At 68.6% G+C, this 42732-nt stretch carries 33 protein-coding genes and 5 pseudogenes; 15 read left to right on the top strand and 23 right to left on the bottom strand.

Going from position 1 to position 42732, the window contains the following annotated elements; translation table 11 throughout:
* From SSOG_RS57815 to SSOG_RS02190, 3 genes and pseudogenes are all read left to right on the top strand, one after another.
* Nucleotides 1–201: pseudogene (locus tag SSOG_RS57815) on the top strand (IS630 family transposase); the annotation flags it as partial.
* Between the two features lie 13 nt (nucleotides 202–214).
* Nucleotides 215–643 (top strand): hypothetical protein, encoded by a 429-nt coding sequence (locus tag SSOG_RS52075; RefSeq protein WP_009712556.1) that lies wholly within the window; start codon nucleotides 215–217, stop codon nucleotides 641–643.
* A 6-nt stretch (nucleotides 644–649) separates the two neighbouring features.
* Nucleotides 650–943 (top strand): hypothetical protein, encoded by a 294-nt coding sequence (locus tag SSOG_RS02190; protein ID WP_039936363.1) that lies wholly within the window; start codon nucleotides 650–652, stop codon nucleotides 941–943.
* Between the two features lie 18 nt (nucleotides 944–961).
* Here SSOG_RS02190 and SSOG_RS58205 read toward each other — a convergent pair.
* The 12 genes and pseudogenes from SSOG_RS58205 to SSOG_RS55465 form a co-directional block, all read right to left on the bottom strand.
* A pseudogene (locus SSOG_RS58205) lies at nucleotides 962–2053 on the bottom strand (integrase core domain-containing protein).
* Between the two features lie 404 nt (nucleotides 2054–2457).
* Nucleotides 2458–3081 (bottom strand): helix-turn-helix domain-containing protein, encoded by a 624-nt coding sequence (locus SSOG_RS02200; RefSeq protein WP_009712559.1) that lies wholly within the window; start codon nucleotides 3079–3081, stop codon nucleotides 2458–2460.
* Nucleotides 3082–3090: 9 nt separating this feature from the next.
* Nucleotides 3091–4170, bottom strand: a complete 1080-nt coding sequence (locus SSOG_RS02205; RefSeq protein WP_009712560.1) for an FAD-dependent oxidoreductase — start codon at nucleotides 4168–4170, stop codon at nucleotides 3091–3093.
* Nucleotides 4167–5486 carry an FMN-binding glutamate synthase family protein gene (locus SSOG_RS02210; protein WP_009712561.1) on the bottom strand — a complete coding sequence of 440 codons (1320 nt, stop codon included), beginning with the start codon at nucleotides 5484–5486 and terminating at the stop codon, nucleotides 4167–4169. Before SSOG_RS02210 ends, SSOG_RS02205 begins: the two co-directional genes overlap by 4 nt.
* 15 nt (nucleotides 5487–5501) lie before the next feature.
* On the bottom strand, nucleotides 5502–6176 hold the full coding sequence (locus SSOG_RS02215) for a GltB/FmdC/FwdC-like GXGXG domain-containing protein (RefSeq protein ID WP_009712562.1): 675 nt from the start codon (nucleotides 6174–6176) through the stop codon (nucleotides 5502–5504).
* On the bottom strand, nucleotides 6164–7030 hold the full coding sequence (locus SSOG_RS02220; protein WP_009712563.1) for a class II glutamine amidotransferase: 867 nt from the start codon (nucleotides 7028–7030) through the stop codon (nucleotides 6164–6166). Before SSOG_RS02220 ends, SSOG_RS02215 begins: the two co-directional genes overlap by 13 nt.
* A 39-nt stretch (nucleotides 7031–7069) precedes the next feature.
* A complete protein-coding gene (locus tag SSOG_RS02225) occupies nucleotides 7070–8014 on the bottom strand; it encodes a type III glutamate--ammonia ligase (protein WP_245606197.1) in 945 nt (314 codons plus the stop codon).
* Entirely contained in the window at nucleotides 7903–8391 is a 489-nt protein-coding gene (locus SSOG_RS55455) for a hypothetical protein (RefSeq protein ID WP_245606198.1), read from the bottom strand. Before SSOG_RS55455 ends, SSOG_RS02225 begins: the two co-directional genes overlap by 112 nt.
* 153 nt (nucleotides 8392–8544) lie before the next feature.
* Nucleotides 8545–9972: a purine-cytosine permease family protein gene (locus SSOG_RS02230; protein ID WP_009712565.1), complete on the bottom strand. Its 1428-nt coding sequence runs from the start codon at nucleotides 9970–9972 to the stop codon at nucleotides 8545–8547.
* A 40-nt stretch (nucleotides 9973–10012) separates the two neighbouring features.
* A complete protein-coding gene (locus tag SSOG_RS58210; RefSeq protein WP_425385455.1) occupies nucleotides 10013–10351 on the bottom strand; it encodes a flavin reductase family protein in 339 nt (112 codons plus the stop codon).
* A complete protein-coding gene (locus SSOG_RS58215) occupies nucleotides 10239–10565 on the bottom strand; it encodes a flavin reductase family protein (protein WP_425385456.1) in 327 nt (108 codons plus the stop codon). The genes SSOG_RS58210 and SSOG_RS58215 overlap by 113 nt, the downstream gene beginning before the upstream one ends.
* A 23-nt stretch (nucleotides 10566–10588) precedes the next feature.
* Nucleotides 10589–10948: pseudogene (locus SSOG_RS55465) on the bottom strand (ester cyclase); the annotation flags it as partial.
* A 330-nt stretch (nucleotides 10949–11278) separates the two neighbouring features.
* On the opposite strand from SSOG_RS55465, the gene SSOG_RS46495 reads away from it, so the two are divergent.
* Nucleotides 11279–11479 carry an amino acid synthesis family protein gene (locus tag SSOG_RS46495; protein ID WP_009712567.1) on the top strand — a complete coding sequence of 67 codons (201 nt, stop codon included), beginning with the start codon at nucleotides 11279–11281 and terminating at the stop codon, nucleotides 11477–11479.
* 295 nt (nucleotides 11480–11774) lie between these two features.
* Nucleotides 11775–12865: pseudogene (locus tag SSOG_RS02245) on the top strand (integrase core domain-containing protein).
* 25 nt (nucleotides 12866–12890) lie between these two features.
* Here the strand turns inward: SSOG_RS02245 and SSOG_RS02250 are convergent.
* The 4 genes from SSOG_RS02250 to SSOG_RS02265 form a co-directional block, all read right to left on the bottom strand.
* The gene (locus SSOG_RS02250; RefSeq protein WP_039940505.1) at nucleotides 12891–13574 is read right to left on the bottom strand and encodes a LysR family transcriptional regulator; all 684 of its coding nucleotides are present in this window, start codon (nucleotides 13572–13574) and stop codon (nucleotides 12891–12893) included.
* 62 nt (nucleotides 13575–13636) lie between these two features.
* On the bottom strand, nucleotides 13637–14041 hold the full coding sequence (locus SSOG_RS02255; protein WP_009712571.1) for a tautomerase family protein: 405 nt from the start codon (nucleotides 14039–14041) through the stop codon (nucleotides 13637–13639).
* A gap of 52 nt (nucleotides 14042–14093) precedes the next feature.
* On the bottom strand, nucleotides 14094–14900 hold the full coding sequence (locus tag SSOG_RS02260; RefSeq protein ID WP_009712572.1) for an MBL fold metallo-hydrolase: 807 nt from the start codon (nucleotides 14898–14900) through the stop codon (nucleotides 14094–14096).
* 194 nt (nucleotides 14901–15094) lie between these two features.
* Entirely contained in the window at nucleotides 15095–15940 is an 846-nt protein-coding gene (locus tag SSOG_RS02265) for a LysR family transcriptional regulator (protein ID WP_039940506.1), read from the bottom strand.
* Nucleotides 15941–16190: 250 nt separating this feature from the next.
* On the opposite strand from SSOG_RS02265, the gene SSOG_RS02270 reads away from it, so the two are divergent.
* Nucleotides 16191–17300: a YbfB/YjiJ family MFS transporter gene (locus tag SSOG_RS02270; protein ID WP_009712574.1), complete on the top strand. Its 1110-nt coding sequence runs from the start codon at nucleotides 16191–16193 to the stop codon at nucleotides 17298–17300.
* A gap of 26 nt (nucleotides 17301–17326) precedes the next feature.
* Nucleotides 17327–18355, top strand: a complete 1029-nt coding sequence (locus tag SSOG_RS02275) for a nitronate monooxygenase (protein ID WP_009712575.1) — start codon at nucleotides 17327–17329, stop codon at nucleotides 18353–18355.
* 155 nt (nucleotides 18356–18510) lie between these two features.
* On the opposite strand, the gene SSOG_RS02280 is transcribed toward SSOG_RS02275, so the two are convergent.
* Both SSOG_RS02280 and SSOG_RS02285 read right to left on the bottom strand, forming a co-directional pair.
* Complete coding sequence (locus tag SSOG_RS02280; protein ID WP_208867314.1) at nucleotides 18511–19362, bottom strand: mycofactocin-coupled SDR family oxidoreductase; 852 nt, start codon at nucleotides 19360–19362, stop codon at nucleotides 18511–18513.
* Nucleotides 19359–20219: a sugar phosphate isomerase/epimerase family protein gene (locus tag SSOG_RS02285; RefSeq protein ID WP_039936367.1), complete on the bottom strand. Its 861-nt coding sequence runs from the start codon at nucleotides 20217–20219 to the stop codon at nucleotides 19359–19361. The genes SSOG_RS02280 and SSOG_RS02285 overlap by 4 nt, the downstream gene beginning before the upstream one ends.
* 780 nt (nucleotides 20220–20999) lie before the next feature.
* On the opposite strand from SSOG_RS02285, the gene SSOG_RS02290 reads away from it, so the two are divergent.
* Both SSOG_RS02290 and SSOG_RS02295 read left to right on the top strand, forming a co-directional pair.
* Complete coding sequence (locus tag SSOG_RS02290; protein WP_009712577.1) at nucleotides 21000–21305, top strand: DUF6247 family protein; 306 nt, start codon at nucleotides 21000–21002, stop codon at nucleotides 21303–21305.
* Nucleotides 21302–21562, top strand: a complete 261-nt coding sequence (locus SSOG_RS02295; protein WP_009712578.1) for a hypothetical protein — start codon at nucleotides 21302–21304, stop codon at nucleotides 21560–21562. The genes SSOG_RS02290 and SSOG_RS02295 overlap by 4 nt, the downstream gene beginning before the upstream one ends.
* Before the next feature lie 338 nt (nucleotides 21563–21900).
* On the opposite strand, the gene SSOG_RS02300 is transcribed toward SSOG_RS02295, so the two are convergent.
* A complete protein-coding gene (locus SSOG_RS02300) occupies nucleotides 21901–22299 on the bottom strand; it encodes an integrase core domain-containing protein (RefSeq protein ID WP_050799730.1) in 399 nt (132 codons plus the stop codon).
* 62 nt (nucleotides 22300–22361) lie between these two features.
* Nucleotides 22362–23280, bottom strand: a pseudogene (locus SSOG_RS54665) (transposase family protein).
* Between the two features lie 500 nt (nucleotides 23281–23780).
* Here SSOG_RS54665 and SSOG_RS53110 point away from each other — a divergent pair.
* Nucleotides 23781–23933, top strand: coding sequence for a hypothetical protein (locus SSOG_RS53110; protein WP_167542450.1), 153 nt, complete (start codon nucleotides 23781–23783; stop codon nucleotides 23931–23933).
* A gap of 1643 nt (nucleotides 23934–25576) precedes the next feature.
* Here SSOG_RS53110 and SSOG_RS02310 read toward each other — a convergent pair.
* Nucleotides 25577–27118 carry an NCS1 family nucleobase:cation symporter-1 gene (locus tag SSOG_RS02310; protein WP_208867315.1) on the bottom strand — a complete coding sequence of 514 codons (1542 nt, stop codon included), beginning with the start codon at nucleotides 27116–27118 and terminating at the stop codon, nucleotides 25577–25579.
* 813 nt (nucleotides 27119–27931) lie between these two features.
* Here SSOG_RS02310 and ccrA point away from each other — a divergent pair.
* From ccrA to SSOG_RS02335, 5 genes are all read left to right on the top strand, one after another.
* Nucleotides 27932–29275, top strand: coding sequence for a crotonyl-CoA carboxylase/reductase (ccrA, locus tag SSOG_RS02315; RefSeq protein WP_009712584.1), 1344 nt, complete (start codon nucleotides 27932–27934; stop codon nucleotides 29273–29275).
* Between the two features lie 123 nt (nucleotides 29276–29398).
* The gene (locus SSOG_RS02320) at nucleotides 29399–30187 is read left to right on the top strand and encodes a thioesterase II family protein (RefSeq protein WP_009712585.1); all 789 of its coding nucleotides are present in this window, start codon (nucleotides 29399–29401) and stop codon (nucleotides 30185–30187) included.
* A 10-nt stretch (nucleotides 30188–30197) separates the two neighbouring features.
* A complete protein-coding gene (locus tag SSOG_RS02325; protein WP_009712586.1) occupies nucleotides 30198–31379 on the top strand; it encodes a cytochrome P450 in 1182 nt (393 codons plus the stop codon).
* Between the two features lie 48 nt (nucleotides 31380–31427).
* On the top strand, nucleotides 31428–32600 hold the full coding sequence (locus SSOG_RS02330; RefSeq protein WP_039936370.1) for a cytochrome P450: 1173 nt from the start codon (nucleotides 31428–31430) through the stop codon (nucleotides 32598–32600).
* Nucleotides 32601–32669: 69 nt separating this feature from the next.
* Nucleotides 32670–33509, top strand: coding sequence for a phytanoyl-CoA dioxygenase family protein (locus SSOG_RS02335; protein WP_009712588.1), 840 nt, complete (start codon nucleotides 32670–32672; stop codon nucleotides 33507–33509).
* Between the two features lie 146 nt (nucleotides 33510–33655).
* On the opposite strand, the gene SSOG_RS02340 is transcribed toward SSOG_RS02335, so the two are convergent.
* Both SSOG_RS02340 and SSOG_RS53115 read right to left on the bottom strand, forming a co-directional pair.
* Nucleotides 33656–42334, bottom strand: a complete 8679-nt coding sequence (locus tag SSOG_RS02340; RefSeq protein ID WP_425385457.1) for a type I polyketide synthase — start codon at nucleotides 42332–42334, stop codon at nucleotides 33656–33658.
* A 60-nt stretch (nucleotides 42335–42394) separates the two neighbouring features.
* Nucleotides 42395–42732: acyl carrier protein (locus tag SSOG_RS53115; protein ID WP_039936371.1), on the bottom strand; the 338-nt coding region annotated here is incomplete at its 5' end.

Raw genomic sequence — 42732 nt, forward strand, 5'->3', positions numbered from 1 at the left:
CAGCCCCACCCCGGGCGGCAGTGGGCCGAGCGCGGCGGACGGCACAAGGACCCCGCCCGGGACCCGAGGCCCCGCCGGCGGGCGACCTACACCCGCCCACATGGAGTCAGGCACCTCTTCGCCGCTTACGACCTGGGCAAGGACAAGCTCTACGGCCACATCAAGCCGAAGAAGAAGCGGACCAGGTTCCTGGAGTTCTGCTGCGCGGGGCGGCGTGACCGCACGCACGGACCGGGAGCACCAGGAGCTGCTGCGCCTGACCGATGCAACGGCAGCGCTTGACCAGGCCCGCTCAATCGTCCGCGACGGAACACCGAAATCCGGCGACCAGCGGCTCCTCGCCCTGGCCTATTGCATGCTCACCTTCGGCGAAATGCTCAAACAGGCATCTCACGGCACTGTGACACAGGCATACAGCGGCCCCATCGCACTGCGCGACAAACTCGCTCACGTCCCGCACCGCAAGCTCAACGTCGAAGTACTCGCCGCCTCCGTCGAACAAGCCACAGCCGAGATCCTCAGCGCTTGCCGAAAATGTCATCCGCCCTGGTGGGAGGTGGTGCGCGCGGTGTACCGGAGGTCGGCCGGCGAAGTCGCCAAAACAGGCGCTCTCACGAGGCTGGCGGTCTCCGCGGCAAGATGATCAACCGTGCTGCTGCGACTGGCTTACCTCGGCGTGACGAACGCCTTCGCGATGCTTCGCCTGCTGCCGATGTCCGACCGGGACAAGTGCGCGGAGATCCTCGCGCTGCGCCACCAGGTCACCCTTTTGGAACGTCAACTCGGCAAGGGCAAGGCCCGGTCCACGCCCAGCGATCAGGCATTCCTGGCGGCGCTGCTGCACCGGCTACCACTTCACGTCCTGCGAAGATTACGGCTGCTTATACGCCCAGACACGGTGCTGCGTTGGCACCGCACCCTCATCGTGCGCCGCCATGCCTGAAGGGTGTCAATATTCCGATCAGGCTGCTGAGCTGGGTGTTTCCTGTGGATGGTGAGGCAGCCGGGGTGGCATGGTGTGGTATTCGTTGAGCAGTCCGCCTAGTATCTGGCGGCATCTGACCGTGGCGGCGGGTAGAGGGATGCCGTTCGGGTGGTCGTCTGGGGCTCGTAGGTCGAGGCTGCGGTGGGCCCGTCCGGTGTTGTAGTGCTCGGCGTACGTGGTGAGGACGGCACGAAGGTGTCGTTCGCCGGTGATGAGGAGTCGGTCGGTGCATTCGGCACGGGCTGTGCGTATCCATCGTTCCGCGAACGCGTTTGACCGGGGGCTTTGCGGCGGGGTCGGGATGACGGCTGTGCCATTGCCGGCGAAGACAGCGTCGAACGCGGCGGTGAACTTGCTGTCCCGGTCACGGATGAGGAACCGGAAGCACCCAGCTCTGTCGCCGAGGTCCATGAGCAGATTGCGAGCAAGTTGGGTGACCCATACGCCGGTCGGGTGGGCGGTGACACCCAGGACGTGAACGCGCCGCGTGGCGATCTCCATGACGAAGAAGACATAGAGACGCTTGAGGAAGACGGTCTCTACGTGCATGAAATCGCAAGCGAGCAGCGTGTGAGCCTGTGAACGGAGGAAGAAACGCCAGGTCTGCTGGCTTGCTCACTGCAGTGCGGGCGGTAGACCGGAGCTGCGCAGAACGCGTCGGATAGTCGCAGCGGCGACCCGATGACCAAGCCGACGCAACTCACCTTGGATCCTGACATACCCCCAGGTCGGGTTCTCTCTCGCCAGGCGCTGGATGAGCGCAACTGTCTCTTCCTGCAACGGTGGCCGACCGGGCCTGACCGGTGTTTGGCGCCACTTCCACCGCACCAGATGGCGGTGCCAGGTCAGCAGAGTGCCCGGGGTGACCAGTCGATGGCGACGTAAGGCGGGTGGCAGGTGCCGTGCGAGAGCGGAGAGCACGGCACGATCGGCCCATGCGAGCCGCGGCCGCTGGACCTGCCGACGAAGCACAGCGACCTCATGACGAAGGGCAAGGATCTCGGCGTTGTTCGTGGCGGTCGATCGACCCAGCAAAAGGAAGCAGCCCAGTAGTCGGCAGAAGATCAGGTAGAGCAGTCGCACACCCGCGATCACTGATCATGCCCACACCTGAGCGATCGCAAAGCTCCAGGTCAGCCACCATACGGCAATAAAGGCACCCTTCACGTCAGGGCCCTCGACGGGATGGTTGTTCCACGTGTGCGGCGCACACCCGCCGGTCACCTCCAGGACGCCCGAGCCGGTGGTCGGCGGTCAGGGAAACCGCCCCTGCGCCGCCGCAGAGCAGTCCATCGACGCCGTCGGGGCGTCGGAGATGCGGCGGTCAAGTCGCGAAGAGAGCCTGAAGGGTGGCGAAGATCGAGGGCGGTATGACCAACTTCGGGTCGTCCTTCATGACACCGCTCATGCCGAGGTAATCGGTCATGTCACCGAGGATTCCGGCGCCGCCGATCCCAGTCGGCGCCACGGGCTCAGTGATGCGGGCTGTCCCCGAAGGCCGTCACGGTGAGGAAGCGGATGGGCAGTTCGAGCAGGATCTCCGGGCCGTGCGGGGCCTCGCCGTCGAACTGGAGGGCGTCGCCGGGGCGCAGGGTGTAGCTGGACTTTCCGTGGCCGTAAACCATCTCGCCCTCCAGCATGTAAATGATCTCCGTGCCGGCGTGCTGGAAGAGCGGGAAGACCTCGCTCTCCTCGGTGAGGGTGACCAGCAGGGCGTCCATGCGTTTGTGGGCGCCCCGGAGCGAGCCGAGCTGGTCGTACTCGTGGCCGACCTTGGTGCCCCGTCGGACGATGCGGGCGCCGTGTCCGGCGGGGACAAAGACCGCCTCGCGTTCGTCGTCCATACCGCGGAACAGGGCGGTGACCGGGACGTCGAGACCGCGTGCGAGCCGGGAGAGGGTGGTGAGGCTGCACGCGGTCTGGGCGTTCTCGATCTTCGACAGCATGGCCTTGGAGATGCCGACCCGCTGCGCCATCTCGCCGACGGAGAGCCCGGCCGCCTGGCGGTACTCACGGGCCCGGACCGCGATGACGCGCTCCAGGGCCTTGTCGTCGGGGTTGTCGGATTCCTCGGCGGGGGTGGCGTGCTCGGTCACCGGCGCATCCTATGCCGTGCGCCCCAGACGGAAGCGGGGGTGGGGCTCGGCGCGGCCGGTGGCGAGGTCGGCGGCCATCGCGCCGATGAGGGGGGTGAACTTGGCGCCCTGGCCGGAGCAGGCGGAGACGATGACGAGGGGGCCGTGCCGGTCGAGGACGAAGTCCTCGTCCGGGGTGGTGGTGTAGAGACAGGTCGCCTCGGCGACCGGGTCGGGCGCGAGGCCCGGGAGCCGGTCGCGGACGAACTCGCTCACCCTGGTGCGCGAGGAAGCGTCGACGACGCCGGTGCGGGTGGTGGCCGTGGTGGGGGTGCCGCGGTCGTGTTCGGCGACCTTCATCGCGGGCAGCGGACCGCCGTCGCTGCCGGAGGGCAGGCCGTACGTCTGCGTCGTCTCGTCCTTGAAGACCAGGGTCGGCCACACGACGGACGGGTCCCGCTGCCGGAAGTGGAAGACCTGCTGCTGGGTCACCGTCAATGGCGGTAGGGGGACGGGCAGTTCGAGTTCGGGCAGCCCGGCCGCGATCACCACCGTGTCGGCGGTGAGTTCACGGCCGTCGTCCGTGCGCAGCACGGCCTTCTCCCCCACGTCGAAGCCCGTGACCCGGACGCCGGTCCACGCGTCCGCCCCGTGCTCGACGGCCCGGCGCACACACGCCGCGACCGTCTGGTCGGCATCGATCACGCCTGCGTCCGGGTGATACAGCACCGGCCCGTCGAAGCGGACGTACGGCCAGCGCTCCGACGCGGCCTCGGCGCCCAGGAGTTCGTACGGCACTCCTGCCGCGCCCAGCACCCCGGCAAGTGCCTCCGGATCGCGCCCCTCCCCCAGGTCGAGGCCACCGGTGGTGCGCAGCAGGGGAGTTGAGTCGTCCTCCTCCAGCTCGCGCCACTGCTCGTACGCCCGGCCGGTCAGCCCCACATACAGCGGGTCGGCGTACGCCCGCCGGAAGATCCGCGAGCTGCCGTGCGAACTGCCGTGAGTGTGTCCGATGTCGTACGCCTCGACGAGTGCGACCTCGTGGCCCCGCCGGGCGAGTTGCCATGCGGTGGCCGCCCCCATCAGCCCCGCGCCGACGACGGCGATCACAGGCCCTCCCCGGGGATCCAGTTCGTACCCGCGAGCGGGACGCGGGCCATGGCGGCGGATTCGATGGTAAGGGCAACCAGGTCCTCGGGCTCGAGATGCAGGAGGTGGGCCTTGCCGCAGGCACGGGCGAGGGTCTGGGCCTCCATGGTCATCACACGGAGGAAGTTCGCAAGCCGGCGACCGGCCTCGACGGGGTCCAGGCGGGCGGCGAGCTCCTCGTCCTGGGTGGAGATGCCAGCCGGGTCGCGGCCGTCCTGGTAGTCGTCGAAGTAGCCTGCCGCGGAGCCGAGTTCGCGGTACTGGGCGTCGTACTTGGGGTGGTTGTCGCCGAGCGCGATCAGCGCGGCCGTGCCGATGGCGACCGCGTCCGCGCCGAGGGCGAGGGCCTTGGCCATGTCGGCGCCGCCCCGGATGCCGCCGGAGACGACCAGCTGGACCTCACGGTGCACGCCCAGCTCCTGCAGCGCCCGCACGGCCTGGGGCAGGGCGGCCAGGGTGGGGATGCCGACGTGCTCGACGAAGACGTCCTGGGTGGCGGCCGTGCCGCCCTGCATGCCGTCGACGACCACGACATCGGCGCCCGCGTGCACGGCCAGCTTGACGTCATAGTAGGTCCGGGTCGCGCCGACCTTCACATAGATCGGCTTCTCCCAGTCCGTGATCTCGCGCAGTTCAAGGATCTTGATGGCGAGGTCGTCCGGGCCGGTCCAGTCCGGATGGCGGCAGGCGCTGCGCTGGTCGATGCCGATGGGCAGCGTACGCATCCCAGCGACCCGTTCGGTGATCTTCTGCCCGAGCAGCATGCCTCCGCCGCCGGGCTTGGCGCCCTGGCCGAGGACCACCTCGATGGCGTCGGCGGCCCGCAGGTCGTCGGGGTTCATTCCGTAACGTGACGGCAGGTACTGGTAGACGATGTGCTTGGAGTGCCCGCGCTCCTCGGGGGTCATACCGCCGTCACCGGTGGTCGTGGACGTACCGACCTCACTGGCACCACGGCCGAGCGCCTCCTTGGCCTGGGCGGAGAGGGCGCCGAAGCTCATGCCGGCGATGGTGACGGGGGTGGCGAGGCACAGGGGATGCTTGGCGTGCCGGGCACCGAGGACCACGTCGGTGTCGCAGCGCTCGCGGTAACCCTCCAGCGGGTAGCGGGACATGGAGGCGCCCAGCAGCAACAGGTCGTCGAAGTGCGGGAGTTTGCGCTTGGCGCCCCACCCGCGGATGTCGTAGGTGCCGGTCTCGGCGGCACGCTGGATGGCGTGGATGGTGGCGCGGTCGAAGGTCGCCGACTCGCGCAGGCCGTGGGATGCGGGTTCCATGTGCGTCGAACTCCCTCAGTACACCGTCGTGTTGTCGACCTTGAAGTGGTACAGCTCCCGCGCCGAGCCGTAGCGGCGGAAGTCCGCCGGGTCCTCGTCCCGCTCGGCCGCCTTCAGCAGCTCGGCGAGCTCGGCGAGGTGTTCGGGCCACATCTCCTTCTCCACGCAGTCCGCGCCAAGGGACTTCACCGTGCCGCGCACGTAGATGCGCGCCTCGTACAACGAGTCCCCGAGCGCGTCACCCGCGTCGCCGCATACCACCAGGCGCCCGGCCTGCCCCATGAACGCACTCATGTGGCCGACGTTTCCGCCGACGACGATGTCCACGCCTTTCATCGAGATACCGCACCGCGCGGAGGCGTCCCCGTCGATCACGAGCAGTCCCCCGCGGGCGGTGGCCCCGGCCGACTGGGAGGCGTTGCCGTGCACGCGCACCGTGCCGGACATCATGTTCTCGCCGACTCCGGTGCCGGCGTTGCCGTGGACGGTGACCGTGGCGCGCTGGTTCATGCCGGCGCAGTAGTAGCCGACGTGGCCCTCGATGTCGACGGCGAGATCCTCCCGGATGCCGCAGGCCACGGCGTGTGCGCCGCGGGGGTTGAGGATCCGCCAGGACGTGGCCTCGGGCGCGTGGAGGGCCTGATTGAGCTCCCGTACCGGCGTTTGGACCAGGTCGATCAGCGTCGCCATACGTACACCTCTTCCGGTTCGGGTTCGAAGATGCGGGAGTTCTCGATGCCCGGGAGGACGTCCAGCGCCCGGTACTCGGAGGCCATCGCCACCCATGCGTCGGTCTCGGCGACCAGGGCCGGCTTACAGGCGATGGCGTCGCGGACGACTGCGAAGGAGTCGCTGGTGGACACCAGCAGCGTGTAGAAGCCGTCGAACCGCTCGCACAGCAGCCGCAGCGCCTTCTCCAGGTCGGCGCCCTGTTCCAGCTGGTGGGCGATGAAGCGGGCGCCGACCTCGGAGTCGTTCTCGCTGTCGAACCTGACGCCCTGGGCGCGCAGTTCGCGGCGGATGGTGGCGTGGTTGGCGAAGGAGCCGTTGTGCACGAGGCACTGACCGGGGCCGACAGAGAAGGGGTGGGCGCCTTCGGGGGTGACGGCGGACTCGGTGGCCATGCGGGTGTGTCCGACGCCCTGCCAGCCGGTGACGGACGCGAGTCCGAAGGACTGCGCCAACTCCACCGGATTTCCAGTGCCTTTGAGCACAGCCATATCCATACCGGACCCGATGACTGTGGCGTGCGGCAGCGCATCGGCCACCGCGGCGAGCAAGTCCGTGTCCGCGTGCACGACCGTCGTCGCGTCGGCCTGGACGGCGACGGCGCCCGGCAGCGCGGCCTCCGCCTCGGCGGGCGTGCCCCCGAGCAGCGAGACGACCTCGCGTCCCGGCGGGGACAGCCGGGGGTCGCCGTAGACCGCGACACCCGCCGAGTCGGGGCCGCGCTCGACGACCTGGCCGAGCATCGCGGCCAGCAGCTCGCCGAGCCGGGGTTCAAGTGAGGGCTCACGCAGATGGAGCCCCACGATTCCGCACATCTCAAGTCCCTTCGGAATGCGGTCGGAAGACGGGGGCGGTCAGAAGGCGGTCAGATAACGGTCGAGCTCCCAGGGGCCGACCGTGGCGTGCCAGTCGAAGAATTCCTCGCGCTTGAGGTCGGCAAAGTACCGGCTCACCCCCGGACCGGCCGCGTCCAGGGCGCCGCTGATCACCTCGTCCGCCTGGAGTGCCTCGACGGCGTGCAGCAGCGTCGGCGGGAGTTCCGGGCCCTTGCCCCCAGCGCTGGGCTCACCCGGGTCCAGGCCGCGCTCGATGCCGTCGAGACCGGCGGCGAGGGCGACGGCAACGGCGAGGTAGGGATTGGCGGCGCCGTCTCCGCCGCGCAGCTCGACGCGGTTGCCGTCGGGGACGCGGACGAAGTGGGTGCGGTCGTTGCCCCCGTAGCCCGCGATCCGTGGCGACCAGGTGGCACCCGAGCGGGTGGAGACCGCGCCGGTGCGCTTGTAGGAGTTGACGGTCGGCGCGATGACGGCCTGCAGTCCCCGCGCGTGCTCGACGATCCCGGCGACGAAGGAGTAGGCGAGCGGCGAGAGGCCGAGGCCACGCTCGTCCGTGCCGTCGAGAAAGGTGGGCTCCTCGCCCCGCCACAGCGACATGTGCAGGTGCATGCCGGTACCGGTGCGGTCGGTGAACGGCTTCGGCATGAACGTGGCGGTCATGTCCCGCTGTTCGGCCAGCACGGAGACCAGGTAGCGCAGAGTGATGACCCGGTCGGCGGTGGTGAGGGCGTCGGCGTGCTTGAAGTTCTGCTCGAACTGGCCGTTGCCGTCCTCGTGGTCGTTGGCGTAGTTGCCCCAGCCGAGGGAGTTCATCGCACCGGAGACCGCGGTGAGGTGGTCGTACATACGGGTCAACCCGTGGGCACCGTAACAGGGTTGGGCCGCTGTGTCCTTGGTGTCGGCGACGCTGAGCACGCCGTGCTCGTCCCGGTTGACGAGGAAGTACTCGACCTCGGCGCCCACGGAGAGGGACAGCCCTTGGCCCGCGGCCCGTTCCAGCAGCCGGCGAGGTCGACGGGCACGACATCGCCGCGATCGACCGCGCCTACGGCGAGGCGACGTCGACCATCGGCCGCCCCACCGCCATCATCGACGAAGGGGACGGGGGTGTACGAGCGGGCGTCGGGGCGGGCGATGACGTCGGGGTCGCTGGGCCGCTGGCCGAGCGCGCCGGCCGCGTATCCGGCGAACCCGGCGCCCTCGTCGCGGAGTTCCTCGACGGCCTGGGCCGGGACGAGCTTGGCGCAGGGTTTTCCGGTCAGGTCGACGAAGACGGCCAGGACGAACTCGATGCCGTCGGCGCGGACCAGTTCGGCGAGATCGGGGGCGGCGGTCGCCATGGGCCCCTCCTTGGGTGTCCACTGTCATGAATCAATGTTGCATATGAGTAGACACGCCTGGCATTACGGGGGGATTTCCGCCATGGAAGGTCCTGGTAAGCCGAAGGGCCGGGCCACCGCCCCGAAGAGGCGGAACTCGACCCTGATAGGCCGTCAGGAAGCGAGAGTGGACGGCTCGCTGGACGTCAGCTCTACCGAACCCCCGGAGGGACCCCGCACCCACAGCGGCTTCAGCCGGTACGTCAGCAGATACAGGACCACTCCCGCGCCGGCCGCGACGAACATGCTCAGGTCGCCCGCCCCCGGGAAGGCCTTGGAGAACGGCCCGGTATAGAAGCTGGACTGCCAGAACGGCACCGAGGCCGCCACGCCTCCGGCCCAGGCGACGAAGCCCCAGTCCAGCACCCGGTTTCGGTCGTAGAGCTCGGAGATACGCGACGGGTCGGAGCGGCCGCCGAGATAGAAGTCGAGGAGCAGGATGGCCGCGAAGGGCGCGATGAAGTACGCGGTGAGGTTGAGGAAGACCTTGAACTTGTCCTCCGTGCCCGACTCGCCCCAAAGGCTGATCGCGTAGGCCAGCAGACAGATCACGGTGACCGCCTGGGAGCGGCTGACCGGCACCTTCAGCGTCTGGACGGAAATCGCGCCGCCGTAGACGTTGAGGAAGTTCTGCGCGAGGGCGGACAGGCCAACGGCGAGGAGCGCCGGGATCGCGAAGGGGCCCGCCAGTTCGTGCAGGGCGGTGATCGAGTCGGAGCTGGTCGCGCTGCCGCCGACGACCACGCCCAGGATGCCGAGCCAGCAGATGGTGACGAAGTTGCCGAGGCCGGTATACCAGGCGGTGCGGGTGACGACCTCGGGGGTATCCGGCAGATAGCGGGAGTAGTCCGAGGCGAACGGCGCCCAGGCCACCAGGAAGGACAGGAACCAGCCGCCGAAGGTGATCCAGCCGCCCGTGGAGCCGATGTAGCCGGGCGCCTTCGGGTCCGCATGGAAGAAGCTTCCGCCACGCACGACCGCGACCACGGTGATCAACAGGAACAGCGGGGTGAGGACGTAGGTCAGAACCTTCTGGAGGTAGTTGATCATGTTGTAGCCGTAGATCGACACCACCAGCTCGGCCGCCGTGAGCACCCCGGCGCACAGCCAGAACGGCAGATGGGTCAGCTCGGCGAACGCCTTGCCGCCCAGGATGACCGTGACCGCCGCCCAGCCGACGCCGGCGAAGACGTTGATGTATGCCACGGGCAGGAAGTTGCCGAAGAAGCCGAGCGGGCCGCGGGCCTGGATCTGCTGCGGCACGCCGAGTCGTACACCCATCCGGGACATCACGGCCATCAGCAGCGAGCCGAGCGCCGCCCCGATGACGATCGCGGTGACCGCGGCCGAGAAGCTCAGCCCGAACCAGGCTGCGCTGAAGCCGAGCAGGATGATGGGGAAGTTGAGACCGGCCGCGAACCAGACGAAGAACTGCGAACTCGGCCTGCCGTGACGCTCGTTGTCGGGAATGTGCTCGACACCGAAGGGCTCGACCTTGGTGACCGCGCTGCCATAGACCGGCGCCGGTGTTCCTTCTGTCATGCGGTGCTCCTGCTTTCCGAAACTCTTTCCGAAGAGGGGGTCACCACGGCAACGGCGCCGTGTGCGAGATGTCGAAGAAGCCGCCGCCGCTGTAGACCAGCGGGGCGAGGTCGTCGCAGCGGGCGGAGACCACCCGGCCGGTGAACACGGTGTGACTGCCGGCTTCGAGCCGCTCGCCGATCTCGACCTCCAGCTGCGCGCAGGAGCCGTCGATCAGCGGAGCCCCGAAGTCGCCCGGCGTCCAGCTGACCTGCGCGAACTTGTCCTCACCCTTGGAGGCGAAGACCTTCGACGTCCAGCTGGTCGGCGGCCAGGATGCTGATGCCCAAGTGGCTCCCCCGGTGCAGCGCGGGATGGGTCGCGGAGCTGCGCTGGACACAAACCAGCACCATCGGCGGGTCGAGCGAGATGCTGGAGAAGGCGTTGACCGCGAGCCCCTTCGGGGTGCCCTCGTCGTCCGTGGTGACCACGGTGACGCCGTGATGAACTTGCGATGCACTCCACGCACCAGGTCGGCGTCGACCGCCGTCTGATGACCAGTGGTGATGATCCCGAGCGCCTCCAGCAGCTGCCGGGAATCGAAGGTCACCCACTCCTCGGCGACCGACGGCCCGTCGAAACGGGCGAAGGTCGCACCCGACACCTCGACCGGCTTGCCAGTGGGCGGCACCCCCAGGAAGGCGCCGGTGTGCCGGCCGGTGCTGCGCCAGCGGATCGCCAGCCGGTCGCCGTCCTCGACGATGTCCTCGATCTGGGTGCGCAGGTCGGGGAAGGCCTCGCGCATGGCCAGGATCGAGTCCTTGAGCTGGTCACGGTCCTGTGTCACGGACGCGGGGCCACGGCGGCGGACATAGGTGGGGCTGAGCAGGTCGTCCAGGGCCTCGACGTACCCCTGGTCCCAGGCGGCCCGCCAGGCGGAGCGGATCCGGGAGGTGCGGTCGGCGGGGCCGGCGGAGCGGTCAAGAGTGTGGGTCATTGCGGTCCCATCAGTGAAGCTCTTGTATGGCAGAGGACGGTAGGGAGGGGGTAGTCCGGTGTCAACACCCCGTTCAGCAAAGCTCGCCGATTCCTGCAAGGACGATCAAAGGCACAGGTCAGACTTGTTTCCGGATGGTTAACCCTTGACGCTCCCGATCCGGACTCCTAGCCTCGCTGCCATGGCACAGTGAGAGAGGGAAGGTCACGGAATGCGGCTCTCGATATCCCACAACCTCGGAGCGGCCGACCGGCCCTGCAAGTGGCCCCAAGTCACGGACGACGCAAGGTGCTTCGCGGTCGTGGACCAGGCCATGCAGAGGCTTTCCGCATGAGCGGCCTCGTGCGGAAAGTGGTGACCGTCGTCGACGAGGTCCTGCTGGAGCTCGGGCGTCCGGTGGCCACTCCGGTGCAGCGGGTCGCAGCCGCCGCGGTGATCCGCAACCCGTGGGCCGGCCGCGGCTTCGTCGCCGACCTTGTGCCGTTCAGAAACGCGTCGCTGCTGGTCATGCCGCATACCTGTACTCATTGATCAGGCCACCAAGGACACGGGTCTGGAGCAGCCGTCCTGGGGTTTTCAGGTCGGTCAGCGGCGCAGTGTGGTGGTCGGCGAGGGGAGGTAGTTGCTCTCGGGCCTGATGCGGTCGATGTCCGTTGTAGTGTCCGGCGTAGGTGCTGAGAACACGGAGAACGTTGAAGGTGCCAGAAACCTCGTCCGTGCTGGTCACGACGCCGGAATGCTGCAGCGGCCCGCCGCTCAACCATGGCAGAAGTGGAACCACCGCGCCCGTTACCGACTCACCCTCCCCCACACCAGCATTGGTGGAGTGCTGCTGCGACTGCTCTACCTGGCCTTGACGAGCATGTTCACCCTGTTACGACTCATGCCGATAAGTGACCGCGACAAGGACGCCGAGATCCTGACGTTACGCCACCAACTTGCCGTACTACAGCGGCAGACCGACAAACAGAAGCTCACCTGGCCAGACCGTGCACTGCTGGCCGCCCTCCTACATCGCCTCCCCCGGGTACGCCTTCGTCAACTACCGCTGATCGTCTCGCCTGACACGGTGCTGCGGTGGCACCGGGAGCTGCTGCCCGCCGCCACGCAAAGGCTTCCCGCCCCAAACGGCCGGGACGGCCCCGCACCGTACGATCAGTCCGTGCTCTTGTGCTACGGCTCGCGCGGGAGAATCCCAGCTGGGGCTATCGGCGAATCCATGGCGAACTCGCCTCCCTCGGGATCAAGGTGGCCGCCGCCACCGTGTGGAACATCCTCAAGGAACACGGCATAGCCCCAGCACCCGAGCGCGACCACACCACCTGGGCCGCCTTCCTGCGCTCCCAGGCCCAGGCAATCCTCGCCGCAGACTTCTTCGAGACCAAGACCCTGAGCGGAGCGACGCTGTACGTCCTCGCGGTGATCGAGCACGCCACCCGCCGCGTGCGGATCCTCGGCGCGACGGCACACCCCACCGCCGCCTGGGTCACCCAGCACGCCCGCAACATGGTCATGGACCTCCAAGACGCAAACATCAATGCGAAGTTCCTGATCCGGGACCGAGACGGACGGTACCCGGCATCCTTCGACACCGTCCTGCAAGCCGAAGGCGTCAAAGTCGTCCAGACCGGCGTCCGCATACCGCGCATGAACGCGATCATGGAACGCTGGGTGCGCTCATGCCGAACCGAACTCCTCGACCGCACCCTCATCTGTAACCAGACCCACCTCCTCCACGCGCTACGCGAATACGAGACGTTCTACAACGAGCACAGACCCCACCGCACTCTCGCAAGCGCCGCACCACTCCACCCGCTACCCGAACCGATCACGGAACCCGACCAGCTCACCCATCTCCACGTCCATCGACGCGATCACCTCGGCGGCCTCCTGCACGAGTACCGCCACGCCGCGTGACCAGCACGGACGCAGTTCTTGGCACCTACACGGCTCCGACGCAGCCGAGGATCCCGTCCAGCGTGCCGAACTCCATGCAGCGCACGCCCATGGCGCCCCGGGCGTGCAGGATGCTCTCCAGGCGTCTGCGGTAGGAGCAGCCGGTGCGAAAGACGAGGATCCGAGGGTCGCGCAGCACGACGTCCAGGCCGGTGACCCGGCGTGCGGTGATGAGGACGAGGCGCTCCTCGCACACCGGGGTCTGCATCAGGTCGGCGCGCCGCACCGGGTCGCTGACCAGTGCGCCGTCGAGGCGGTATTCCAGGACGTCGCGGACGAGTTGCTCGGTCGGGCCGGTGATCAGCGAGAGGTCGACGCGGGGGCATTCCTGGGTGAAGGCCGCGAGCGCCGCCGGAAGCCGCAGGCCAGCGGTGCTCTCCATGGATCCGATCCGCAGGGGCCCGCACGGATCACTCTCGTCGCCGATCACATGGTGTGCCTCATCGACGAGTCTGCTGATGCGCTCGGCGTACGGCAGCAGCTGCTCTCCCGCATGGGTGAGGGCGACGCCCCGTGCGTGCCGACGGAACAGCGGGGCGCCCAGCTCCTTTTCCAGCGCGTGGACCCGGGCGCTGACGTTGGACTGCACCGTGTGCAGTTCCTGGGCGGCTCTGGTGATCCCGCGCGTGCGCGCGACCGCCAGGAAGATCCGCAGGTCGGAGAGCTCCATGTCGACCTCCACATGAACCGGGGCAGGAGCATACCCGCGGGCCGTGACCGGGCCCGGTGCTGTCAGCGGCCGGGGACGGGCAGGAGGCCCTCGGTGTACTGGGCGCGTCCGAAGCCGAAGGACCAGTCCTGGGACCCGTTCTCGAAGATGGAGACGAAGACGTCCTCGCCACCGATGCCGAGGGGTTCCAACTGCTCGGCGATGGCCCGGAAGACGTGTTGCTTGACCTCGGTCGTGCGCCCTTCCTGGGTGAAGATCTGGATCATCACGAGCCGGTCGCTGCGGTCGAAGCCGAGGCCGGCGTCGAGGGCGATGACATGGTCGGCGTCGTGCTCGGTGACGATCTGGAATCTGTCCCGCTCAGGAATGTTCAGCACGTCCACCAACGCGCGGTGCGTCGCGTCGGCGATCGCCCGCAGCTCGTCGGGGCGTCGCCCGCGGATGAGATCAATACGTACCAAAGGCATGCCAGTGGCTCCTTGCCGGTGTGGTGCGGGAGGGGCTGTGGGTGTGGGCGGATCAGCGAAGCAGCGGCACCCATGTGCCGTGGTCGGCGACCGCCAGCGAGGACGACAGGCCGGCCTCGTAGAAGGCGTGCTCGACGTCTGCCCGGCCTTCGGAGAAGTGGGCCCAGCCGTCGTAGTGAGCCGGGATGACGATGTCCGCGCCGAGGACGGCTGCCGCGGCGGCGGCGCTGCGGCTGTCCAGGGACAGCGGTCGGCCGTCGAACTTCGCCGGGACGCGTGCTGCGCCCGCGTGCAGGACGGCGGCGTCGATGCGTGGCATCTTGCGGGAGATGTCCGCGACCGTGCGGATCGAGGCGTTGTCGCCGCTCACGTAGACGGTGGGAAGCCCCTGCCCGGACAGCACGAACCCGATGACCTCGCAGTTGACGTTTCCGTCGGCGTCGCGTTCGCCGTCCTCGGGGCCGTGGACCGCGGGGACCGCGGTCACGGTGAGATCGCCGCCGCCGTCCGGGCGCGGCAGGGCGTGGCCGGCCCACGGGGAGAGTCCGACGGCCGGTGCTCCCAGGCGTTTGGCGGCCACGGGCCCGGTGAGCACCATCGGAGCCGTCTTGGCGAAGGCGCGTCCGCGCTCGTCGAGGTTGTCCGCGTGTGCCTCGTGGCTGACCAGGACGAGGTCGACCGGCCCCACCCCGTCCTCGTCGACGGCGGGTCCGACGGTTTTGACGAGGTACCCGTAGTCACCGGGCTCGTCGAAGGTCGGATCGCTGACGATGCGCAGTCCGCCGATGTCAATGACGGCTGTGGGGCCGCCCAGGATGGTGATCGCGCTTTCCTGCCGGGGCAGGCTCGTCGTGCTCATCGGTGTCCTCGCTGCATGGTCCGGTTCTGTGGGGTCGCACTTGGACGCTAGTGACCGCCTGGCCCGGGTGGAAATGCCTGTCGCGCGCACTCCATGCACGTGGGGCATGGATGCAGGGTGCGACATGCGTCGGCCAGTGGTCAGAGGCCGCCAGCAGTCGTTGGCGGCTGCGAGGATCTAGAACTCGACGGCCACTACGTGGGCTGCGCGGCGGCGTCCAGGAACCGGCGGATGAGCGTGCGCTGGGCGTCAGCCAGGTAGACGAGGCTGACCGGGCTCAGCGGCGCGTCAATCAGGGGGACGAAACGCAGGGCAGGGTGCTGGGTGCGGCGCTGCGCGACCTCGGGGACGATACCGATACCACGGTTGGCGGCCACCGTCTCCAGCCACTCATCGTAGTTGGCCGTCTCGATGATCTGGGCCGGGCGCCGGTCGGTCGGCCACGACCAGGGGCCGGTGGTGCCGCTGACCGTGTTCACGACCAGCGGCCAGTGCTGCACGTCCGACCAGTCCAGATGGCCGAGACGGGCCAGAGCGCAGTGCTCGGAGCACACCGCGATACGCGGCTCGTCGTCCAGCCGCACAATGCGCGCCCCTTTGGGTACGTCGACATCCCCCCGGACCAGGGCGATGTCGACGGTGTGCTGCCGCAGGGCCTGGAGAGGATCGTCGGTACGGGTCAGGGCGACCGACGCACCCGTGATCTCCTCGAAGCGGCTGATGGTCTGCTGCGCCCAGGGGTCGGGCAGCAGCCAGCTGAAGCCGAGGCGCAGCGTGACGCGGTGGCTCACCACCGCGAGGGCCTCGTCCAGGGCCGCGAGCACCCGCTCGGCGTGCACGAGGAACTCCGTGCCGGTGTCGGTCAGTTCGACGTGCCGCGAGGAGCGGTCGAGCAGGCGGACGCTCAGCTTGCCCTCCAGCTGCGCGATGGTACGGCTCAGCGCCGGCTGCGTGATCAGCAGTTCCTCGGCGGCCCGGGAGAACGAGCGATGGCGGGCCACGGACGTGAAGGCCCGCAGGTGCCGCAGTTCCACATCCATGCCCTCGGTACCCCTCTCACGGTCCATGCCTGCGACGCATAGCAGCAGCGTAACCGGCATTTCACAGCCTCGCGTGCGCTGCCTAGCGTCGAAACCGGCCCGTGAACTCCGCCAGGAAGGTGCCCCAGGAGTGAAGTCCTCAGCAACCGTGCAGTCACCGGCGACCGGGAAGGTATCGGCTCAGCCCCGCCCGGGAGCACCATCGCCGTGGGAGACCGTCGCTCAGGCCGCGGCCGCCCTCGCCGTGGCGATGGGGATCGGCCGGTTCGCCTACACCCCGATCCTTCCCCTCATGCACGAGCAGGCCGGACTGTCCTCGGCGCTCGGGGCGAACCTGGCCACGGCGAATTTCATCGGCTACCTCGCCGGTGCCCTGACCGCCATCACCGCCCCCGGCCTCGTGCGGTCCACCCTGGCGCTGCGCGGTTCGCTGCTGGTCCTGGTGGCGACGCTGGCGCTCATGCCGGTCACGCACGACGGAACCGCCTGGTTCGTCCTGCGTCTGGTGGCCGGTGCCGCCAGTGCGCTGGTCTTCGTGATCGCCGTCGGCGCGATGCTCTCCCGTCTCCAAGCCCACGCCCACCACCTGGTCGGCTGGGCCTTCGGCGGGGTCGGTGCCGGGATCGCCCTGTCCGGCCTGCTGGTCGTCGCCGTGCAGGCCGCCTCCACCTGGCAGGCCGCGTGGTGGACGTGCGCCGTGCTCGCGGTCGTACTCACGACGCGCGCCTGGCCGCTCCCCCCGGAACCGGAAGTCACCGGTTCCGGGGCGCGAGCAGAGCAACAGGCCGAACGGCCCCGTACCCACCGCTGGTTCCTCGCCCTGCTCGTCAGCTACACCTTCGAGGGCATCGGCTACATCATCGCCGGGACCTTCCTGGTCGCCGCGATCCAACAGGGCGTGGGCGGCTGGCTCGGCGGCGGAGCCTGGATCGTGGTCGGCCTCGCCGCCCTTCCCTCCTGCGCCCTGTGGACCGGCCTGGCCCGCCGCTGGTCCCGGCCGGCCCTTCTGCTCGTCTCGCTGACCATCCAGGCCGTCGGTATCGCCCTGCCGGCGCTGCGCGGCGGCGCCACGTCCGCGCTCGTCTCCGCGGTGCTGTTCGGCGCCACCTTCATGGGCGTCAGCACCATCGCCCTGTCCATCGGCAGCCATCTGCAAGTGCCCCGGGCCGTAGCCCTGTTGACCGCCGGATACAGCATCGGCCAGATCCTCGGCCCACTGCTGGCCGCCCCGCTGCTCCACCACGGCTACGAGCAAGCGCTCCTGCTCGGCAGCGCGATGGTCGTCGCCGCCGCAGTCGCGTCCGCCGCAGTCTGCATCCGCTTCCCGCACCACCTCAGCCCCGTGACCGCACCGGCCTGACACCCCCACTCGTACAAGGAGTTGATGTGAGCACCCTGCTGTCCGACCTCGGCGTAGACCTTCCCCTCGTCGCGGCCCCGATGGCCGGCGGACCGAGCACCCCCGCCCTGGTCACTGCCGCCGCCCGAGCAGGTGGCCTCGGCTTCCTCGCCGGCGGCTACAAGACCGCACAAGCCCTCGCCGGGCAGATCCACACCACCCGCGTGGAAGGCGTCGCCTTCGGCGTCAACCTGTTCGCCCCCAACCCGATCCCCCTCTCCGACGACGCATATCGTAGTTACGCCCAGGCAGTGCAGCCCGAGGCCGACCGCTACGGCCTCGCCCTGCCCGAGCACCCGCTCGAGGACGACGACCACTGGACAGACAAGATCGACCTGCTCACCTCCTCCCCCGTGCCCTGGGTGTCCTTCACCTTCGGCATTCCGGACCGCACGGTCATCAGCGCCCTGCGCAGGGCAGGGAGCACCGTGCTGCAGAGCGTCACCTCGGCGGAAGAAGCGCGTCTGGCCGCTGAATCCGGCGTCGACGCACTGATCGTCCAAGCACCAGCCGCCGGAGGGCACTCGGCCACACTCACCCCCGCCCAGCCGCCCCAGCCCATCCCACTCACCGACCTCGTTGCCGCTGTACGCCGCGCCGTCCCCCTGCCCGCCATCGCCACCGGCGGCATCACCACCGCCGCCGACACGACCGCGGCGCTGGCCGCAGGCGCCGAAGCCGCCATGATCGGCACCGCCCTGCTGCGCACCCACGAGAGCGGAGCCTCCGCACCGCACAAGGCAGCCCTGGTCGACCCGGTCTTCACCACGACCACGGTCACCCGCGCCTTCACCGGACGCCCCGCACGCGCCCTGCGCAACCGCTTCACCGAGCACTACGACCCCATCGCCCCGCTCGGCTATCCCGCCCTTCACCACCTCACCGGCCCGCTCCGCAAGGCGGCCACCGCAGCAGGCGACACACGCCTGATCCACCTGTGGGCAGGAACCGGTCACCGGCAGGCGAAGGCCGAACCCGCCGCCGACACCATCGCCCGCTTCGCGGGTCACCTATAAGACCTGGTCTCCCAGTCACGGGCGACGCCGTCGCCAACAAGATGACCAGAGCGGTATGGGCCGACTCGGTCGCGCTCACTTGGGCAGGTCCGTTCCGCCGTACGCAACGAGCGGGAGTGGCCAGGGCACGACCTGCGGCCGGCCCTGACATCGAATCAACGTACGACGACGCCCGCATCGACGCGCAGCTCGATGCCGGTCACGTAGCGGGCCTCGTCGGAGGCCAGCCAGCGCGTCGCGGCGGAGGTGTCGGTGGCTTCGATCCAGCCGACGGGCAGAACATGCATGGGGCGCCATGCCTCTTCGTAGTCCTCGTCGGTGGGGTCCGCCAGGTGCGGCACGAACAGCTTCTTGTTGGTCTCGCTCATGAAAAGGTCGGTGGCGACGTTCGTCGGTGACAGCGCGTTGACGCGGATGTTGTACGGCCCGAGTTCCGCTGCCATCGGTCGGATCAAGCCCGTGACACCCTGCTTCGCCGCCACGTAGTTGCTGATGTTGGGGAATCCCTTGGTCGCGCCCGCCGACGCGACGAGCACGAGCGCGCCACCGCGGCCGCCCTCGATGATCGCGGGAGTCGCCGCCTTGACGGTGTGGAACACGCCCGTGAGGTTGGTGGCGATGATGTCGTTCCAGCCCTGAAGGCTCAATTCCCAGAATGGGCCGGTATCGGCGACGATCCCGGCGTTCGCGACGACCACATCGAGGCGGCCGAACTCGGCGAGCCCGCGCTCGACGACGCCTTCCACCTGTGTGTAGTCGCGCACGTCCGCATGCATGGCGACCATGGAACAGCCTGTGGCCTCCACCTCAGCACGGGTCTTGTCTAGGTCCTCGGCCGACGACATGGAGACGCTGGCGGTGGGGATGTCCTCGCAGATGTCGAAGCCGACGATGTCGGCGCCTTCCTTGGCCAGGTCGACGGCGACTTGCCGGCCCTGTCCGCGGCCAGCGCCGCTGACGAGCGCGACCTTGCCCTTGAAACGGTCCGTGGTGATGTTCGTGGTCACGAGTGATGTCCTTCCGCGCCGGGAGCGGGGCTCGCCCAGAGGGAGCGCGCGAGGTCGGCAAGGTCGAGCGCTTCCGCCCAGCGGTCGGTGTGTTCGGTGCCGGCTGGGCCGAGGTTTGCGTACCAGTCGGTCGGTGGGCTGAGCTCGGCGGTGAATGTCACCGTCGTCTCGGGGTTCTCGGCGCGGCGCAGTTCGAAGCCGCGACGCCACCAGGCGGTGAACAACTCGAGCGGTGGCCTGGTGTGCTCGGCCCGTACAGGCACCTGGACCTGTCCGGGCGAGGCGATCCGGCCGTGGAAGACGTCGCTGCGCGCGAGCAGCTTCTCGATGAGTGCCTGGTTGCGTTCGGATACGGGGAGGGCGAACTCGTCGCCGTTGACGTAGTGCGACAGGTCAGCGGTGAGCCGCATCTCCGGTACGGTGTCGAGGAGTTCGGCGGTGAACAGGATGTCGCTGGTCAGTCGTCCACGGTGGGTCTCGATCAGCAGCGGTGTCTCTGCCTGCCGTGCCGAGGCGTACCACTGCCCGATCGTCTTCGCCGCGACGTCGATGTGCGGTGTGCGCAGCATCGGCTGCATGTTGATGTGGGAGACGCCGGGGACGCGATTGAGGACGTCCAGCAGCGTGTCGAACTCGGCCACGTCGATGGGGTAGCAGACGGCTTCGATGCCCAGGCCGCGCTCGGCGGCCTGGTGCGACAGGCGGACGGCGTTCTCCGGATCGTGAAAGGAAATCGAGACGCCGTCGAAGCCCGCGTTGGCGAGCTGGTCGAGTTGTTCTGCCAGCGACCACGGCCGCGGCGCGCCACGCGGAAGGCCGATCATTCCCCACAGGGACTGGAAAAGCTGAAGCGGCATGTCGTCCGCCCGCAGACCTCGATGCCGAAGCGCGCGGCCATCTCGGCAGCGGCGACGCCGTACTCCCCCTGTCGCATAGGGAGCACGGTGCCGTGCTCCCACCCCGAAAGAGGGTCGGGAGCCGACAAGGGGTTCTTATGCCTCTCGATGCAGAGAGCATCCGGATCGATGGGGTGACCTCAGGGGCCTACGGTTGACGACGGCACGCAGGGGCTCGGTACGGCGCCGCAGGTCTACCGGATCGGGTGATGGACGAATCGGACACCGTTGACACGTCTGCGAGTTGGGAGCACGAGGGCTCCCAGAGGGCCCCCCATCGCTCCCTGCCCAGACACGACAAAGGCCTCCTCCGCTGCTCGCGGAAACGGCCTCCGACCTGCGAAAACGCTGGTCGGGACGACAGGATTTGAACCTGCGCCCCCTTGCCCCCCAGCGGTGTGGCAACTTTCTGTTGCTTCCCGTATCGCACCGTAGCGCACCCCTGGGTGTCATCCACAGTCCGTACCGCGCTCTGATGCGCTACAGAGAACGTCGCCTGTCATTTCATAGCCATAACAGGCCGCACAATACCCGCCCGAGGGACTCTCTCGTAGGGCGTCTCATTCCTGCCCAGCAGCCTGCGGTCACGATTCCCCGATGCCGTGGCGCCCACCACGCACCCGCTTGTCCACACGCCCACACCGATGGGCACCCGCACGGTATGGTACGAACAGTAATCCCCCCGCATCGGAGGTCATCGTGAGCGCGCAGCCAGACGGCCCGCATGGACCGCTGATCCCCATGCCCGACCTCACCCCTGATGCACTGCGCGCGGCTGTGGCCCGGATCGCTCCCAGCAGGATCCCTGCACTCACCCAGCATCTGTTCGAGGCAACTACAAACGCACAACAGACACAGAGCCTCGCTCCCCTTCGGGCTTTCATCCACTCTTGGGCTGTGTTCATCGCCATCGAGCGACACCCTGAACGTGCAGCCCGCCTCCGTGAACTCGAGCGAATCGTAGATACGGCCGAACAAGACCCCACGACGGCCATCGATGAAATTCAGCAGATCCGCAAGACAGCGGAGGCCGAGGCCGGGCTGTGACCGACTGGACCTGGGAGTACAACCCCAGCGAGGAGCACGTCGCTGGCGGACTTGCGCCGGGCGTCGTGGCAGAGATTGAGCGGATGGCAACCGAGCTCGCGACCCTCGGAGTTGATGCGGCAAAGGTGGGCCGCCCCTTGGACAGGGGAGGCGGACTCCGGGAATTCGACATTCTCGGCGGACGTGGATTTATCAGCTTCCTCGCAGTGGCGCGCCACCACTGTGTCTACGTCTGCAATATCGCCTGGTACGGCTGACGTCACCCGCGTTGCGCTCAAGGCAGGAAGATCAATCGGCCTGTCCCGCTCGGAAATGCGGTTCTGTCTCTGGCCCGCCTGTGCCGTTCAGAAACACGTCACTGCTGGTCATACTGCGTATCTGTACTCATTGATCAGGCCGCCAAGGACACAGGTCCGGAGCAACCGTCGTGGGGTTTTCAGGTCGGTCAGTGGCGCAGTGTGGTGGTCGGAGAGAGGAGGTAGTTGCTCTCGGGCCTGATGCGGCCGATGTCCGTTGCAGTGTCCGACGTAGGTGCTGAGAACACGGAGAGCGTGGCGCTCGCTCCAGAGGTGCGGGTGCCGGAAACGATGTCACCCTATGCGACCTGCGAGTACTCGTGGATAAGGCCGCCAAGTCGGTCGCGTCGACGAATGCGAGTGTTGTCCCTGGCGATGGGCGGCTCAGGGCTGGTGAGTTGGTCTGGTGGCCGTTGTCCGAGGGATCGGTGCGCCCGGTGTCTGTTGTGGTGCTTCGCGTACTCGCCGACGACGAGACGCAGGTGGCCTTCTCCGGTGATCAGGATGCGGTCGGTTGCCTCGCGTCGGCATGATCCGATCCAGCGTTCGGCGATGGCGTTCATCCGTGGCACAGCGGGCAGTGTGGGTATCACGCGTATGCCTTCCGTCTGGAAGGCGGCGTCGAAGCTGTCGGTGAAGTAGGCGCCGCGGTCCCGGATGAGGAATCTGATCGACTCCGAGTGGTCACCAAGGTCCATGAGGTAGTTCCGCGCTTGCTGAGTGATCCAGGGTGTGCCGCTCGAAAAGTCATCGCGGCTGATCAGGTGGCATAACGGTACTCGTTGAGGAGACCGCCGAGAATCCGGGTACGCAGGACTTTGTGAGTGTTGAGGTCATGCGCCACCGCAGGTTACTCAGGGGCGTGGGGTGGTAACTGATCGCGTGCTTGATCTTCATCTCCTCGGCCCGAAAGACGGCATCGAACGCCTCGCCGTACTTGCCATCGCGGTCGCGCAGCAGGAAGCGCAGGGGCTGTATGCGTATGCCCAGGTCGGCGGTGAGATTCCGCGCCTGCTGCACCGCCCAGTCCCGGGTCGGGCGGGCGGTGACCCCGGTGATGTGCAGCCGCCGGGTGGCGTGCTCGAGGAACACCAGTGCATACAACCGCCTGCCGAGTGCGGTGTCGATGTGGAAGAAGTCTGCCGCGATGATGCCCTCGGCTTGCGTGGTCAGGAACTCGCGCCAGGTGGGGCCTGAGCGACGGGGCGCGGGGTCGATGCCGGCCACATTGAGGATCTCCCAGACCGTCGAGGCTGCGATCCGATGCCCGAGCTGGGTCAGCTCCCCTTGATCCGCCGGTGTCCCCATCGCGGATTCTCCCTCGCCAGCCGCAGGACGAGCTTCTTGACCGCTGCCGGGGTGGGCGGGCGGCCGGTGTGCTGGCGCGCGGTGTAATCCCACTTCTCGGCGATCAACCTGCGGTGCCAGGCAAGCAGGGTGCCGGGGGTGACAGGGAAGAACTCGCGCCAGTGGCGCCGGGGTATCAGCCCGGACAGGGCGGCGAACCAGAACCGGTCGGCAGGCTCGTCGCGGACCGGCCCGGCCAACTGGCGGCGCAGGACAGCATTCTCGTGCCGCAGCACCAGCAGTTCCGCGTCCTTCGCCGTCCCGCGAAGGAGGAGTACCGACGGAACAGTGAGCAGCTTCCGGGTCACCTTGTACAGCAAGGACACGATCACGGAAGGCATCATCCCAGCGAACTGACTGCACCCCGCTCACCTGCGGCGATGACTTTTCGAGCGGCACAGGGCGAGCTGGGCGTTGTCGGACATGAGCGGGTCCCCCTTGGTGTGTGAGTGACGAGGCGGGCTTGATGGACGCCAGCTACCGGACGGTCGGAGTTTCGGCGGGGTGGGCGCGGCCTTGGGGGCCGGCGGGTCGAGCAGTTGCAGCGTTGCCCCCGACGCGTCGAGGTCGATGCATCCGACGAGTTCGCCGATTGTGAGGGTCATGTGAAACCCCCCGTTTCTTTTGGTGCTTTCTGGCGAAATGCACCAGGCGCGCACGGTGGCTCGACTGGTTCGGTCAGTACTTGGCGTGTTTTCATCGCGTCGGCACGGGCTTACGTGAACGCCCATCGGCTTCAGGCCAGCAAATGGCAGTCATGTGGCTGGTGAGCGCTTATTCAATCGCCTGCGTGTCATTTGTGAAACATTCCATTACAAAGGAAGGGAAAGTCATGGACTTCACCCGAGTCGAGACCGCCGAGATTTCCGACGCCGACCTGGACAACGTCGCCGGCGGCATCGGCGCCAGCGTCAACGCCGACGTCAACGCCGACACCCCCCTCATCACCATCGAGGCCCCTGGCGTCGACCCCGTCACCGTTTGAGTGAGTCGGGCATGCGGCGCCTAGTCAATAGCGGGCGCATTGCTCGGCCTATTGCTGCACAAATTCATTTTTGAGGATGTAGCGATAGATTCTTTCACGGGCGCCGGCACATAATGCGGCGCTGCTTCCGCAGTCTCTGCGGGCCCAGAATCGACGAATGTGCCTCTGTCCGGCCGAGAACCCGGGCACGGGCACATTCGTTTCTGCGTTACGAGCGGCAGCGTTTCGCCGGGCGGCATGACGATCTTCATACGCATGATCAGTCGCAGGTCGCAGTGGCAGAAGACGGCTCTGGCGCCTGAACCCGTAGGTCGATCGTGCCGTCGCGGGCCACCGACCTCGTCCGCGCATCCCCGGCCCGAACTCACCACTCCGATGGCAGAACGTCGTAACCGGCAGGCGAGCCCGTGAAGGGTGTCAATGTGCCGATCAGGCTGCTGAGCCGGGTGTTTCTTGTGGATGGAGAAGTCGTTGGGGTGGCGTGGTGACGCGTTTGACCGTGGGCTCTGCGGCGGAGTCGGAATGACGGCTGTGCCGTTGCCGGCGAAGACGGCGTCGAACGCTGCGGTGAACTTGCTGTCCCGGTCACGGATGAGGAACCGGAAGCACCCAGCCCTGTCGCCGAGGCCCATGAGCAGGTTGCGGGCGAGCTGGGTGGCCCATGCGCCCGTAGGGCGGGCGGTGACACCCAGGACATGAACGCGCCGGGTCTTGATCTCCATGATGAAGAAGACGTGGAGACGTTTGAGGAAGACGGTCTCCACGTGCATGAAGTCGCGAGCGAGCAGCGTATGGGCCTGGGAACGGAGGAAAGTACGCCAGGTCTGCTGGGATGCGCGCTGCGGTGCGGGCGGCAGACCGGAGCGGCGCAGAACACGCCGGACCGTAGCGGCGGCAACCCGATGACCGAGCCGTCGGAGTCGCCTTGGATTCTGACGTATCCCCAGGTCGGGTTCTCTCGCGCCAGGCGCTGGATGAGCGCGACCGACTCTTCCGCCAGCGGTGGTCGGCCGGGTCCGGTTGGGATCTGGCGCCATTTCCAGCGCACGAGACGGCGGTGCCAGGTCAGCAGTGTGCTCAGGGTGACCAGCCGGTGGCGGCGTAAGACGGGTGGAAGGTGCCGCGCGAGAACGGAGAGCACGGCACGATCCGCCCATGAGAGCCGCGGACGCTCGATCTGCCGGCGCAGGACGGCGACCTCATGGCCAAGCGCGAGGATCTCGGCGTTGCTCGCGGCGGTCGATCGGCCCAGCAAGAGGAGGCAGCCCAGTAGTCGGCAGAAGATCGGGTAGAGCAGTCGTAGACCCACGATCAGTGATCGTGCCCATACTTGGGCGAACGAAAAGCTCCAGGTCAACCACCGCGCGGCAATAAAGACACCCTTCACCTGTCACGCCGTCAAGCTCCGCAGGACGTCGTACACGGAAGCGGTCAAGTGGCACATGGAGGAGCTTCGACGCGGTGCATCGCGACCCACCGGATAACGCAACTACCCAGGTTTCGAAACCTATGAGACCGCTACCGGCCCCTCAGGAACACCCGGCACCTGACCGGGGCGGATGTAATATTCGGCACCCACAACGTCACCGCCGGCCTCATCCCAGCGCCCGGCCAAGTCCGGATCGACACGGGAGCCCGTAGCGTCAACGCGCCGCCGGCTCCGCCCGGGCGCCTCCGCGCATGAGCAGATAGTGCAGCGCGGCACCGAGAGCCGCGCCGAAGATCCACGCGTACCCGGTCAGGCCCTTCAGCTCAGGCGCCCATACGGTGGAGACGGAGAAGATCGCGGCGAGCCCGAACGCGGCCAGGGCCCGGAGGTTCCATCCCTTGCTGTAGTAGTAGGCGGTACCGGGTTCAGCCGAGAACAGGTGCTCTACGTTGAGCTGCCGCTTCCGGATCAGGAAGTAGTCGATCACCAGGATCCCGTAGAACGGGGCGAGCAGAGCGCTCAAGGTCTCGACGAACCTCGCGATTCCCAGGTGGCTGATGACCGGGACCCACAACGCACCGACGACGAACGCGGCCGTCGCCGTGATGACCCCGCCGGCGCGGGCGGTGATGATGTCGGGGTTCGTGTTGGACAGGTCGTACGCGGGCGGGATGAAGTTCGCGACCAGGTTGACCCCGACCGTGGCGGCGAAGAAGGTCAGCGCCGCGACGACCGTCAGCCAGGTGTTGTCGACCTGCTTCAGGATGTCGGTGGGGTCGGTCAGCGGCTTCCCGTACAGGACTCCCGTGCCCGCGGTGATGACCAGTGTCAGAAACGAGAAGAACGCGAGGCTGACCGGCAGCCCCCAGAGGTTCCCCCGCTTCATCTGCCGCTCGGTCTTGACGAACCGGGAGAAGTCACCATAGTTAATGATCACTGCGGCGAAGTAGGCCACCATCGTGCCGACCACGCTCACGAACGCCGAGACCGGTGCGCCGCCATCATCACCGTCCCCGGCAATGACGTTCCCGAGCTCGGGCAGCAGTCGGTTCCCCGCATGGATCCAGATCACCGCCACCAGCGCCACCATGACCAGGTACACCGCGGGAGCGGCCCAGTTGAGGTAGCGGGTTACCCAGTCGATACCCCGGAGGAAGAGTCCTAGCTGGAACACCACCACGATGAAATAGGAGATCCAGGCGACAGAGCTCAGGCCGAGGAAGTCCCCGCCCTCCGGCTCCGAGTACCCGGTGAGCGCGATGATCAGCAGCGTGATCGCCGTGGAGGCGAAGTAGGTCTGCACCCCGTACCAGAAGATGGCGACGACAGCCCGCACCAGTGCGGGGAACTGTGCACCGCGCACGCCCATGCTCACCCGGGCCATGACCGGGTAAGGGATGCCGTACTTGACGCTCGCCTTCCCCGTCAGGTTCACCAGCAGCATCACGATCAACCCGGCGAGGATGACGCCCGCGAACGTCCACCAGCCGCTCAGGCCGGAGGTCGTGAACAGCGTGGCGGCCAGGGTGTAGCCGAAGAGGCTGTGGAGGTCGCTCGACCAGACATTGAAAATCTCGAATGCGCCCCACTTACGCTTTTCGTAGGGCAATGGGGCAAGGTCGTCGTTGTACAGCGTGGGGTCGGGACGGGTGACAGCGAAAGGATCACCATCCGTTGCGGACGGTGTGTGACCGGTAGGGCGAACAACGTTGTGGAACGAGGCTGGCACGTCGGTCGGGGACTCGTCGTAACTCACGAACTCTCCCGGAAGGAGGCAGGGGTTGCCTGGGAAGATAATGATGTACGGGCTGCGAATTCAGAGATCGGATTCGACCATCACGCACTGACGAAGGTCAATACTCCTGACGCTTCCGGTAGGGGATCGTGACCGAAGAGAGCTCGCCCGACAGCTTCACAGTTTTCGTCGACAAAACGGAAATCAATGCCCAACGGCGCGGTATGGGAAGGCTGTTCGGCTATGGAGCGGTTTCGACGAGGTGACTGCCGCAACTGACTGCTCGCCCCTCCCCAGGCGGAGTTCGCCGATGCCGGTCGTGGGGATACGGCTGATCTACCCGCTCGCCTGCCAGACCTTCCGATGGCTTGCCATCACCCGACACCCGACCCGCCCCTGGATCACCCAGCAGGCGCGCAACCACCTCATGGACCTCGGCGACCGCGCGGCGTCGGTCCGGATCCTCATCCGTGACCGCGGCGCGTACACACCAACAGCCACGGACCGCTTCCTGATCACGGGAGAGCGCCACCTCCACCTCGTCGTCGCCTTCCGGCTGCGGGCGCCAACCGAGCGCCTCATCCGTCCGGTGAGCTGTCGTGAGAAAGCACCTCAAAGCAGGGTGGCGACAGCACCCGGCACCCACTCGATCACCCGAAACGAACCGCCCCAGACTTCGAGGCTAGTGATTTCCGGGGAATTGAGACGCTACCTTGCACGGGCCCGTCTCGGCGATCGTGGACGCGGCGTGCGTGGAAGGAACTGTGCACACTGTGCATGACGCGGGATTAGTCGAACGCCTTCCTTTCATCCCGACCCGAGGACCGGAATCTCGTGAAAGAAATCATCAGCGCCGTTCTCTCCGATGACGCTGCCTCCGAAGACTTCGCCGCGCTCCCCGTTCCCGATTCCTATCGCGGAGCGCTCACGCTGAAGGAGGAGGCCGGGATGTTCGAGGGGCTCGCTTCCCCGGACAAGGATCCGGAGAAATCGCTGCACATCAGCGAGGTTCCGACGCCGTCGCCCTGCGCCGGTGAGGTGCTGATCGCGGTCATGGCGAGCGCGATCAATTACAACACGGTGTGGAGCGCCATCTTCGAACCGCTGCCGACCTTCGCCTTCCTGAAGCGCTACGCCAAGGCCGGGCCGGAGGGTGCCCGGCACGACCTGCCGTATCACGTCGTCGGATCCGATCTGTCCGGGGTCGTGCTGCGCACCGGGCCCGGGGTGCGGCGCTGGAAGCCCGGGGACCGGGTGGTGGCGCACTGTCTGTCGGTGGAGTTGGAGAGCTCCGACGGGCACAACGACACTATGCTCGACCCCGAGCAGCGCATCTGGGGCTTCGAGACCAACTTCGGCGGCCTCGCCGAGATCGCCCTCGTCAAGTCCAACCAGCTCATGCCCAAGCCGGCCCATCTGACGTGGGAGGAAGCGGCCTGCTCGGGGCTGGTGAACTCCACCGCGTATCGGCAGTTGGTGTCCCGGAACGGTGCCGGGATGAAGCAGGGCGACAACGTGCTGATCTGGGGGGCGAGCGGCGGACTCGGGTCGTACGCGACCCAGTTCGCGTTGCACGGCGGCGCCAACCCGGTCTGTGTGGTGTCCTCGGACGCCAAGGCGGAGCTCTGCCGGTCCATGGGCGCCGAGGCCGTCATCGACCGCAGCGCGGAGGACTTCCGGTTCTGGTCGGACGAGCGGACTCCCAATCCTGAGGAGTGGAAGCGCTTCGGAAAGGGGATCCGCGAGCTGACCGGGGGCGAGGACGTCGACATCGTCTTCGAGCACCCCGGCCGGGAGACCTTCGGCGCGTCGGTGTACGTCACCCGCAAGGGCGGCACGATCGTCACCTGCGCCTCGACCTCCGGCTACACCCACGAGTACGACAACCGCTACCTGTGGATGCAGCTGAAGCGCATCATCGGCTCCCATTTCGCCAACTACCGCGAGGCCTGGGAGGCCAACCGCCTCATCGCCAAGGGAAAGATCCACCCCACTCTCTCCACCGTATTCCCGCTGACCCAGACCCCGGCGGCGGTGCGGCGGGTCCAGGAGAACCGTCACAGCGGCAAGGTCGGCGTGCTGTGCCTCGCACCGGCCGAGGGCCTCGGCGTCCAGGACACTCAGGCCCGCGCCCGTCACCTGCCGTTCATCAACCGGTTCCGCGAAGCCGCCGAGTAGCGTCCCCCAGCCTTCCCGCTGCCCGTACCGAGGCCGGCCAAGACTAAGGATTTGCGGGTGCGGTTCGGACTCCACTGAAGACAGCGCGACAGCGCGATCTGGATCGGAAGGGACCGACGAGACTTGGTTACGAAGGACGACGCCACAACGGCCTGGATCCGTCGATATCACCCATCGGGTGGCAGTACGGTGCGGCTCATCTGCTTCCCTCACGCGGGCGGTTCGGCGAGCTTCTTCCACCCGGTGTCAGCACGATTCTCGCCCGACGCCGACGTGGTGGCCCTCCAGTACCCCGGCCGTCAGGACCGGCGCCGCGAGCCGTGCATCGAGGACATCGGCGTGCTCGCCGACCTGCTCGTCGAGGAGATCCAGGCCCTCAGCGACAAGCCCACGGTCTTCTTCGGGCACAGCATGGGTGCCGTGCTGGCCTTCGAGACCGCCTTCCGGCTCGAACAGCAAGGGGTCAAACGGCCCCACTCGTTGATCGCCTCCGGGCGGCGCGCCCCCTCGACCCGCCGGGACGAGCAGGTACACAAGCGCGACGCCAACGGCATCATCTCCGAGCTCAGGCTGCTCAACGGCACCGACTCGGCGGTGTTCGGCGATGACGAGCTGCTGAGGATGGCTCTGCCCGCGATTCGCGGCGACTACCGGGCGATCGAGACGTACACCTGCGAGCCGGGCCGGAAAGTCCGCTGTCCCATCACCGTCCTGACCGGCGACGCGGATCCGAAGACGACGCTGGAAGAGGCGATCGCCTGGCGGCCGCACACCGAGGGCTGGTTTCAGGTCAAGGTGTTCCCCGGGGGCCACTTCTTCCTCGCCGACCATCAGGCCGAGGTGAACAACGAGATCGCCAGAGAGCTCGAAGCGGCCCGTTCGGCGGGACAGAGCGCTCCGGCAGGACGTTGAGGAGAGGTCTGTGCCGACATCCCGAGAGCTGCCCGCCCTGACCGCCGAGGCGCGGCCCGTGCTGGACCCGAGCCCGCTGCGGGAGCTGCGGGCGAGCGCTCCGGTCTGCCGGGTCCGAACGCCGGCGGGTGACGAAGCCTGGCTGGTCACCCGGCATGCCGAGGTGAAGAAGCTGCTCCACGACGAGCGGCTGGGCCGCTCCCACCCGAGCCCGGAAACCGCCCCGAGGTATGTCAAGAACTCCCTGCTCGACCTGCTCGTCGCCGACGACCCGCAGGTTGCGCGCGAGGCGCACGCCCGGACACGCGCCCTGTTCACACCGAACTTCTCGGCGAAGCGCATCCGCGCTCTGCGCCCGCGCATCGAGGAGGTGGCGAGTGACCTGGTGGAGGACTTCGCAGCGCGGGAACGGCCGGTCGACCTGCACGCGTACTTCTCGTCGCCGTTCTCCCTGCGGATCCTGTGCGAGCTGATCGGGGTGCCGGACGAGGGCCGGGAGCGGTGCGCGGCGCTGCTGGCCGGTATGGGCCAGATCGACACCGGGCAGTCCATGGTCACCGGGCCGAAAGCCCTGTTCGGCTTACTCGCCGGGGTCTCTGCGCGCAAGCGGGCGGAGCCGGGCGACGATGTGATCTCCCGGATGTGCGCGGCGGGCCTCCCGGACGACCATGTCGGTTCGCTGGCCGCGGTCCTGTTGTTCGCCGGGCTGGAGAGTGTCGCGACCCACATCGATCTCGGGGTGGTGCTGCTGTCCGCCCACCCGGAGCAGCGCGACGCGGTGCTCCGGGATCCGGCCCTGCTGACCGGCACGGTCGAGGAGGTGCTGCGGTCCGCCAAGCGAGCCGGGGCGACCTTGCCGCGGTACGCGAGCGAGGACATCGAGATCGCCGGTGTGACCATTCGCGCCGGGGAGCTGGTACTGCTCGACTTCGCGCTGGCGAACTTCGACGAGCAGGCGTTCAGCGAGCCGGAGCTGTTCGACATCACCCGCTCGCCGAACCAGCACCTGACCTTCGGCCACGGGATCTGGCACTGCGTCGGCGCGCCTCTGGCCCGAGTGGAGCTGAGCACCGCGTTCACCACCCTGTTCTCGAGGCTGCCCGGGCTGCGACCCGCGGTCCCGTTGGACGAACTGCGAACGCGCGGCGGCGAGTTGGTCGGCGGACTCGCCGAACTGCCGGTGACCTGGTAGCCGGGCAGGACCGGATTGCGAAAGCGGAGAGAAATGGGAACTGCTGACATGTCGGACGCCGCGAAACTCGTCGACTTCCCGCTGAGACGACCCGGTGACCCCCTCCCGCCCCCGCAGTACGAGGACTTCCGCGAGCGCGAGGGGCTGGTCTGGTCCACCATGCCCACCGGTGCCCGGGTCTGGCTGGTGACGCGGTACGAGGACGTCCGCGCGGTGCTCACCAACCCGAAGATCAGCTCCGACCCCGGACACGAGGGCTTCCCCAGCCCCGGACGGACCGGCGGGCCGCCCGCGCAGGACCAGGTGCCCGGCTGGTTCGCGGCGCTGGACCCGCCCGAGCACGACCGGTACCGCAAGGTCCTGATCCCGGAGTTCAGTGTCCGGCGCATCAGGGAGCTGCGGCCGCGGATCCAGGAGGTCGTCGACGACTGCGTCGAGGCGCTGCTGGCGAAGGGCAGTCCCGCGGACCTGGCCTCCGACTTCGCGGTGCCGATTCCCTCTCTGGTGATCTGCGCGCTGCTCGGGGTACCGCAGGCGGACCGTGGCTTCTTCGAGTCGCGTATCCGTGTCCTGGTCACGCTGAGCGCCACCGACGAGGAGCGCGACGAGGCGTCCAAACAGATCCTGCGCTACTTCAGCAGGATGATCGCCATCAGGAAGCGGCGCCCCGGCGACGACCTGATCAGCGTGATGATCAAGTCGGAGACGATGACCCCGATGGAGATCGGCGGCGCGGCGATGCTGCTGGTCATCGCCGGCCAGGAAACGACGGCGAACAACATCGCGCTCGGCGCGAGCACTCTGCTGTCGAACCGTCAGTGGATCGGCGACGACCGGGTGGTCGAGGAGCTGTTGCGCTACTACTCCGTCGCCGACCTGGTGCCGCTGCGCGTTGCCCTGGAGGACGTGGAGATCGCCGGGCAGCTCATCAAGGCCGGTGAGGGCATCGCCCCGCTGGTCGCCGCGGCCAATCACGACGGTTCCGTGTTCTCCTGCCCGCACCAGTTCGACCCCGGCCGCTCGGAGCAGCACCACATCGCGTTCGGCTTCGGCCGCCATCTGTGTCTCGGGGCGCATCTGGTGCGCATCGAGATGGAGCTCGCCTACCGGACGCTGTTCGAACGGATCCCGACGCTGGAGCTGGCCCGGCCCGTCGAGGAGTTGTCGTTCAGGAACAACGGCGTGCTGTTCGGCCTGGATTCGCTGCCGGTCCGCTGGTAGCGCCCTCTGTCCCCGCCCTCCCTCTGTCCGTGATCCCCTCCTCCGATGAACAAGGAGCCTGGAATTCCCATGGCCATACGTCTCGCCCGGCTCCCCGCCTCGTCCACGGTGGCCGAAGTCTCCGCGGCGCTCGACCGCGACGGCGGTGTGATCGTGGAAGACCTGATCGACAAGACCACCCTCAGGGGGCTCTGGGACGACCTGGGTCCCGCCCTGGAGAAGACCGGGTACGGGGACAGCTCGTTCGCCGGACATCGGACCAAGCGGCTGTGCTCGCTGTTCGCGCGCTCCCGGCATATGGAGGAGGTGGCGCTGAACCCGCTGTTCCTCGGCGCCGCCCGCGACCTCATCGAGCGGCCCGTACCCAGCTGGTTCGGTCCGCAGCGGACCGAGATCGCGCCGAACGTACAGGTCAGCATCACGCAGGTGATCCAGATCTGGCCCGGGGAGACACCGCAGCCCGCGCACCGCGACGACATCGCGCATATGCTGCCCTCCCCCGGGCCGACCAACCGCGTGCAGATCATGCTGGCGATGGACGAGTTCACCGACGAGAACGGCGCCACGATGGTGTACCCGGGCAGCCACGCCTGGGAGGCGGAACGCGGCCCGCGGCCGGAGGAGGCGGTGCAGGCGGAGATGGAGCCCGGCTCCTGCCTGATCTGGGTGGGCGGGCTGTTCCACGGCGGCGGGCCGAACCTCTCCGACGATCCGCGGACCGGTCTCACCATGGCCCTGGTGCGCGGCAACCTCCGCCAGGAGGAGAACCAGTTCCTGGCCGTGCCGAAGGAGATCGTCCGGGAGTACCCGGAAGAGTTGCAGCGCCTGCTCGGCTGGGGCCTGTGCCCGCCGTTCATCGGCTGGTACGAGCATGCGGACCCGAACCCCCTGCTCCGCGCCGAGTCCTGAGCGCACCGCGCGCCTGACCGGCCGCGTCAGGGATCCCGGGTGCCGTCCCAGAGGCCGACGACCGGATACCGAAGGCCACCGTGAGGGATTCTCCTCCCGCACGGTGGCCTTCTGCGTTGGTCACCGGTCCGTGCCGCCGCCGCGCTTCATCCTCGCTCGTTCAGCCATTCGTGCACCCGCTGTGCGGTCGTCTCCGCGTCCGCCTCCAGCAAAGTGAAGTGGTTTCCAGTCACTTCGAGCGCCTGGTGGTCAAGCGGCCAGGACGGCCGCATGGCCTCGAGGAGCAGCTCGGGCACGAACTCGGCAGCCTGTACGAAGAGCGTCGGGGTTTCGATCGGACGCGGCCGCCAGCCGCTGAACAGCCGCGCGTAGTGCGCCATCGCGGTGAGCTGGTCATCGTCCACCGGGATCTGGGGGAATCGCCGCATCAGCCGGTGGGTGGTGGCCGCCATGCCCAGTGCGAGGTTGTCGCCGGCGCCCGCGGGAGTGTCCAGCAGGACCAGCGCGCGCGGCGGTGTTCCAGCCGCCTCCAGTCGCGCGGCCAGGGTGTGGGCGAGCCAGCCCCCCGAGGAGTAGGCGACGAGTGTGAGTGGTTTGTCTCCGAACGCGCGCAGCACCGCGTCCGCCTGCCGGGCGGCGGTGGCGTCGAGATCGGCCGGAAGCGCCTCGCCCGGGCCACAGCCGGGTGTGGGCAGGACCCAGACGTCGCGGGTGCCGCGCAGGGCTTGGGCGAACCGGGCGAACTGGTACGGGCTCGCCGGGGCCACCAGCGACGGCACGCACAGCAGGGGCTCGGCCTCCGAGCCGTCCGACAGCCGCACCGGCTCGGCGCCCGTCGGCCCCTCGCCTCCGGTGTCATGGACCTGGAACCTGGGGCGCGTTCCTGCCGCGAGGTCGAGCAGGTCCAGCCCGCGCTCGTGCTGCTCCTGGTCGAACGCGTGCCGAAAGAGGTGGGTGACGGTGCCGCTCCGCGCCGTGCCGCCCGCTCGTTCCGGCCCGGCCGCCATGCCGTCCGCTCGTTCCGGCCCGGCCGTGGCCGCCGGGCCGGCCGACCCGTCCAGTCCGGCCAGCAGATGGGTGGCGAGCGCGCGCGGCGTCGCGTGCTCGAACAGCGCCTCCGCGGTCAGGGCCAGTCCGGTCGCCCGGCTGAGCCTGGTGCGCAGGTCGGTGATCGACAGAGAGGTGAAGCCCATTTCGAGGAACCTGCGGCCAATTTCCACCTCCGTCACGTCGGTGTGGCCGAGAACGGACGCGATCTGCGAAGTGATCAGACCGAGCAGTGTCCGGTCCTGTTCCTCGGCCGTCATGCCCCGGAGACGGGCGGCCACTTCGCGGTGGTCCTCGACGCGCTCCGCCCCCGGAAGGGCCGAACTCCGCTCATGGTCGCCCGCGCCCCACCGCGAGAGCAGCGGTGTCGTCCCTGGCTCGGCCGCCCGGTCCGCCAGCCAGAAGCGGCGGCGCCGGAAGGCATACGTCGGCAGCTCGATCCGCAGGGCGCCGGTCCCGGCGAACAGCGCGGCCCAGTCCACGTCCGTGCCGCGTACGAACATCTCGGCGGCGGCGGTCAGCAGGCTCTCGATCTCGCCGCGGTCCCGGCGCAGGACCGAGACCGCGGTCTCCGCATCGGACGGTACGAGGGAGGTGAGCACCGGATCGGGGCCGACCTCCAGCAGGCGGGTGGCGCCCAGCTCACCGGTCGCGGTCCGCACCGCGTCGTGGAAACGGACCGGACGGCGGATCTGTCGCACCCAGTAGTCTCCCGTCGCCCAGTCCCGCTCCCCCACCGGGCCCCCGGTGACGGTGCTGACCGCTGGGAGCACCGGCTGCCGGTAGGTGACGCTTTCGGCGATACGGGCGAAGTCCGCCAGCACCGGCCGCATCAGCGGTGAGTGGAAGGCGTGGCTGACCCGCAGCCGGGACACCCGGCGGTCCTCCGCGCGCGCCACCGCCATCGCCCGCTCGACGGCGTCCTCATCCCCGGAGATCACCACCGCCGAGGGGCCGTTCACTGCCGCGATCGCGGCTCGCCCGCCCTCGGGTGCCGCCTTGGCGGCCTCGTCGAGGATGCGCACCACCTCGTCCTCACCGGCCTCGATCGCGGCCATCGCACCACCGGTGGGCAGTGCCTGCATCAACCGGGCGCGCGCCGCGACCAGTCGGGAGGCGTCGGCGAGGTCGAAGACGCCGGCGGTACGGGCCGCGACCAGCTCGCCGATGGAGTGCCCGAGCACGACATCCGGGCTCATGCCACAGGAGCGCAGCAGTTCCACGAGGGCGGTCTGCACCGCGAACAACGCCGTCTGGGCATACCCGGTCCGGTCCAGCAGCGCCGCCTCGTCCGAGCCGTCCGGGGCGAACAGCGCCTGACGGACGGTGATGTCGAATCCGGCGGCGCCGTCGAGTTCCGCGTCCAGATGGGCGCACACCTCGTCCAGGGTCCGGGCGAACACCGGGAACCGGTCGTAGAGTTCGCGGCCCATGCCGATGCGCTGGCTGCCCTGCCCGGTGAACATCCACGCCGTGCGGCCCTCGGATACGACGCCCGACACCACGGAGGCTTCGCCGCCGGCCAGAGCGGTCACGCCCGTACGGAGCGCCGCGTCGTCGGCACCCAGCACCACCGCGCGATGGTCGAGCAGCGCGCGGGTCGTCGCCAGCGAGAAGCCCACGTCGAGGCGGGAGTTGTCATGAACGTCGGTGCCGCTACGGGCGTCGAGGAAGGATGCGAGGCGGCCGGCCTGTGCCCGCAACGTCTGCGAGCTCCGTCCGGACAGCACCCACGGCACCACCGGCAGCTCCGCCGACGGCCGCTCCTCCGCGGTGACGGGGGCGGTCTGGGGAGCCTCTTCGAGGATGACGTGGGCGTTGGTCCCGCTGATGCCGAACGACGAGACGCCCGCCCGGCGCGTGCGCTCGCCCTTCGGCCAGGCGCGAGCATCCGTGAGGAGTCGTACCGCTCCGGAGCTCCAGTCCACGTGGGACGAGGGTGAGTCCACGTGCAGCGTCGGCGGCAGTTGCTGTGCGCACAGCGCCATCACCATCTTGATGAGTCCGGCGGCACCGGCGGCGGCCTGGGTGTGGCCAATGTTGGACTTCACCGAGCCGAGCCACAGCGGATCCCCCTCACGATCCCGCCCATAGGTGGCCAGCAGAGCCTGCGCCTCAATCGGGTCACCCAGGCTCGTACCGGTGCCATGCGCCTCCACGGCATCCACATCGGACGCCGAGACCTTGGCCGCCCTCAACGCCTGACGGATCACCCGCTGCTGCGACGGTCCGTTCGGCGCCGTCAAACCATTGGACGCGCCGTCCTGATTGACCGCGCTGCCCCGCACGACCGCCAACACGCGGTGACCCAGGCGCTGGGCATCGGACAAGCGCTCCAGCACCAGCACCCCGGCACCCTCGGACCAGCCCGTGCCGTCCGCACCCTCCGCGAACGCCTTGCAACGGCCGTCCGGCGCAAGCCCACGCTGCTGCGAGAACTCCACAAACGCCGCCGGAGTGGACATGACCGTCGCACCACCGGCCAGAGCCATCCGGCACTCCCCGGACCGCAGGGACTGACTCGCCAGGTGCAGCGCCACCAGCGCCGACGAACACGCCGTGTCCACCGTCACCGCAGGCCCCTCCAGACCCAGCGCGTAGGAGATCCGGCCGGAGATCACGCTGGCTGCGGACCCGGTTCCGACGAAACCTTCGACTCCGTCCACCCTGCCGCCCAGAGTATGCAGATAGTCCTGGCCGTTGGTCCCGGCGAACACCCCGGTGGCCGAGCCACGCAGCGACAGCGGATCAACACCCGCCCGCTCCAACGCCTCCCACGACGTCTCCAGCAGCAGCCGCTGCTGCGGATCCATCGCAAGAGCCTCACGCGGCGAGATCCCGAACAACTCCGCATCGAACCCGGCCGCATCCTGGACGAACCCACCAACGCGCACGTATGAGGTGCCCGCGTGGGCCGGGTCGGGATCGTACAGTCCGTCGAGGTCCCAGCCTCGGTCGTCGGGGAACGGCGAGAGCCCGTCACCGGCCGAGGCCACGAGGTCCCACAGCGCCTCCGGTGAAGATACGCCGCCGGGAAACCGGCAGCCCATGCCGACAATCGCGATCGGGTCTTCGGTGTCGCCGGCCGCGTGAACGGGAGCCTGCGGCAAGGGGGTGATATCCGGTCCGGGCGTCTCCCCCACCACCTGTTCGCGCAGGAACCCTGCCAGCGCGGATGGGGTCGGGTGGTCGAAGACCAAAGTGGCGGGCAGTGGCAGGGCGGTGGCGTTGGTCAGCCGGTTGCGCAGGTCGACCGCTGTGAGGGAGTCGAAGCCGAGGTCCTTGAACGCTCGGCCGGGGTCGATCGTCGCGGACGAGGAGTGCCCGAGCACGGTGGCGACCTGGGACTGGACCAGTGTCAGCAGCATCCGGTCCTGCTCGGCCGCCGAACGGCCACGCAGCCGCCGCGCCAGCTCGCCGTCGTCCCCGGCTCCGAGATCGGCGGCGGGGGTACGCGCAGCGGCCACCTCGGGCAGATCGCCGATCAAGGCGCTGGGGCGGGTGAACGTCATGGCGGCCGCGAAGCGTTCCCAGTCGACGTCGACCACGGTCTGGCACACCCGGCCGTCACCGAGCACCTGCTGCAGCGCTGCGATGGCCCGGTCCGGGTCCAGTACACGCACACCCAGACGGCGGAAGTGCTCCGCCGCCACGCCGTCGGCGGCCATACCATCGCCGCCCCACGGCCCCCAGGCCACCGACGTGGCCGCCAGCCCCAGACCGCGGCGGTGTTGCGCCAGAGCATCCACGTACGCGTTGGCGGCGCCGTAGGCCGCCTGACCCACGTTCCCCACCACACCGGCGATGGACGAGAACAGGACGAAGGCGTCGAGGTCACGATCGGCCGTCAGGTCGTGCAGATGGCGCGCGGCGTCCGCCTTCGCCGCCAGCACGCGTGCCAGCCGCTCCGGGGTCAGCCCCTCCACCACACCGTCATCGAGGATCCCGGCAGTGTGAACGATTCCGGTCAGCGGTGCCTCTTCCGGGATACCGTCCAGCACCGCCCGTACGGCCTCGCGGTCGCCGACATCACAGGCCGCGAACGCGACATCGGCGCCCAAGTACGCCAGCTCACGGCGCAGTTCGTCCGCGCCGGGCGCCTCGGCACCCCGACGGGACACCAGCAGCAGGCGCTCAGCACCCCGAGCAGCCAGCCAGCGTGACACCAGCCCGCCCAGGGCACCCGTACCACCGGTCACCAGCACCGTGCCACGCGGCTCCCAGCTCTCTCCCCGCGCGGCACCGGCCCCGTCCCGTACCAGCCGGGCCGCGAACACACCCGAAGGCCGTACGGCCACCTGATCCTCGCCACCGGACGCCGCGAGCACGGACACCAGCCGCGTCAAGCTGTGCTCGTCGGCGTCCTCCGGCACATCGACCAGACCGCCCCACCGCTCCGGCTGCTCCAACGCCACCGTCCTGCCCAGGCCCCACAACTGAGCTCCCACCGGATTCAGCAGCCGCTCGCCAGAAGCCACCGACACCGCCGAACGCGTCACACACCACACACGTGCCGCGATGCCGGAATCCCCCAGCGCCTGCACCAAGGTCAACGTCGCGGCGGTCGAGCCCGCCAAGGACACGACCCCCATCACCGTCTCGGTGTCCTCGGCTCGGATCTTCGCGGCCAGGGACTCGCGCGTATCGTCGGCGGCCACCGGCACGACGGTCGTCCGAGCGCCGGCGATTCGCAGCGTCCGCACGCACTGGTCCGTGAAGTCGTCGTCCGCCCGGTCCGGGACGGCCACCAGCCAAACGCCCCGCAGCCGGTTCGTCGCCGCCACGGTCACGGGCTTCCACTGCACCCGGTACCGCCAGCCCGAGAGCAGCGACTCCTCGCGGTGCCGCAGGCGCCAGTCCGAGAGCACCGGCAGCACGGTGTCCAAAGGCGCGGCCGGCTCCACCCCCAACTGCCCGGCCAGGGACTCCGCATCGCCCTGCTCGACCAGGTCCCAGAACCGCTGCTCGGTCCTGCCGGACTCCGCGGCCGCTTCCGCCGGAAGCTCCCGGTCCGGCAGCCAGAACCGCTGCCGCTGGAAGGCGTACGTCGGCAGATCCACCCGCTGGGCGCCGGTCCCGGCGAACACGGCGGCCCAGTCGACCCGCGCTCCGCGGACGAACAGCTCCGACACCGCCGCCATGAGCGTCTCGGGCTCGGCGCGGCCCTTTCGTAGCACTGACACCGCCGCAGCGGTGTCCGCCTCGGACCGAGCCAGCCCGGTGAGCACCGGATCGGGGCCGAGCTCCAGCAGCCTGGACGCTCCCTGTTCGGCCGTCGCGGTCGTCAGCGCGGCGTGAAAACGCACCGGCCGGTGCACCTGGCGGACCCAGTACTCCGGGGTAGCCCACTCCTCTGCGGTCACCGGCTCGCCGGTGACCGTGCTGATCGCTCGCGTATGGGGATCGTGGTAGGTGATCCCGGCGGCGACCTGGGCGAATTCGTCGAGCATCGGCCGCATCAGGGGCGAGTGGAACGCGTGACTCACTCGCAGCCGGGAGACGCGGCGCCCTCGCCCGCGCGCGCTGTCCATCGCTTGCGCCACGATGTCCTCGGCACCGGAGATCACGGTCGCCGAGGGGCCGTTGACGGCGGCGATCGCGACCTGGCCTGCTCCGGCGAGGCCATTCAGGATTTCCAGCACGTCGGTCTCGGTGGCCTGGATGGCGGCCATCGCGCCCCCGCCAGGCAGGTCTTGCATCAAACGGGCCCGGGCGGCGACCAGCCGCGCGGCATCGGCCGATGCGAACACCCCGGCCGCGTAGGCGGCGGCGAACTCACCGATCGAGTGGCCGAGCAGCAGGTCCGGCCGCATACCCCACGAGCGCAGCAGCTCCACGAGCGCAACCTGCACCGCGAACAGGGCGGGCTGGGCATAGCCGGTACGGTCCAGCAGCGCCGCCTCGGCGGAGCCCTCGGCTGCGAACAGTACGTCCCGCAGTGGGGCGTCGAACCCGGCGGCGCCTTCCAGCTCGGTGTTCAGGTGGGCGCACACCTCGTCCAGGGTCCGGGCGAACACCGGGAACCGGTCGTAGAGTTCGCGGCCCATGCCGATGCGCTGGCTGCCCTGTCCGGTGAACATCCAGGCCGTCCGGCCCTTGCTGACCGCTCCGGTCACCACGAAGGTGTCCGGGTCCGCCGCCTCGGTCTCGGCGGCCTCGGCGGACAGCACGGTCCCGTCGGACAGGCGAATCGTGCCGGTGTGCAGGGCCGCGCCGTGGGTGCCGAGTACGACGGCGCGGTGTTCGAGGGCCGCGCGGGTCGTCGCCAGCGAGAAGCCCACGTCGACCGGGGACCGATCCTGCGGTCCCCGCTCGGCGAGGAAGGATGCGAGGCGGCCGGCCTGTGCGCGCACCGCGTCCGGGCTACGGCCGGACAGCACCCACGGCACCACCGGCAACGGTGCCGAGGACCCCTCCTCCACGGAAGCCGGAGCGGTCTCGGGAGCTTCCTCAAGGATGACGTGGGCGTTGGTCCCGCTGATGCCGAACGACGAGACACCCGCCCGACGCGCACGCTCACCCCTCGGCCAGGCGCGAGCCTCCGTGAGGAGCCGTACCGCTCCCGAGCCCCAGTCCACGTGGGACGAGGGCGAGTCCACATGCAGCGTCGACGGCAACTGCTGCGCGCCAAGCGCCATCACCATCTTGATCAGCCCAGCCGCACCCGCGGCGGCCTGCGTGTGACCGATGTTGGACTTCACCGAACCCAGCCACAACGGATCCCCCTCACGATCCCGCCCATAGGTGGCCAACAAAGCCTGCGCCTCAATGGGATCACCCAGACTCGTACCAGTGCCATGCGCCTCCACCACATCCACATCCGACGCCGAGACCCTCGCCACCTTCAACGCCTGACGAATCACCCGCTGCTGCGACGGACCATTCGGCGCCGTCAAACCATTGGACGCACCATCCTGATTGACCGCACTACCCCGCACCACCGCCAGCACGCGGTGTCCCAGGCGCTGGGCGTCGGACAACCGCTCCAGCACCAGCACCCCGGCGCCCTCGGACCAGCCCGTACCATCCGCACCATCCGCGAACGCCTTGCACCGACCGTCCGGCGCAAGCCCACGCTGCTGCGAGAACTCCACAAACGCCGCCGGAGTGGACATCACCGTCGCCCCTCCAGCCAAAGCCATCCGGCACTCCCCCGACCGCAACGCCTGACTCGCCAGATGCAACGCCACCAACGCCGACGAACACGCCGTGTCCACCGTCACCGCAGGCCCTTCCAGACCCAACGCATAGGCCACACGACCAGAAATCACACTCGCCGCGGACCCCGTCCCCACGAAACCCTCGACCCCGTCCAGCCTGCCACCCAGAGTATGCAGATAATCCTGACCGTTCGTCCCCACGAACACCCCCGTCGCCGAACCACGCAACGACAACGGATCAACACCCGCCCGCTCCAACGCCTCCCACGACGTCTCCAACAACAACCGCTGCTGCGGATCCATCGCCAACGCCTCACGCGGCGAAATCCCGAACAACTCCGCATCAAACTCCGCCACATCCCGAACGAACCCACCCACACGCACATACGACGTCCCCACACGACCCGGACCGGGATCGAACAGCCCCTCCAGATCCCACCCCCTGTCCACCGGGAACTCCGAAAGCCCATCACCACCCGAAACCAACAGCTCCCACAAACCCTCAGGAGAAGCGACACCACCCGGAAACCGGCAACCCATACCCACAATGGCAATCGGTTCGCGGGCGGCCGCGCGAAGCTGCTGGTTCCGCTGCTTGAGCGTGTTGGTCTCTTCCAGCGACTTCCGGAGCGCCTGGACGACCTTTTCGTACGGTGCACTCATCTGTTGTGACCCCGATCAGTCCTGTTCGAAGGGTTCGTCGTCACCGAGCGCCAGTTGCACGAGATCGTCGACGTCCAGCTCTGCGATCGCCCCCTCCTCCGCGGACTCCGCCCCTTCCGGCTCGTCCTCTCCGGAGGCGGCCAGCTGCACTAGGGCGTCCATCAGTCCCGCCGCGCGGAATCGGTCCAGGGGTACGGACGCCAGCGCGCGCCGCAGCCGCTCCTCGTCCAGACCGGGATCCGCGTCGTCGCCGTCGTCCGGAAACAGCTCGCCACGCAGATAACCCGCGAGCGAGCCCGGGGTCGGGTGGTCGAAGACGAGCGTGGTCGGCAAGCGCAGTCCGGTGGCCGCGG

It is taken from the genome of Streptomyces himastatinicus ATCC 53653 (assembly GCF_000158915.1).
GTDB lineage: Bacteria > Actinomycetota > Actinomycetes > Streptomycetales > Streptomycetaceae > Streptomyces > Streptomyces himastatinicus.

Coding starts and splice junctions, on each gene's coding strand:
- SSOG_RS55455 (WP_245606198.1), bottom strand. CDS start 8,391: ATGGCGACCGCCGCCCCCGATCTCGCCGAACTGGTCCGCGCCGACGGC.
- SSOG_RS02215 (WP_009712562.1), bottom strand. CDS start 6,176: ATGGCGACGCTGATCGACCTGGTCCAAACGCCGGTACGGGAGCTCAAT.
- SSOG_RS02260 (WP_009712572.1), bottom strand. CDS start 14,900: ATGAGCACGACGAGCCTGCCCCGGCAGGAAAGCGCGATCACCATCCTG.
- SSOG_RS02290 (WP_009712577.1), top strand. CDS start 21,000: ATGCCCGACCTCACCCCTGATGCACTGCGCGCGGCTGTGGCCCGGATC.
- SSOG_RS53110 (WP_167542450.1), top strand. CDS start 23,781: ATGGACTTCACCCGAGTCGAGACCGCCGAGATTTCCGACGCCGACCTG.
- SSOG_RS02220 (WP_009712563.1), bottom strand. CDS start 7,030: ATGTGCGGAATCGTGGGGCTCCATCTGCGTGAGCCCTCACTTGAACCC.
- SSOG_RS02300 (WP_050799730.1), bottom strand. CDS start 22,299: ATGGACCTTGGTGACCACTCGGAGTCGATCAGATTCCTCATCCGGGAC.
- SSOG_RS02335 (WP_009712588.1), top strand. CDS start 32,670: ATGGCCATACGTCTCGCCCGGCTCCCCGCCTCGTCCACGGTGGCCGAA.
- SSOG_RS02250 (WP_039940505.1), bottom strand. CDS start 13,574: ATGGAGCTCTCCGACCTGCGGATCTTCCTGGCGGTCGCGCGCACGCGC.
- SSOG_RS02230 (WP_009712565.1), bottom strand. CDS start 9,972: ATGACAGAAGGAACACCGGCGCCGGTCTATGGCAGCGCGGTCACCAAG.
- SSOG_RS02285 (WP_039936367.1), bottom strand. CDS start 20,219: ATGCCGCTTCAGCTTTTCCAGTCCCTGTGGGGAATGATCGGCCTTCCG.
- SSOG_RS02270 (WP_009712574.1), top strand. CDS start 16,191: ATGGGGATCGGCCGGTTCGCCTACACCCCGATCCTTCCCCTCATGCAC.
- SSOG_RS02255 (WP_009712571.1), bottom strand. CDS start 14,041: ATGCCTTTGGTACGTATTGATCTCATCCGCGGGCGACGCCCCGACGAG.
- SSOG_RS02210 (WP_009712561.1), bottom strand. CDS start 5,486: ATGGAACCCGCATCCCACGGCCTGCGCGAGTCGGCGACCTTCGACCGC.
- SSOG_RS46495 (WP_009712567.1), top strand. CDS start 11,279: ATGAGCGGCCTCGTGCGGAAAGTGGTGACCGTCGTCGACGAGGTCCTG.
- SSOG_RS02330 (WP_039936370.1), top strand. CDS start 31,428: ATGTCGGACGCCGCGAAACTCGTCGACTTCCCGCTGAGACGACCCGGT.
- SSOG_RS02265 (WP_039940506.1), bottom strand. CDS start 15,940: ATGGATGTGGAACTGCGGCACCTGCGGGCCTTCACGTCCGTGGCCCGC.